The following is a 57,671-nucleotide window of genomic DNA, read 5'->3' on the forward strand; positions in this document are numbered from 1 at the left end:
ACCGTACCCTTTGTGCTGGAAGGCACTCGCAGAGAGGTATCTTTGACATCGGAAGCCTTCTCACCAAAGATTGCACGCAGCAGCTTTTCTTCCGGTGTCAGCTGCGTTTCACCCTTCGGCGTTACCTTACCCACCAGGATATCGCCAGCCTGCACCTCGGCACCGACATAGACAATTCCTGACTCGTCCAGGCGCGATAAAGCAGACTCTCCAACATTAGGAATATCCGAAGTAATTTCTTCAGAACCCAGCTTGGTATCCCGCGCCACACAGGTGAGTTCCTGAATATGGATTGTGGTAAAGCGATCTTCCTGAACCACACGCTCCGAGATCAGAATGGAATCCTCGAAGTTGTAGCCGTTCCAGGGCATAAACGCGATACGCATGTTCTGACCAAGAGCCAGCTCACCCATATCCACTGATGGACCATCAGCGAGAATATCACCACGCTCCACCTGATCACCTTCACGCACGATTGAGCGCTGATTGATACAGGTATTCTGGTTGGAACGGGTATATTTAATCAGGTTGTAAATGTCGACACCTGCATCACCCGCTTCTACTTCCTTGTCGCTGACGCGTACAACGACCCGGCCCGCGTCGACACTTTCAATAACCCCACCACGTCGGGCAACGACACAGACACCGGAGTCTCCGGCTACCTTGCGCTCCATGCCGGTGCCTACCAGCGGCTTTTCGGCACGCAATGTCGGCACAGCCTGGCGCTGCATGTTCGATCCCATCAATGCACGGTTTGCATCATCGTGCTCCAGGAACGGAATCATTGATGCGGCGACAGAAACCACCTGACGTGGAGAGACATCCATATACTGAACATCTTCAGGCGGTTTAACCGTAAAATCACCCTGGTGGCGCACGGTTACCAGATCTTCTACCAGCTTGCCGTTTTTATCCAACTTCGCAGAGGCCTGAGCAATCACAAACTCGGCTTCGTTAATAGCCGACATGTACTCAATCTCGTCCGTCACCTTACTATTTACCACTTTTCGATAAGGCGCTTCCAGAAAACCGTAGCTGTTGGTGCGGGCATAGGTTGCCAGCGAGTTAATCAAACCAATATTCGGCCCTTCGGGTGTTTCAATTGGACAAACCCGGCCATAGTGGGTTGGATGCACATCGCGCACCTCAAAACCGGCGCGTTCGCGCGTTAAACCACCAGGTCCCAAAGCCGAAACACGACGCTTGTGAGTAATTTCAGACAGCGGGTTATTCTGGTCCATAAACTGAGACAGCTGGCTGGACCCGAAAAACTCCTTCATTGCTGCTGCAACAGGTTTGGCATTCACCATATCCTGAGGCATCAGTTCGTCAGATTCGGCGACCGCTAACCGCTCTTTCACCGCACGCTCAACACGAACCAAACCTATACGGAACTGGTTTTCCGCCATCTCACCAACTGACCGAATGCGACGATTGCCAAGGTGATCAATATCATCCACAACGCCTTTACCATTGCGGATATCAATCAGCGTTTTCAATACATCAACAATATCCTGCTTGTCGAGAGTGCCTTCGCCAGTATCAGTTTCACGGCCGAGGCGACGATTAAATTTCATCCGGCCCACTGCTGACAGGTCATAACGCTCCAGGGTGAAGAACAAGTTATTGAACAGGTTTTCGGCTGATTCTTTAGTGGGCGGTTCACCCGGACGCATCATCCGGTAAATTTCTACCAGCGCTTCAAGCTCGGTGCGAGCAGCGTCAGCGCGCAGCGTATCGGCAAGGAATGAACCACAATCAAGGTCATTGGTATAGATGGTTTCAATCACATTGATGCCGGCAGCCACTATTTCCGCCAGAGAGTCTTCCGTCAGCTCGGTGTTACATTCAAACAACAGCTCTCCGGTTTCGGGGTTAACAACATCTTTCGCCAGCGGACGACCATAGAGATACCCATTCGGCACATCCAGAGATTTAACGTTGTCATCTTCAAGCTGTCGAATATGACGCGCAGTCACACGACGACCCTCTTCCACAACAACCTTGCCGCCTTTACCTTTGATATCAAAGGAGGCAATCTCACCACGCAGGCGAGAGGGGACAAGCTCAAGCTTCAGGGAGCCGTCTTTTGCCACTTTGAAGGCGCTGGTCTCGAAAAACATGTCGAGCATTTCTTCAGAGGTATATCCCAAGGCGCGCAGCAGAATGGTTGCCGGCAACTTGCGGCGGCGGTCAATACGCACATAAACCATGTCTTTGGGGTCAAACTCGAAGTCTAACCAGGAGCCACGGTAAGGAATCACCCGGGCAGAATAGAGCAACTTCCCTGAAGAGTGCGTTTTACCTTTATCGTGATCAAAGAACACACCGGGCGAACGGTGCAACTGGGAGACAATCACCCGCTCGGTACCATTAACGATAAAGGTGCCGTGGTCAGTCATCAGGGGGATTTCCCCCATGTAAACTTCCTGCTCCTTGATATCCTTAATTGCCTTGTTTGCGGACTCTTTATCGTAAATAACCAGACGCACCCGAACGCGTAATGGCACTGCGTAAGTAGCGCCGCGCAATTTACACTCTTCAACATCGAAAACGGGTTTGCCGAGACTGTAGTCGACATACTCCAATGCTGCATTGCCAGAGTAACTGACAATAGGGAAAACTGATTTGAAAGCAGCGCACAGACCTATGTCTTGGCGCTCGCCGGGAGCAACGCCTTCCTGCGTAAAGCTCCGGTAAGAATCTAGCTGAATCGCAAGCAGGTACGGTAATTCCATCACCTGTGGCAGTTTGCCAAAATCCTTGCGAATACGTTTTTTCTCTGTGTAAGAGTAAGCCATTTCAATCCCCGTATGTTCACCTTTAGGGTCAGATCAGTAGCGCCCTGAACAAAAGCCGCTGATCTGCTGCCCGGTTAAGGGCGGTTCCTCCTGTTAAAAACCGGCCGGAAGCAGGCCGAAAACAGGAAAGGGCCGGCGGGCAAATGCCCACCAGCCCATGCCCGAATCACTCCGGGCAAGCAGTACTAATTGCACTGAGAGCTTACTTAAGCTCGACAGTAGCGCCCGCTTCTTCCAGTTGCTTCTTGGCGTCTTCAGCGTCTTCCTTGGAAGCGCCTTCCTTGATCGGTGAAGGAGCGCCGTCAACGAGACCCTTCGCTTCTTTCAGACCAAGACCAGTGATGGCGCGCACAGCTTTGATCACGTTCACTTTCTTGTCACCGGCAGAAGCCAGAATTACGTCGAATTCTGTTTGCTCTGCAGCACCACCGGCGTCACCACCTGCAGCCGGAGCAGCAGCAACAGCTACCGCAGCCTGTGCAGAAACACCAAATTTTTCTTCCATTGCTTCAACAAGTTCAACAACGTCCATTACGCTCATTTCAGCAATTGCATTTAAAATGTCATCTTTAGACAGAGCCATGACTCAATCTCCTGATAGGGTTAAAAATTAAATAAACGATACCGATGATCAGGCAGCCTCTGACTGCTTCTGATCTTTTACGGCTGCTACAACACGAGTCACCTTGGTTGGCACTTCGTTGAAAGTACGAACCAGTTTGGTTACCGGAGCAATCATCACACTTGCCAGCTGACCCAGAGCTTGCTCCAGAGTCGGCAGTTTAGCGAGTACATCAAGTTGCTCTTTAGCCAACAACTGACCACTAATAGACAGCGCCTTAACTTCAAATTTTTCGTTTTCTTTCGCGAAATCCTTGAACAGGCGTGCAGCGGCACCCGGATCCTCCATAGAGAAACCGAACAGCGACGGGCCCTTCAACGCATCAGCAACACATTCAAACTCGGTGCCTTCAAAAGCGCGTTTCGCAAGCGTGTTGCGAACCACACGAAGGTCGACCTTGTCTTCACGAGCCTTGGCGCGCAGAGCGGTCATATCCGTCACATTGACGCCGCGAGCGTCAGCGATTACCAGAGACAAAGCATTGGAAGCAGTTCCGTTAACCTCGGCAACGATTGCTTTTTTGTCTTCGAGATTTAATGCCACGAGAATATCTCCTGGATTTGATTAGCTCCCCCAACAAAATGAAGAGTCCAATCGGTTACACACCCGGCATACCTTTATCAAACAGGCATGCCTGGTGCCCTTTCGGTGATCAAATCCAATATAAATACTGAATCGGGTCACACCGTTTGCGCAGGCGCTGCATTCAACTTCGATGACTTCTCTTATAAAAGAGCCTCTTGCGAGTGCATCTGAAATTCACATTAAACCCTTGCGGGCACCTGCGGTCTTTAACGGCCCGGGGGACGGACTACATACTCGCCACCCAGACCCCTAAGTCTTTCTAAAAGCGCTTTGGCCTATTAAACTTCCAAAGACGCCTGGTCAATCAGCAAGCCAGGGCCCATCGTTGTCGACAACACCACCTTCTTGAGATAAATACCTTTTGCTGAAGCGGGCTTGGCCTTTTTCAGATCCACCACCAACGCTTCCAGGTTTTCCTTAATAGCAGCAGGCTCAAAACTCACACTACCAATACCACCATGAATAATACCGTTTTTGTCTGTACGGTAACGCACCTGACCAGCTTTAGCATTGTTCACTGCGGTGACCACATCGGGCGTCACTGTGCCGGTCTTCGGGTTAGGCATCAGACCACGGGGACCCAGCACCTGACCGAGAGTACCCACAACACGCATGGCATCCGGACTGGCAATCACAACATCAAAATCCATGTTGCCCGCCTTGATCTGATCAGCAAGATCTTCCATGCCCACCAGATCTGCACCGGCCGCTTTAGCTGCTTCCGCATTCTCACCCTGGGTAAATACCGCTACACGAACCGTTTTACCCGTTCCGTTTGGCAGCGTCGTTGCACCACGCACCGCCTGATCTGATTTGCGAGGATCAACACCCAGATTCACTGCAACATCAACTGTTTCAGTAAATTTCACAGTGGAAAATTCTTTCAGCAGGGCAACCGCATCTTCGATAGAGTATTGCTTGCCTTCTTCAATCTTTTCACGCATCGCGCGAACGCGCTTCGATAACTTGGCCACTTATACGCCCTCCACATCAATACCCATGGACCGGGCAGAACCAGCAATAGTCCGCACCGCAGCATCCATATCAGCAGCGGTTAAATCGGGCTGCTTGGTCGTTGCAATTTCTTCAAGCTGGGCGCGAGTCACTTTGCCCACTTTTTCAGTATTGGGTCGCCCGCTGCCACTTTTCAAGCCAGCCGCTTTTTTCAACAGGAAAGAAGCGGGTGGCGTTTTCATGGTGAATGTGAAGCTGCGATCACTGTAAACCGTGATAACAACCGGAACAGGCGCGCCGCTCTCCATACCCTGGGTCTGAGCATTAAACGCTTTACAGAACTCCATGATATTGACACCATGCTGACCCAGAGCAGGGCCTACAGGTGGACTTGGGTTGGCTTGAGCAGCAGCCACCTGAAGCTTGATATAGGCTTCAATTTTTTTTGCCATTGTGATTTCTCCTAATGGGTGTTAGCGCCTCCAGAGCTGTTGCCAGCACCTTTCTCAGGCTCCCCGTCTGACCTTTTACCGCCAGACACCAAGTTACAAACTGAAAAAACAGTGCATCGTTAGATGCTTATGCCTTTTCAACCTGCGTAAACTCCAGCTCAACCGGTGTAGAGCGACCAAAAATGGTCACCGAAACACGCAACCGGCTTTTATCGTAATTCACTTCTTCGACCACACCATTGAAGTCATTAAATGGTCCATCGATAACACGGACAGCTTCACCAGCCTCAAACAACGTCTTCGGCCTGGGCGCCTCTTCAGAATCATGGATGCGATTCAGGATTGCCTGAGCCTCCTTATCCGAAATCGGCGCAGGCTTGTCCGCCTTGCCACCAATAAAACCCAACACCCTCGGTGTTTCTTTTACCAAATGCCAGGTATCGTCATTGAGCTCCATCTGCACCAACACATAACCCGGAAAAAACTTGCGCTCACTTTTGCGCTTTTGACCAGCCTTGATTTCCACTACCTCTTCAGTTGGCACCAGAATTTCGCCGAACAAATCTTCCATGTTATGCAGCTCAACACGACCTATCAGCGAGGCCGCAACTTTCTTCTCATAGCCCGAATAGGCCTGCACAACGTACCAACGTTTTGACATGCTTTTCTCTCTACCCGTCTATTTATCCAATGATCATCGAGGCGAGCCAGCCGAACAGGGAGTCAAGCCCCCATAAAATCAGCGACATCAACAACACCACAGCAACGACCATCAGCGTGGTCTGGTTGCGCTCCTGGCGCGTTGGCCAGACAACCCGGCGACTCTCCGTATAGGCTCCCTTCAACAACGCCCAGAAAGCATGCCCTTTGCTCGTTTGCAACGCAATGAAAGCAGCAATGGCAGCAACCACCACCAACACCAGAACCCGATACAGCAGGGATTCGGCCGAGTAGTAATAATTACCGTAAACAGCTCCACCCAATAATGCTGCCACCAGCAACCATTTCAGGCCATCCAGCTGAGACTGCTTTTCCTCTTTCGCCGCACTCATTTCGCTACTTTTGCCTCTCGCTTCCCAACTATCCGGCCTTAGCCTCTTTCGTCATCACCGCTAGCACTAAAAGCTGGCAGGCCAGGAGGGACTCGAACCCCCAACAGCCGGTTTTGGAGACCGGTGCTCTACCAATTGAACTACTGGCCTTCTAAGCTTTTAAACTGCAAACCTTACTCAACTATTCTGGCAACTACGCCAGCGCCCACGGTACGACCACCTTCACGGATCGCAAAACGCAGACCTTCTTCCATCGCAATCGGCGCAATCAATGTCACCGACATTTGAATGTTGTCGCCCGGCATAACCATCTCAACACCTTCCGGCAATTCACAAGCGCCCGTTACATCCGTGGTACGGAAGTAAAACTGTGGACGATAGCCTTTAAAGAAAGGGGTATGACGACCACCTTCATCTTTCGACAACACATACACTTCCGCTTCAAACTTGGTGTGCGGGGTAATAGAGCCAGGGATTGCCAGCACTTGACCACGTTCTACTTCGTCACGCTTGGTACCACGCAGCAAAACACCCACATTCTCGCCTGCACGACCTTCGTCCAGCAGCTTGCGGAACATCTCAACACCCGTACAGGTAGTTTTAGTGGTGTTATGGATACCGATGATCTCTATCTCGTCACCCACTTTTACAATACCACGCTCAACACGACCAGTCACAACCGTACCGCGCCCAGAGATAGAGAAGACGTCTTCAATCGGCATCAGGAACGGCTGATCAATCGCACGCTCTGGCTCAGGAATGTATTCATCCAGCGTCTCAACCAGCTTCCTCACAGCAGTGGTGCCCAGCTCGTTATCATCCCGGCCTTCCAGCGCCATCAGCGCAGAACCAACAATGATCGGCGTCTCGTCACCCGGGAACTCGTACTGGTCAAGCAGTTCACGAACCTCCATTTCCACCAGCTCGATCAACTCTTCATCATCAACCATATCAGCCTTGTTCAGGAATACCACGATATAAGGCACACCCACCTGACGAGACAACAGAATGTGCTCGCGGGTTTGTGGCATCGGACCATCTGCCGCCGAACAAACCAGAATAGCACCGTCCATTTGCGCCGCACCGGTAATCATGTTCTTCACATAGTCGGCGTGCCCCGGACAGTCAACGTGGGCATAGTGGCGATTCGGCGAGTCATATTCAACGTGAGAAGTTGCAATCGTAATACCGCGTTCACGCTCTTCCGGCGCATTATCAATACCGTCAAAAGCAACCGCTGTGCCACCCCAAACCTCTGCACACACGCGAGTCAATGCCGCTGTCAGAGTAGTTTTACCGTGGTCAACGTGACCAATGGTGCCCACGTTGACGTGGGGCTTATTCCGCTCAAACTTTTCCTTCGACACCTGTTCACGCCTCTCAAATAAAGCCAATCAACCAAACAGAAACGATAAAATCGCAACCAAACAAAAACCTGCGGAGACCACTCCCCGCAGACACAACACTGGAGCTCATAACCGGATTTGAACCGGTGACCTCTTCCTTACCAAGGAAGTGCTCTACCGACTGAGCTATATGAGCAAAAACCTTCAGCAGCACTTACGCACCACAAAACGGTAGAGCCTGGAGCGGGTAGCGGGAATCGAACCCGCATATTCAGCTTGGAAGGCTGACGTTCTACCACTGAACTATACCCGCACATCTCTAAGCTTTATCAGCCTTTAAACCAACCATTGACGGTACTCGTCTTACACGGCACCACCAATGTAAATCTGGTGCAGGGGGGGTGGATTATTCGATTTTCACTTTGTGAAAACCTCACCCTTCGGGTCGCCGACTAAGCGGCGCTTTACACGCTTTGCGTGTAATCGAACAGGTGGCTCTCATCCACCCGACCCAGCACAACAGGAATTCCACCTGCAAAGCACTAACGTTATTCAGTGCCATTTCGTAAATCTGGTGCAGGGGGGTGGATTCGAACCACCGAAGCTTACGCGTCAGATTTACAGTCTGATCCCTTTGGCCACTCGGGAACCCCTGCTAAAAACATACCCGCAAAGAGAAAAAAGTGGAGCTGGCGAGAGGAGTCGAACCCCCGACCGGCTGATTACAAGTCAGCTGCTCTACCAACTGAGCTACGCCAGCACTCTATTTCTACCCAAAAACGGGAGCGCGATTCTAGAGAATGTTGGCTTTATAATCAACCGAAAATCCGGGATATTTGATGCTTTTTCTTATATACACCCGTATTAGCGGGAATAGGCCTCGCTAGGGGGCATAAGATTTGCACGCACCATAAGACACAGATAAAAACTCACGCCTCCGCTATTCGCAGGAAGCCTCTTCCACTATCACTTCCGAATCTGCGGTTAGCGCAGAAATATCTGCCCAGAACTCATCTGAAAGTTTCACCAGATCTTCAGCTGGAACAGATATCCAATACTGACTCTCAAACCGGGGCAAAGGCACCACTTCGGGCTGATAGCCCTTCTCGACAAGCTCGGACCGATAACTTTCCGCATTCTCCCTACTGCCAAAAACACCCAGCGAAATACCATTAACAAACTCACCCTCTTCTATCAGAAAGCTGTCTATTTTCTTTTCCTGTAACTCACGAAGAACATCGCCAGAATTTCCGAAAAAGCCCCGGGAAGTAATCATCAGCCAGAACACTTCCCGAGCAACAACCTCACGCACAACTTTTTTCGCAGGAATGCCCGCTTCTCCAAGCCTGCCAAGAACACTTTCTACCTCCGCATCACCCATGAAAGAGCCCAAAAGAGAACACGCCTGAACCGCATCCGGGGCAACCTCGACACGCTCATCTTCAGATACCGCTCCAAGATCGGAATTTTCATCAAAGTCGGGCTTCGAACCGGAAGTAATTCTTTCCTCATCGGAAAAACCAGCAGTAAGATCAGGCTCTTCATCGACGACAGCTGTGGGCAGCAGCTCCACGCTTGATACGTGAACTCGGCTTTCAACGTCATTATTTACGGCGGTCTTAGAAAACACCACCGCACCCGCCTCGACCTCCCCCAGCAAAACCAGGCGATCAACATCATCCCCTTCCGACAGAGCGTGACCGCCAACCTTCAGGGCAGACCTCTGTTCAACGGCACTCGAAAACCAGTACCACGCCAACAGGTTGGCAAACACCATAAGCAGGAAAAACCATCGCATGCCTAGCCCTCTTCCAAGCCTTCTGGAAAACCGGTAATCAACGACAACCCCTCCAAAACAAGGTCTGGACGAACAACAGCGCGCATCCCCAACTGTTGATGCAAGACTTCAGCATCCCCCCCGGTGAGAACAATGCTTGCAGAGCCCGGTGGCAGCTTTAGCAGGGCACCTTCAACCAGCCCCAGAACCATGAGCAATAAGCCATGATGAACAGCCTCCCGAGTGGATTCACCGGGAGAAGTGTCGATTATGCCGCGAGGATCAATGTCTCTTTCAGCGGCACCCGCATCGGTTCCGGAGAACAACGCTCGATTCATGAGGTTAAACCCAGGCACGATATAACCACCAAGATGGCTACCAGTATGATCGAGTAAATCAACGGTCACCGCACTGCCAGCATCAACGACAACGCAGGCAGTTTTAACATGATGGTACGCAGCCACTATTGCCAGCCAGCGATCTACACCCATAGCAGCAGGCTCATGGTAACCGCTTCGCACCCCCATGGCCTCCGCTGACGACTTGGCCACAACAAGCTCGGCACCCCATTTTTCAGCCAGCTCGACCACCACGCTATCCACTTCCGCACCACACACGCTGCTGAGCCGCACAAGCCGAGGCACACCAACCTCTTCAACATCGGCACCAAGACAGGCAACATTTTTCGTCAGTAGCACGCCATAACCAGCCATAGCGTCAGGCTGCCTGATACGCCATTTAATGCGACTATTCCCGGCATCAATTTCAAGAATCATTGCCGACTCCGCAAACTAATCTCACCACCACTGTATTGGCGAACAACTTCACCCTGGCCAGCCAGCCCTTCTTCCAACAAAAGAGCACCGCTATTACTGACACCCCTCGCCACACCTTCAACCTCCCTACTACCGAGCAGCAACCTGACAGGTGTGTCTGTAAAAGCATCTCTGTCCATCCAGGCGCTGCGAAAAGGCGCAAAACCCGTTCTCTCATAACAATGGAGCAACATCAACAACTCATCAAGAACACAGCCAGCAAGAACACTTCGGTCAATTGGTGCAACCGCTGCAGCCTCCAGATTACCCCACGGTTGATCAATGTTCCGAATCTCATCCGCCCCCATCCCTGTATTCAGCCCCACGCCAATAACGACCTGACAAAACCCTGACGGATCACCAACCACTTCAAGTAGAATGCCACCCACCTTTCTAGCCTTGAATAGCAAGTCATTAGGCCATTTCAACTGCAAACCGGAAGCGCCACATCGCTCCGCAGCACAACATACTGCCACCCCGACCGCCAAACTCAGCCCTTCGAGAGCTTCAACTCCGGAATCAAAACCCCAAACTACTGACAGATAGATATTGCGACCAAACGGGCTTTGCCATTGCCGCCCACGTCTACCACGACCCGCCGTCTGCCGCTCGGCCAGCAACACCGACCCAGTGGCGCCACCCTCTTCCGCTACTTCTCTAGCCAGTTTGTTAGTTGATTCGACACTGAGTTCAATTCTCAACTTGCCCAGGCAAGCCGACGACTTATCTGACAGTTGAGCCCGAATGGTTTCACCATCAAGCAAATCAAGACCACCCTTTATGCAGTAGCCCTTTCCCTTTACAGATTCCACACTGATACCCTGCTCATTCAGCTTGCCAACCTGCTTCCACACCGCTGTACGAGTCACCCCCATTAGCTCCCCTAACTCTTCTCCGGAGTGATAACGGCCATCAGACAAGTACTTCAGCAGCAGCGACTCTGAAACATTCACAGCAAGTTCCTTACTAATAATAGCGCCCCAACAAGCATTGCATAGCCACCAAAAACCCGCTTTAACTGCCGTTCGGGCAAACGGTGAGCCACATTTGCACCCAATTTTGCAAAGGGAATGCCTAACAGAACCAGACCCGCAAAAGCTGGCAAGTAAACATATCCAAGAGTAAACTCCGGCAAAATCTGGTCGCCGCGACCACCCAGGGCATATAACACGCCCCCAAGCACAGCTATCGGAAGACCCAACGCCGCAGAACTTCCCATTGCCTGCTTCGGCGCAAGCCCGTAACGCATCAGTAACGGCACCGTCATGCTGCCACCACCAATACCGAACACCATCGAGACAGCGCCAATCACACTTCCCGCTGCCGCAAGCCCAAACGGGCCAGGTAGTAATTTGCCTTTTACATTGTTTCTTGCAATAAAAACCCGCAATCCCACAGCCATCAGAAAAATACCAAAAGCAACCTGAATCCAGGCTCCTTTCAACTGCAACGATCCCACCACCCCTACCAACGCGCCCAATAAAACACCTGACGCCATCCATCGGACAGCGAACCAGTCAACGCTACCAAGCTTATTGTGCGCAAATGCCGATGAAGCTGCTGTTACCACCATCGCTGCCAGCGATGTTGCCACTGCCATGTGGGTCAAAACCTCCGGCGGGAACCCTTGGCTGGAAAACCCCAGTATCAGAGAAGGTACCATTACCACCCCACCACCAACACCAAGAAGTCCGGCAGAAAGGCCTGCAACTGCACCAAGCAACATAAAGAAAAGATAGGTTTCCATAGCAAACCATAAAAAAGAAAGGTGCATTATGCCTTAAAACAATACATAAACATCTGCAGCAGATGCACGACATTACTACACAAAAAAATCAGCTGGCAATTTTCAATAAACCCGGGACAAAAAAAACCCAGCCAACTGGCTGGGTTTTCAAATAGAAGCCTGACGATGACCTACTCTCACATGGGGAAACCCCACACTACCATCGGCGATACATCGTTTCACTACTGAGTTCGGGATGGGATCAGGTGGTTCCAATGCTCTATGGTCGTCAGACAAACTGGCTTGTATTGGCTTTACTCTTACGCGTTATCGCTGGATTGCCACATACAAATAGGGTGTAGAAAATGTTGAATCATAATTGGTAACTAAAGGGAGCGCATTTCACACAACTGTCCGTTATATGCAATCGCTTCTGTTATATGGTCAAGCCTCACGAGCAATTAGTACTGGTTAGCTCAACGCTTCACAGCGCTTCCACACCCAGCCTATCAACGTCGTAGTCTTCAACGGCTCTTTAGGGGAGTTAAACTCCCAGGGAGATCTAATCTTGGAGGGGGCTTCCCGCTTAGATGCTTTCAGCGGTTATCCTGTCCGAACGTAGCTACCGGGCAATGCCACTGGCGTGACAACCCGAACACCAGAGGTTCGTCCACTTCGGTCCTCTCGTACTAGAAGCAGCTCTCCTCAAATCTCCAACGCCCACGGCAGATAGGGACCGAACTGTCTCACGACGTTCTAAACCCAGCTCGCGTACCACTTTAAATGGCGAACAGCCATACCCTTGGGACCGGCTTCAGCCCCAGGATGTGATGAGCCGACATCGAGGTGCCAAACACCGCCGTCGATGTGAACTCTTGGGCGGTATCAGCCTGTTATCCCCGGAGTACCTTTTATCCGTTGAGCGATGGCCCTTCCATACAGAACCACCGGATCACTAAGACCTACTTTCGTACCTGCTCGACGTGTCTGTCTCGCAGTCAAGCACCCTTATGCCTTTGCACTCATAGCATGATTTCCGACCATGCCGAGGGTACCTTCGTGCTCCTCCGTTACTCTTTGGGAGGAGACCGCCCCAGTCAAACTACCCACCAGACACTGTTCCCGATCCGGATAACGGACCAAGGTTAGAACCTCAAACATACCAGGGTGGTATTTCAAGGGCGGCTCCATGCAATCTGGCGATTACACTTCAAAGCCTCCCACCTATCCTACACAAATAGGTTCAAAGTTCAGTGCCAAGCTGTAGTAAAGGTTCACGGGGTCTTTCCGTCTAGCCGCGGGTATACGGCATCTTAACCGCAATTTCAATTTCACTGAGTCTCGGGTGGAGACAGTGCCGCCATCGTTACGCCATTCGTGCAGGTCGGAACTTACCCGACAAGGAATTTCGCTACCTTAGGACCGTTATAGTTACGGCCGCCGTTTACCGGGGCTTCGATCAAGAGCTTCGTCCGAGGACTAACCCCATCAATTAACCTTCCGGCACCGGGCAGGCGTCACACCCTATACGTCCACTTACGTGTTTGCAGAGTGCTGTGTTTTTAATAAACAGTCGCAGCGGCCTGGTCACTTCGGCTGCCAACAGCTTACGGAGCAAGTCCGATCACCGTCAACAGCGCACCTTCTCCCGAAGTTACGGTGCCATTTTGCCTAGTTCCTTCACCCGAGTTCTCTCAAGCGCCTTGGTATTCTCTACCTGACCACCTGTGTCGGTTTGGGGTACGGTCTCACATTACCTGAAGCTTAGAAGATTTTCTTGGAAGCATGGCATCAATCACTCAGCTCAAAAGAGAGCCTCGCCATCACGTCTCAGCCTTAAGGACCCGGATTTACCTAAGTCCTCAGCCTACACGCTTAGATCGGGACAACCATCGCCCGTCTGATCTAGCCTACTCCGTCCCTCCATCGCAGTAATATGAGGTACAGGAATATTAACCTGTTTTCCATCGACTACGGCTTTCGCCCTCGCCTTAGGTGCCGACTAACCCTGCCCTGATTAGCATGGGACAGGAAACCTTGGTCTTCCGGCGGGGGTGTTTTTCACACCCCTTATCGTTACTCATGTCAGCATTCGCACTTCTGATACCTCCAGCAGACCTCTCGATCCACCTTCAACGGCTTACAGAACGCTCCTCTACCACGCGTGTAAACACGCGTCCGCAGCTTCGGTTATCAGTTTAGCCCCGTTACATCTTCCGCGCAGGCCGACTCGACTAGTGAGCTATTACGCTTTCTTTAAAGGGTGGCTGCTTCTAAGCCAACCTCCTAGCTGTCTTAGCCTTCCCACATCGTTTCCCACTTAACTGATATTAGGGACCTTAGCTGGCGGTCTGGGTTGTTTCCCTTTTGACGACGGACGTTAGCACCCGCCGTCTGTCTGCCATGATTGCACTCCACGGTATTCGGAGTTTGCATCGGGTTGGTAAGTCGGGATGACCCCCTAGCCGAAACAGTGCTCTACCCCCGTGGGTGAGACATGACGCGCTACCTAAATAGCTTTCGAGGAGAACCAGCTATCTCCCGGCTTGATTAGCCTTTCACTCCGATCCACAGCTCATCCCCGCATTTTTCAACATACGTGGGTTCGGTCCTCCAGTGCCTGTTACGGCACCTTCAACCTGGCCATGGATAGATCGCCGGGTTTCGGGTCTACACCTAGCAACTAAACGCCCTATTAAGACTCGATTTCTCTACGGCTCCCCTATTCGGTTAACCTTGCTACTAAATGTAAGTCGCTGACCCATTATACAAAAGGTACGCAGTCACAGAACAAGTCTGCTCCTACTGCTTGTACGCATACGGTTTCAGGATCTATTTCACTCCCCTCTCCGGGGTTCTTTTCGCCTTTCCCTCACGGTACTGGTTCACTATCGGTCAGTTGGTAGTATTTAGCCTTGGAGGATGGTCCCCCCATATTCAGTCAAAGTTTCACGTGCTCCGACCTACTCGATTTCACTTTAAATGTCTTTTCGTGTACGGGGCTATCACCCTGTATCGCGGCACTTTCCAGAGCCTTCCACTAAAACAAATGAAGCTTAAGGGCTAGTCCCCGTTCGCTCGCCGCTACTTAGGGAATCTCGGTTGATTTCTTTTCCTCCGGGTACTTAGATGTTTCAGTTCCCCGGGTTCGCCTCAAGTACCTATGTATTCAGTACAAGATACCTATCTTATGATAGGTGGGTTTCCCCATTCGGACATCTCGGGATATAACGCTTGTTTGTCAGCTCCCCCGAGCTTTTCGCAGACTTCCACGTCCTTCATCGCCTCCAACTGCCAAGGCATCCACCGTATGCGCTTAGTCGCTTGACCATATAACGCAAGCGACTGCATGATAAAATCCAACATCAATAAAGATGTTGAATTACGCCGGACAGAATGTGCTTGAGAAACACACTCGCCTTTATTTTGCATATAGTTGCCTATATGCGGTTTGTACAAATTATGTACAGCTTCAACATTTCTACATTTTTAAAGAACATCTGGCATTAAAAACCAGAATTAAAACATCAAATCTAATGACTTAATTCTGGACTCTGTGAGCAACTTTCGGGAGGGAGAGTGGTGGAGCTATGCGGGATCGAACCGCAGACCTCCTGGATGCAAACCAGGCGCTCTCCCAGCTGAGCTATAGCCCCAAATCAGCAACCTTTCTCCACACGGAGCGGAAATTGGTGGGTCTGGGTGGATTTGAACCACCGACCTCACCCTTATCAGGGGTGCGCTCTAACCAACTGAGCTACAGACCCACTGTCTCCCAAAGGGTTTTACGGCCTGCAAGGGGCAAAACCGTTAGCTGCTCTAGCCAACGATCAGATAATGCGTGTGAGCACTTACCGAGAGAACGGTGCATCGTTTAAGGAGGTGATCCAGCCCCAGGTTCCCCTAGGGCTACCTTGTTACGACTTCACCCCAGTCATGAATCACAAAGTGGTGAGCGACCCCCCGAAGGTTAGTCTACCCACTTCTTTTGCAACCCACTCCCATGGTGTGACGGGCGGTGTGTACAAGGCCCGGGAACGTATTCACCGCGACATTCTGATTCGCGATTACTAGCGATTCCGACTTCACGGAGTCGAGTTGCAGACTCCGATCCGGACTACGAGCGGTTTTCTGGGATTAGCTCCACATCGCTGCTTCGCAACCCTCTGTACCGCCCATTGTAGCACGTGTGTAGCCCAGGTCGTAAGGGCCATGATGACTTGACGTCGTCCCCACCTTCCTCCGGTTTGTCACCGGCAGTCTCCTTAGAGTTCTCAGCTTAACCTGTTAGCAAATAAGGACAAGGGTTGCGCTCGTTACGGGACTTAACCCAACATCTCACGACACGAGCTGACGACAGCCATGCAGCACCTGTCACTCGGTTCCCGAAGGCACCAATCCATCTCTGGAAAGTTCCGAGGATGTCAAGACCAGGTAAGGTTCTTCGCGTTGCATCGAATTAAACCACATGCTCCACCGCTTGTGCGGGCCCCCGTCAATTCATTTGAGTTTTAACCTTGCGGCCGTACTCCCCAGGCGGTCAACTTAGTGCGTTAGCTGCGCCACCCACGTCTTTAAAGACACACGCGGCTAGTTGACATCGTTTACGGCGTGGACTACCAGGGTATCTAATCCTGTTTGCTCCCCACGCTTTCGCACCTCAGCGTCAGTATTGGTCCAGACAGCCGCCTTCGCCACTGGTGTTCCTTCCTATATCTACGCATTTCACCGCTACACAGGAAATTCCACTATCCTCTACCATACTCTAGCCTGCCAGTTCTGGATGCAGTTCCCAGGTTGAGCCCGGGGCTTTCACATCCAGCTTAACAAACCGCCTACGCGCGCTTTACGCCCAGTAATTCCGATTAACGCTCGCACCCTCCGTATTACCGCGGCTGCTGGCACGGAGTTTGCCGGTGCTTCTTCTGTAGGTAACGTCAGGGTTAGCAGTTATTAGCTACTAACTTTTCCTCCCTACTGAAAGTGCTTTACAACCCTAAGGCCTTCTTCACACACGCGGCATGGCTGCGTCAGGCTTTCGCCCATTGCGCAATATTCCCCACTGCTGCCTCCCGTAGGAGTTCGGGCCGTGTCTCAGTCCCGATGTGGCTGATCATCCTCTCAGACCAGCTACGGATCGTCGCCATGGTAGGCCATTACCCCACCATCAAGCTAATCCGACGCAGGCTCATCCAATAGTGCAAGGTCCGAAGATCCCCTGCTTTCCCCCTTAGGGCGTATGCGGTATTAGCATGAATTTCTCCATGTTATCCCCCGCTACTGGGTAGATTCCTACGCGTTACTCACCCGTCCGCCACTCTACTCACTCCGAAGAGCTTTCACGTTCGACTTGCATGTGTTAGGCCTGCCGCCAGCGTTCAATCTGAGCCATGATCAAACTCTTCAGTTTAATCTTTTACATCAACCTTTCGGCATGATGGAGCAGTTTCGCTAAACCAGCGGTACTACTCAAAAACTTGGCTCAAATACTTTGGCTTACCATTTCATTTTGAATTGATGAGTTACTTGCATTTGAATATTCATGTCACCTGAATCTTCTCAGCAAGCACCCACACGCATTATCTGATCAATTGTTAAAGAACATTCGCTTCTCAGAGCGGAGGCGCATTATAAAGTCAGCGCCTTGGATGTCAATAAAAAAGTTAGCTTATTTTCAAAAACAATCAAACTTTTCTTTTCCATCCAGCTTCAAGGTCAACCCCGAAGCGGACGCGCATTCTACATGCTGAAAATGCGCTGTCAATACCTAATTCAATGTTTACTTTTATTAAACTTTTTTCGGTATCCCGAAGCGGGTTAACCCCGAAGCGGACGCGCATTCTAGCGTCTGCCCGACAACTGTCAACGGCTTTTTTTCAAAAACCTGTAACATTTTATTTAGGACTTTTTTTACCGCTTAAAATCAACAACATATGGGCAAAAAAATAACGCGTAATAACGCGCTATTTTTTCAACCAACACCACAGGAAGCCCGCCTTCACCGCCAGCGCAGCAGGTGGAATAACTTCTTGCCTCTGCGCAAGAGATGATAACGGCCATATCTTGCATCGGCTCGACAAAGCTCTGCCTCCGGGTCCACCACTTTTTCACCGTTCACACTCACCGCATTGCTCTGCACAAATTTCCGCGCCTGCCCAAGTGTGACCTCCCCTCGAGGCGTTACGGCCAAACCCGTTGCCACCAGCAGCTCAACCAGCGATTGCTGTTTACCCTCAATTTCTGTACAGGGCATGCCGTCAAGGGCCAACTGCTCCATATCATGCTCAGTCAAGGATTCCAGACTGCCAGAAAACAGCGCACCCGCTATCCTTTCCGCCCCTTCAACGCCAGACGCCCCATGAACCAGCTCGGTAACCTCTCTGGCTAAAACAGCTTGCGCCGACTTACGTCCTGCTGTCTCGGCGTCAGCGCTCTCTATTGCATCAATTTCTTCTACAGACAGAAAGGTGAAATAACGCAAGAATTTATAGACATCTGCATCGGCAGTGTTTACCCAGAACTGGTAAAAGGCATAAGGCGACGTTTTGTCAGGATCCAGCCATATTGTACCGCTCTCCGTTTTACCAAACTTGCTGCCATCAGACTTGATTACCAGCGGCAGGGTCAAACCAAAAACTTGCTCACCGTTCAGACGCCGGGTTAAATCAATCCCCCCGGTAATATTTCCCCACTGATCAGAACCACCTATCTGCAAAGAACAGCCATAACGCCGATTCAACTCAGCAAAATCATAGGACTGCAACAGCATATAGGTGAATTCGGTATAGGAAATGCCTGCCCCCTCTCGATCAAGCCGCTGCTTTACCGACTCCTTATTAACCATATTGTTGACTGAAAAGTGCTTGCCAACATCCCGCAGAAATGACAGCAGATTCATCTCGCCTATCCAGTCCAGATTATTAACCACCTCGGCAGAGTTCACTCCGTCATCGAAATCCACAAAACGACCCACCTGATCCCGCAATCGACCCACCCAGCTGGCAACAACGTCCGGGGTATTCAACTTGCGCTCTTGCGCTTTAAAGCTGGGGTCTCCAATAAGCCCGGTCGCACCGCCCACTAGCGCAATGGGCTTGTGCCCCGCCAATTGGAAACGACGCAACGCCAACAAAGGCACCAGACTGCCTATATGCAGGCTGTCGGCGGTGGGGTCAAACCCGCAATACAGCGTGCACGCGCCCTGATTCAGGTGATTTTCCAGCTCACCGCCTCCGGTCATTTGCGCCACCAACCCCCTCGCCTGGAGATCCGTTATTAACTGGTTACTACTTGTTGACATTTACCGCTGTCCATCTGAGCTAAAAGGAGCGCAAACCATACCCGATCTTGCTTCAAATACAAGAGGTTAGCGCCCTAATTCCGCACAACCCGTGTCAGTAGGTTGTGGGCTTTCTCATTCATCTGTTATATATTGCCCAAAACAGCTGGAAGACAACGATAACCGACACAGTATGCAAGCCAGTTATAATCAAACCACACCCCGGCGGCAGCGGCTTGCCGGGAACCTTTCCAAACCCCACTTTATGGCGGCCGGTGTAGCGCTATGCCTGGTGGCAGCCATAGCTCTGATACCCAGCAACGATGCGGTAGCCAAACGGCGAAGCACAGAAATAACCCTGAGCTTTACTGCACCAAAAGAGATAAAAAGCGAGCGCACCAGCTCCGGCGAGAGCAGCAACAGTCACACCGAGCTGTTACCAGAGGAAGCGGAAATAGCCCTGCAGTGGCAAACCGAGCAGGTTCGCAACGGTGACAATCTCACCTCGATATTCAAGCGCGCCTCACTGAACGCGACCGACGTTTACAATGTCATGTCAGCAAAGCAACATGCCAAGGTACTCACCAAAATGCTGCCCGGACAATCCTTGCGTCTTGGCTTCAATGAGCAGGGCAAACTGGAAAAACTGGTGTATGAAAAAAGTCGCCTTGAGTCCTACCAGTTTACGGATACCGAACATGGCTTTTCAGGCGAGCATGTAGTACTGGCACCGGAGCTGCTGCCAACCTATAGACAAGCCACTATTGATAACTCTCTGTTTTTAGCTGCTGAACAGGCAAACATGCCACACAACCTGATCATGGAACTGGCCAATATTTTTGGCTGGGACATCGACTTTGTGTTTGATATTCGCAAGGGCGATCGCTTTGCCGTCCTTTATGAAGAAAAGTTTCTCGATGGTGAAAAAATTGGCACTGGCAATATTCTCGCCGCAGAATTCACCAACCAAGGGAAAACCTTCAGTGCCGTACGCTACGAAAACAGCGAAGGCATTGCCAACTATTACACGCCTGAAGGCTTAAGCATGCGCAAGGCTTTCCTGCGCGCACCACTGGATGTATTCCGCATCAGCTCAAACTTCAACCTGCGAAGAAAACATCCGATTCATAAAAAAATCAAAGCCCATCGCGGCGTAGATTACGCGGCACCAAGAGGCACCCCGGTTTATGCAGCTGGCAATGGCAAGGTGATTGCCGCCGGATACAGCAAAGCCAACGGTAACTACGTCTTTATTCAGCACGGCCAGCGCTACGTAACCAAGTATTTGCACCTTCACAAACGTTACGTCCGCAAGGGTCAAACCGTCGCGCAGCGAAAAACCATCGGCACTGTTGGCTCTACCGGTTACGCAACGGGTCCACACCTGCACTATGAATTCCTGGTCAACGGCGTACACCGCAACCCGCGCACCGTAGAGTTACCTCAGGCAAAACCCATTGCAGCACAGGAACTGGGGCCATTCAACAACGCTACCGCGCCACTTCTTGCACAGCTGGCCTCTTACAATCAAAACAATCAGCTTGCCATGGTTGACCCGCAACAAAAGCAAAACCCGTAGGCAATGGCAGACCCGCTATTTATCGGCTTGATGTCAGGCACCAGCATGGACGCAGTTGACACCGCGCTGGTACGCATTGGCGGCCAGCGCTTTGAAACCATCGCCTACGAACAATTCCCCATCGACAATAGTCTGAAACTTGCCGTTCGCAATCTGAATTCAGCCAGCAACATTGCTGAAGTGACGAAGTACGACTATATCCTCGGCAATCTCTTTGCTGACTCGGTGCTTAAAATCTTGCACCAGACAAACACCCAGCCAGCCGAGATAGCCGCGATAGGCAGCCACGGACAGACCATTCTTCACCTGCCGGAAAGCAACCAGCCACGAACCCTGCAAATTGGCGACCCGAACATCATTGCGCAAAAAACCGGCATCACCACTATTGCCGACTTTCGGCGCCGGGATATGGCAGCAGGTGGACAAGGCGCCCCCCTCGCACCGGCTTTCCACAATTACAAATTTCGAAGGCAGGGCGTTGACCGGCTGATACTCAATCTTGGGGGGATTGCCAATTTCAGCCTGCTACCCGGCGATCTAAACAAAGATACCTGCGGTTTTGACACAGGCCCGGGCAACGGACTAATGGACGACTGGAACAGACTCCACAACGGCACAGATATGGATATGGACGGCAACTGGGCAGCTACAGGAACCGTTAGCCAGCTGCTTCTGCAAGCATTACTGGCAGAACCTTTCTTTAAATTGCCACCCCCCAAAAGTACTGGTCGCGACCACTTTAATATAGGCTGGCTCAATCAAGTGCTCGCGTCGACAGCGGACACCGTGAATATTGAGCCTGCCAGCGTTCAGGCCACATTACTGGAACTAACAGCGCAGACAATAACTGACGCAGTTCTGGCACATGCGCCCGGAACCGCTGAAATCTACCTCTGCGGCGGCGGTGCTCACAACAAGAGAATGGTAGCCAGGCTGAAAGGCTTACTGCCCCACATAGCTGTCACTGATACCGGGCAGCTTGGCGTAGATCCGGATGCGGTGGAAGCGGCTTGTTTTGCCTGGCTTGCCAGCCAAACGCTAGCAGGCAGCACAGGTAACGATCCAGCGGCAACAGGGGCAGCTAATGCTGTCATCCTTGGCGGTATTTATCCGGCCTGAATTGCCCTGCCAGCAGACGATAACACTCAAACCAAGCATCAAAAATAGACGTAGTGCTCAACATCCAATAGCCGCTGCACCTCAGCAGGACCATAAGGCACTGTGCCAACAAACGGGTGAAGCTCCTGCTCTCCACCGCCCAGGGAATAAAGCTGGGTCCGACAGATACGGATATCGACTACCCGAAAGGCAGAAAGGCGGGCAGCCAGATCCACTATGGGCTTGTAACGCTGGTAATTGTGCTTTTGAAACACTGCTACTTCCGGACCAGGCAGAACAAAAACCACTGGCGGCACATTCTCCGGGATCTCGTCTGAAAGGTAGACATCTTCTGCTCGCTGTAACGCAGCCTCCACTTCCAGAGGGTCATTCAATTCTATCCTGGCCAGATAACCCGGCACCTTTTCATCTGGCAACACTGGCACACGCCCAACCAGCTCGCTACCAGCAAACACCCACGAACCGAAACCCAATGCCATCAGCACGACGAATCGAATCAGTGTTTGCATCCGTCTCTCCTTTTACAAAATAGCCTGCACCACGGCGCTAAACCGAGAACGACGATCCACATCCACAAGTCGTTGTCGCATTCGGATTGTTGACCACAAAACGGGAGCCTTCCAGCCCTTCCTGATAGTCCACGGTGGAACCGCTCAGGTATTGAATACTCAGAGAATCAATCAGCATGGTGGCACCCCCTTCTTTCACAGCGGTATCATCATCTGCCACCTGCTCATCAAAGCTGAAGCCATACTGAAAACCCGAGCAGCCACCACCGGTCACATAGACCCGAAGCTTTAAATCAGGGTTTCCCTCTTCTTCTATCAAACGGTTGATTTTCGCAACCGCATTGGCCGACAGGTACATCGGACTGGGTGTAAATGTTTCAATACCCGACATGAGCTCTCCTGAGTGTTTGCCATTACCTGCTGGATTAGCAGCCAGACAGCCCTTTATATATGGGGCCATAACCGAAATTTACAACGCTGAAGTCAAGTCTGACTACAACGTTTTCTCTACAACATGCGTTGCGGCGGAACTCATTTCCACTACCTGAGCAGACTCATGCACAAAATTGCCATTGATTCTGGCGCCTTTCTCAATTTCGACAATTGCATAATGCACGTCACCTTCGACCACAGCCTTGGCAGCCAGTTCGACATGACTTGACGCCGCCACCGTACCCTCTACATGACCATTGATCACCACACTGGGCACTTTTATGTCACCACGCACATGGCCCTGCTGCAAAACCCGCACTCTGGCATCAGCAGCATCCTCGGCGATAATATTGCCTGTGACCTCACCTTCAATTTCAAGATTTCCCTGAAAACGGATATCACCCACCACATGCGTGCCACTGGCAATCAGCGTTGTAGAACCCGCCGAGAATGTCGATACGCCTTTCTTTTTTTGCATAGTTAGGTTTCCTCAGAATGCCAGTTAAATGATTTTCGCACTCTCTTTTTTTGCCCCTTCTTCCAGAGCGAAGTATGTACAAGACGCGGATCGAAACCTGGAGGAAGATCCATCACTCCCTGCAACACGCCAAAATACTTGAATTTCATAGAGAGCGGTGATGATAGCTTCTCATCCAGCTCTTCCAGGGGTACAGTTTTTGATACACCCTCAACTTCACCCTCAACCGACAGTTGTAAAAAAACTTCTACAGGCTTGAGCGCACCCGCTTTATTGATAACTACCAGCCGATAGGCAACGCCACCTTCATCAAGCGGCGTCAACGACAGTTCCCAAATCGAGAAACCTTTAGGGAGACTGTCGTCCCTCATAAGATTTCGGTACAGCTCCAGCTCTTTTTCACTATCCGCGAGTTGCTGCTGTAATTCAACTACTGTCTTGCGCACCTGCTCAAGCGCAGCCCTATCAATCTCCACAGCGGCTTCAGCATTAGCTAATTGCTGATTCAGTGAGTCCTGCATCGCATTCAGCTGGCCAACATCTTTCTCCAACAGGCGCTTGGCGGCCATCTCTCGCTCAAACATCTGACCACCAAGCATCAACCCCAGAAAAAATACCGCCACCAGACAAGTCAGGCGAACCACCAACGCAATACGCTGACGCCTGACGCTGTAGGTCCGAACTACCAGCCTTTCTTCACCAACAGACATCAGCACCGCCCTCAATCAACAGCGTTCAGCATCCCGGACGAAAGGCCTTAGGGCAACAAGGCAGGTTGATTGAGCCCGCAGGTTTCCGGCAAACCGAACATAATATTCAGGTTCTGTATCGCCTGACCCGACGCACCCTTCACCAAATTGTCCTCCACGACCATAACTACCACCTTGTTACCTGGCTGCCGGTCAGAGTCCAGAGGACGAACAACCGCAATCCTGCAGTGATTGCTCCCCCGCACAGTTCTGGTTTGGGGGAAAATACCCGCTGGCAAAACATCGACAAAGGGCTCATCGCTATACCTCTGTTCGTAGAGCTGCTGCAAGTCGACATGGGTGTCATTAAGCGTCGCATAGAGCGTCGAGTGAATTCCCCGAATAATCGGCAACAGGTGTGGTACAAAGGTAAGCTTAACAGCACCACCAGCGATATCTGCCAAGCCTTGCTCAATTTCCGGCAGGTGCCGATGCCCGGCAACACCATAGGCTTTAAAGCTGTCGCTGGCCTCAGCCAGCAGATTATCCACGCTCGCTTGCCGCCCAGCACCACTGACACCGGATGCAGAGCTGGCAATTAAGTCCCCGGTATCAATCAACCCCTGCTCCAGTAACGGCAGAAAACCCAGCTGAACACTGGTGGGATAACAACCTGGGCAAGCGACCAGCTGTGCCTCTCTGATTTTTTCACGATGAACTTCCGGCAACCCGTAAACGGCCTCAGCCACAAGCTCGGCGCAAGCATGCGGCTGATGATACCAACGCTCCCAGCAGTCGATATCTCTTATGCGGAAATCAGCCGACAAATCGATCACCCGGATTCCCTTGGCCAGCAAATCCGGTACCGAGGACTGCGCGACACCATGAGGCGTAGCAAAGAAAACCACGTCACAGGCATCCAACTGACCATCGCCGGGATCGGAAAAGCAGAGATCCAGATAGCCGCGCAGACTTGGAAACAAATCCGCTACCGAGCGACCCGCTTCGGCCCGCGAAGTAATGGCTACCAGCTCCACCTCTGGGTGACTCACCAGCAACCGCAGCAACTCCACTCCGGTGTAACCGGTACCACCAACAATTCCTACCTTTATCACGCTCTAATTTCCCGATTTATTTAACGCCCACTTTCTGTCCGGGCAACAAGCTGCCTATAATAGCGGAAATTTCGGCGAAAGTAGCGCCACTTACCGAATCGGGAGCTGTAGTGCCTGCAACAAAGAGCTCACCCAAACGATCATCCAGACGCTGGCTGGAAAATCAGGTCAACAGATTTCATCACCGTGTTGCCTATGCAGAAGCCCTGCCGCAACTGAGCTTGCTCGGTTTTGTCTGCGGCCTGCTCACCGCTGTCGTCGCTATTTTATTCAGACTGTCATTCGAAACACCACTGAACCTGCTGCTTCCCTCCGGTAGCGAGTCGTTTGAGGCACTACCCGTTGAAGCTCGATTTCTGCTACCTGTTTGCGGTGCTCTCTGCCTCGGGCTCATCTTGCATTTCCTGAAACCGGAATCACGGCCTGTGGGGGTCGGCCATGTGATCGATCGCATGCAACATCACCAGTCTCACCTGCCTGCAAAAAATGCACTACTGGAATTTTTTGGCTCCGCTATCGCCATCATCACAGGCAATTCAGTTGGCAGAGAAGGCCCGGCCGTTCATCTGGGTGCAGCCTGCTCAAGCCTATTTGGTCAATACCTCAAATTGCCCAACAACAGCCTGCGGATTTTGGTGAGCTGCGGAGTGGCAGCGGCCATTGCAGCCTCATTTAACACACCCCTGGCTGGTGTTATTTTTGCTATGGAAGTCGTACTCATGGAGTACACCATTTCAGGATTCATACCCGTCATTATTGCCGCAGTTACCGGCGCCTTCCTGTTCCGGGCAGTGTTTGGCGATCAACAGGCATTTTCCCTGCCACTCATCGAAATGGGCAGCCTCTGGGAGATACCGTTTCTGATTCTTTGCGGTCTCGCTATAGGCCTGGTCGCAACGGCAATGCTGAATCTTGCACAAGGTTGCAGTCGCTTCGCGGACAAACCTGTTCTATTGAAAATGATTGCCGCAGGTTTACTCACCGGCGCAGTTGCAACGGTTCTGCCACAAGTCATGGGTGTCGGCTACGATACTCTCGAACAGGCCATGCTGGGACAGCTGGGGTTCTGGCTGCTTGCCGCCATTGTCATCGCCAAACTGGTGCTCTCAACGGTATCCGTTTCGCTGGGAATGCCCGGCGGCACAATTGGCCCATCGCTGGTCATCGGTGTTTGCATGGGCGGCTGGCTCGGCTTTATTGGCGGTATGATCAATCCCGAGCAGGCCTCCACCCCGGGCTTCTACGCCACGCTTGGCATGAGCGCCATGATGGGAGCCGTACTGAATGCCCCGCTCGCAGCGCTCATCGTCATGCTTGAGCTGACCTACAACCCCAATTTACTGCTACCCAGTATGCTGACCATTGTTACTGCAACACTGACGGCACGCACGGCTTCTCGATTACCCGGACTGTTTTCAATCGGCCGGGACCGGTCACGTTACACCTCACCGGTTTTCCAGATGCTGAGTCGCGCAGGCGTCACCAGCCTGATGGAACTGAACTTCGCTCACCACTCCCACCTGATCCGGCCTGAAGCTGCCCGCGAGATTCTGGAAAAGAAACCAGTCTGGCTGGTGATTGAAGATGTAGGCGAGCCAAAGTACATTCTCAAGCCGGTAGACTTGGCGCGCCACATGGAAGCCCAAGACCCGTTAAGCTGGGATGAAGACACCCGGATAGACTTGCTGAAAATTCCGGCAGAGCGCTGGCGTCTGCATCCCATCCACTCAAGGGCCACTCTTCAGGAAGCACTGATACTGATGCGGCAAAAGGACGGACGAGCCGTGTATATTACCCAGCCCGCCTCACCACTGATGTCAGAAGTTGCAGGAATAGTGACACGAGAATCAATAGACAACTATTACCAGTGAACCCGTAACAGAGGGACAACAGAAAGAGTTAAAAATCATGCTTACCGCAATCAACAACTTTATTACCGGCATTCACAGCTGGATCGAGGCGTTTCATATCATCAGCGTCGTGTGCTGGTTTGCCGCCCTGTTTTACCTGCCGCGCCTATTTGTCTATCACGCCTCGGCTGAAGACGATATCAGCAACGAGCGATTCAAAATAATGGAGCGAAAACTGTACCGGGGTATCGCCAATCCATCGATGATTGCCAGCCTGGTTTTTGGATTGGCGCTATTCAGCACGGCGCCGGACTATTTTCTCAGTTCAGTATGGTTTCATGTAAAAGTGGTGTTGGTAGTGTTACTAATCGGCTATCACCATATGTGCCTGGCTTATCTCAAAAAATTTCGCGATAACAACAACACCAAGAGCCATGTCTTCTTTCGCTGGTTTAACGAAGTACCGGTGATTATGTTAATCGGCATTGTCGTGATGGTGGTGGTGCGGCCGTTTTAGACTTGCAGCGCTCTCCAGGGATTAAGCAGGCATTTGCCTTCAAATATCGATAAGCTTTCTAGCGGATAGAGGTTATCTTTAAAGTCACTATTTATTGTTGGAGAAGCGCTTGTAATAGGAGGCTTCCTCAATAATCATAAGCGTATGAATAGACAGGTTAGCATAACGGCAATCGAACGCAGGTCGCACGAGGCAAACAATACTGGGGACATTCGTGTCGCAGCAAACGATGTACCCTCACGCTTGTTGCTCAGCCAACAAAGCATTTTATCGATAAAAATTGTTTGTCGCTTAATTAAAATGGTGCAACGGCATCGCGCTGCAAGTATTGCAGTCATTAACGGCGATGACAGTTTTCTACCGTTAACTGAAACACTGAATGAACAAATAGTTTCTTTGTTCCAGGTAATGCAAATATTAGCTCACGATCATGGTTTGCTCTCGGTTGAGCAAACCAACTACGCTCAGACTAACTGGCAAGCGATCGCTGCGGACTGGCAACAAGACTCGGTGATCAGCAACTATGAGTTCCACTGCCACCTGATCGACATACTAATACAATTAACTCGCCATACTCTGAAATTTCGGGTGTTGCCAAAGGAGTCACTTCCAGGGTCATTCAACACTGAAGTCGAACTGGCATTGTTTGATGTACTGAAACATATTGAACTCATGGGCAAGCTGCGGGGCCTGGCAACGCACGCTGCCTCATCAAAACACTGCGACAATGACACCCAAACTCGAGTGTCTTTTCTGATTAAGCAGGTTGACACTGAATACCAGCGACTTTATCCGGCATTAAAATCACTGTCCGGGCCATTAGCTGACATACCAACCTTAAATGGCCTGTCTAACTTGAAGGGCAAAATAGAGCGCTTGCTAGAGATTATTCAGCGGCGAATCATTGATGCGCCCAAGATTCGAACCAATGGTTCGCGTATTTATACACTGGCAACTGAAGCTATCGATCTCTATTGGGAAGTCATAGAACGAGCGTTACAGGTCGTCGAAAATCAGATGCTGGACCAACACCTTGCGTTTGATCGATCACATCAGAAATAAAACTCAACTGAAAAAAGCGTCTCACAAGTTTTCCGGTAATATCAAAATTAATATTTAGCACAGGGTCCAACCAATGGCGTCGCTGCAAGATCAACTTCTCAAGGCCGGAATTGTCGACGAGAAAAAAGCCAAGCAAGCTAAAAAAGAAAAGCACAAACAAAACAAGCAGGCACGTAAAGGCCAACCCGTTGTGAGCGAAACTCGACAACTGGCGAAACAAGCCCAGGCTGAACGTTCCGCTCGTGACCGTGAAATAAATCGACAACGCGAAGCTGCCGCAAAGCAAAAAGCCATCGCTGCGCAAATCAAACAGTTAATTGAAGTAAATCGCATCAACCGTCAGGGTGGTGAGACCGCATATCAGTTTACTGATGCTAAAAAAATTAAAAAAATCTATGTATCAGATTTATTGCACCGGCAGTTAAGTCGAGGGCTGATTGCTGTTGTTAAATTGAACGAGCAATACGAGCTGGTGCCCTCAGCCGTTGCCGATAAAATCAAACAACGTGACGAAACTGTGGTGATATTGCAGAATCAGCCCACAAAAGGCGAGCAAGGTACGCTTGATGAACCGGATGAAGATGACTATTACGCGGACTACAAAATCCCGGATGATTTGATGTGGTAGCTTTTGTAAACGCGACTAGAACGAACCAGAAAGCCCGACATAACACCCAAGACAGCCTCTATTGAGTTGCGTCAACTGCGGGCTGGCGATGGCACCAGCTTAGCCGCTCCCTGATTAAAAACTGCTGGACTGCTCCATAAACGCCATTTCCTCCGGTGTGCTCTCTCGCCCCAACGCTTTATTTCGATGCGGATAACGTCCAAACCGGGCAATAACATCGTAATGCCGCTGGGCAAAATCCAGAAACCCCCGAAATGTCTCTTTTTCTTCTTCAGGCACAGCTGACACCAAAGCCCTGTAGTTGGTTATTGAAAGTTGTTGCATCGCCGGGCTCTCAGAATGCTCAAGAGGCATATAGAAAAATACCCGCTCCACCGGTTTCAGCAATAAATCGTCACCACAATCAATGCCATCAAGACACCACTGCAAGGCCTGTGGGTCGGCAGCAAAAGCCTTCGCTTCTCCCCGAAACAGATTGCGCGAAAACTGGTCAACCACAACAATTGCCGCCAGCCTGCCTCGGGCGGACCCAAGCCAGTCGCGGTATCCGCCCTCTGACAGACCATTCACAAAGTGGGCAAACCTGTCTCGTATTTCCTGGTCCACCTCCCTGTGCTTTCCCCACCATAAATCTCCTCGCTGCTGCCAATCGATAGCCGTGTTTTCAATATCACCAAACCAGTAGTCGAGAACAACTTGCCATTCTTTCTGACCCATAACCACTCCAGCCCTTTTTATTGTTATTCACTTTGAGGGTGCACCTCTCTTCACAATTGGTAATAATAGCTTCCCTTTCAGATTTTGTCGGTCCCAATTTAAATGCAACGTTCAGAAGAGCTTTTTCAGCGCGCACAAAACCATATTCCCGGTGGTGTAAATTCACCCGTCAGAGCATTCAAGGCCGTGGGCGGCTCACCGGTTTTTTTCGATAGTGCTCAAGATGCGTACCTTTATGATGCCGACGGTAATCGGTATGTCGATTATGTGCAATCCTGGGGGCCGATGATTCTTGGCCATGGCCACCCCTACGTACTGGATTCGATTCGTGGGCAACTGGAAAAAGGGCTCACCTTTGGTGCGCCAACAGAAATTGAAATTGATCTGGCCGACCGACTCTGCGAATTAGTGCCGGGGCTGGATATGGTGAGAATGGTAAATTCCGGCACTGAAGCGACGATGAGCGCCATTCGGCTGGCCCGAGGATTCACCGGGCGCGACAAAATCATCAAGTTTGAAGGCTGCTATCACGGCCATTCTGACTCACTACTGGTAAAGGCTGGCTCTGGCGCACTCACTCTCGGTGTGCCCAGCTCACCTGGTGTTCCCGCTTCGCTGGCCGATCACACAGTGACGCTCACCTACAATGACAGCGATGCGGTTGTGCAGGCCTTTACCGAAATCGGCGAACAGGTTGCCTGTGTGATTGTCGAGCCTGTCGCAGGCAATATGAGCTGCATTCCGCCACAACCCGGATTTCTGGAGACACTTCGTGAGCAATGTACCAATAATGGCGCCCTGCTAATTTTCGATGAAGTCATGACAGGTTTCAGGGTTGGCCCACAATGCGCCACCGGCCATTTTCATATCGAAGCTGATTTAATCACCCTTGGCAAAGTGATTGGCGGTGGTATGCCTGTTGGCGCTTTCGGTGGCAAGCGCGAGGTAATGAAGCAGATCGCCCCGTTAGGACCCGTCTACCAGGCTGGCACACTATCCGGTAATCCTGTCGCCATGACTGCCGGGCTAACCACGCTGAACCTGATTTCTCAGCCGGATTTTTACGCACCGCTTCTTGAACACACGACAGAACTGATGGCTGGATTGCAGGAGCGCGCAGACACCGCAGGCATTCCCTTCACAACCAACCATATCGGCACCATGTTTGGTATTTTCTTCACTACGGCAAACAGCGTCAGCAATTACCAGCAGGTGATGGCTTGCAATACTGAGCGCTTTGGCCAATTTTTCCACGGCATGTTGAAGGAAGGCGTTTACCTCGCACCCGCTTCCTATGAGGCTGGATTTATGTCTGCAGCGCACACCGATATTGATATCAAATACACACTCGACGCCGCCGCGCGTGTATTCAAAAAACTTTAGGCCGGAAGCATTAGGCACTATGATCATCGTTCATAGGATACCGGCAGACAACATTTGGAGCAGACATGAGCTTTACTGACACTCGAGGTTCATTCCCCCTTACCCGGCTGCGACGCAATCGCAGTGATGAATTTTCCCGCCGCCTGGTGCGGGAAAATCGCCTCACAACAGATGATCTCATCTACCCGGTATTTGTTATTGATGGCGAAAACCAGCGAGAGCCGGTTGCATCAATGCCGGGGGTTGAACGATTATCCGTCGACGTTCTGGTCGAAGAAGCGAAAACCATTGTCGCACTCGGCATTCCGGCCATTGCCCTGTTCCCTGTTACACCGCAGGCAAAAAAATCGCTCACCGCGGAAGAGGCTTTCAATCGCGACGGACTGGCACAGCGAGCCGTTCGCGCACTGAAACGTGCAGTGCCGGAGCTGGGCATTATTACCGATGTGGCGCTGGACCCTTTTACCACCCACGGCCAGGACGGCATTATCGATGACAGTGGTTACGTGCAAAATGATGTCACGATAGAAGCACTGGTGCGTCAGGCATTGAGCCACGCCGAAGCAGGCACAGATATCGTCGCCCCCTCGGACATGATGGATGGTCGCATTGGCGCTATTCGGGACGCCCTGGAAGATGCCGGTTACCCCAATGTCAAAATACTCGCCTATTCTGCCAAGTATGCCTCCAGCTATTACGGGCCTTTTCGTGACGCGGTAGGTTCCGCAGCTAACATTCAGGGTGGCGACAAGAAGAGCTACCAAATGGACCCAGCCAACAGTGACGAAGCACTGCACGAATGCGCGCAGGATCTGGCCGAAGGTGCAGACATGATCATGGTCAAGCCAGGCATGCCTTATCTGGATATTTTGCGGCGTGTCAAAAGTGAACTGCAAGTACCCACGTTTGCCTATCAGGTCAGTGGCGAATACGCTATGCATTGTGCAGCTTTTGAAAACGGCTGGCTGGCGCGAGACAAGGTTATTCTTGAATCACTGCTGGCATTTAAACGAGCCGGTGCAGATGGAATACTGACTTATTTCGCTAAAGAAGCCGCCGAACTGTTGAATCAGTAACTGGCCTCTGCTCTCTGATGAGACTTGATAAGTTCCTGTCCAACGCGACTGATCTTTCCCGCAACGATGTAAAGCGGTTAATTCGCGCGGGGGAAGTCTCCATAAATGACGCCCTTGCAAGCGGTCCGGCAATGCAAGTAACAGACGATGATGAAATCTGCATTGATGGCTCCCCTGTTACCCAGCCCCAGCAACGGTATTTTATGATGAATAAACCCGCTGGCGTGGTATCCGCCAACCGAGATCGCAACCACCCGACCGCCATTGATTTGATTTACGAACACCGGCATCAGGAATTACAGATAGCCGGTCGACTCGACATCGACACCACCGGCCTGCTGCTCATCACCGATGACGGCCAGTGGAATCACCGCATCACATCTCCGCACAGCAGTTGCCCAAAAACCTATCTGGTGGAAGTTGACGAGCCTCTAGCCGAAGGCCTGACAGATAAGTTTGCCGGGGGGATCTGGCTGGAAGGAGAGAAGCGACGCTGCCTGCCGTCAACGCTGGAAATTACCGGCCCAACAACCGCCCGGCTAACCATCAGTGAAGGCAAGTATCATCAGGTAAAGCGTATGTTTGCAGCAATGGGGAACCATGTTACTGCGCTTCATCGTGAGCGTATCGGCAACATTGTGCTGGACGAAGCATTACCCCCTGGCGAGTATCGCCCTCTAACGAAAGAAGAAATTCTGAGCATAGGGCCTTGAACCAACAGGCTTTCCAATTGTTAATATCGAGGCTCGCCAATGAGGGCCACCAGCTGCTCGTTGCCGACGAAAATTTACGCGATATCTCTCTGTCATCAATTCCCACATCAACCACACTACTGACCAATCGTTTCGATCTGTACCAGCAGGCGCAAGACGCAGGCCTCATTTGTCACTTCAATGACTTTCGCTTTGACCTCTTTCAGGAACACAGCTTCGACCGTATTTACTACCGAGTGTCTAAAGAAAAACCCGTGGTTCACCATATTATCAATCAGGCAAAAAAGTACCTGAAACACAAAGGGCAACTGATACTGATCGGCGCCAAGAACGAAGGCATAAAAACCTACATAAAAAATGCTGAACAGTATTTTTCCTGCGCTGCGGGTATTAAAAAAAGTGGGTCGTTTTACTGCGCTACCCTGACCATGGAGAAGGAGGATAGCGTCAAACCTCTCGATGACAAAAACTATGCTGAGCTCCGCATGGAGATCTCTGACGGCAAACTTGAGCTATACAGCAAGCCCGGCATTTTCGGCTGGAATAAAATAGATAAGGGCAGTCAGTTTTTGTGTGAACACCTGGCATCGTTTATCGGCGGGTTTCCGGAAAAACCGCCAACTTTGCTGGACCTTGGCTGTGGCTATGGGTATCTCTCGGCCTACACCCACCAGATAACACCTGATACCCGGATAACGGCAACTGATAACAATGCCGCCGCCATCACCGCATGCGAAAAGAATTTTGCCCTGCTGGGCATTAGCGGGAATGTGGTGGCGGATGATTGTGCCGGAGGAATCAACGAAACTTTTACTGCGGTAATCTGTAACCCACCCTTTCACCAGGGCTTTGCTACCGACGGAAATCTTACCGACCGTTTTATGAACGCCAGCTTCCAGCGGCTAACCGCAGAAGGGAAAGCACTGTTTGTGGTGAATGAATTCGTGCCACTGGAGAAAAAGGCTACCGGAGTGTTCAGAAAAACATCTGTGATTGCAAAAGAAAACGGCTTCAAACTGGTGTTGCTGGAAAAATAAGTGGCCGCACTGCTTTACAGCTTCCAGCACTATTATTTGAGCCAGAAAAAATGGCGTATTGATGCCGAATCATTCAAACAAGCTGACAATTCTGTCGATTTTTTCAATGGCATCAGGGGTTGCAGAAATGATTTTACAGCCCACCCACCAGCCTTCCTCGTGGGACATTTCCCGCACCCATAAACAATCGACGCCCAATTCAAACTGACCAATACCCTGCGTAGTATCACAGGGGTTAAGAACCAGCTGATAAATGTTATCCACTCCCAGAGGGTTATCCGCAGCAATCAGCAACCCTTCACTGTGAATATTAACCAGCCCTCCGAGCTTATCGCCAGTGAGCCTGTTCTCAATCTCGACTCGCACATCAACAGCATGCCGCTCCAGTTGCCTGCGGTTTTGGTCATCAGTCATTATTATTATGCTCCCTGAGCCAGTGCCTGCTGATTCAGATCAGCATAAATGGATTCCAGAGTACGCTCAACCAACGGCTTGGTACTGCCGATAATCATCTGCATTTCACCGCCGATCATGTCCTGAGCAATTTCCTGCCCGGTACGAATTCCCGTGCGTTTGCCGCTCTGATCCACAAACAGGAAGTGCAGACTGTTGGAATTAAACCAGGCCACTTTCTCGCGGCGGCCATCGCGGTATTCAAACCAGGTACCAAACTCCATCAAACGCAGCTTATCAATAATTTGCTGTACCCGCTCATCTTCAACCACTGATGAAGCGGGGTCTTCCAGGCGCCGCTCAGCCAGGCGAACCAGTTTCAGGCGGGTGGCATCCACCGTATCATCCAGCGCCATATTTTTAAGGCGGGCATCATAAACCTTGTCTATGGCTCTTTTCAGCTTGCGGCCCTTGCCTCGATGATAGCCAATTAACTCAAAACCTTTCTCAATAGTGGCTTCTATCCAAGGGTAATGCTGTCGCCAGCGTACCTTATCGCTGTTTTCATCACTCAACTCCAGCCCCCACAGGAGATCTTCAATCAGATTCAGCGCCTGGTGCCAGGACTCTGACTTCTCGCCATAACGCAACAAAACAAACGCCATGTAATCGGACCATGGCTGCAACAGAAACAAGAGAATAGGAGAAGGCAACTCGAGATTTTTAGCTCGCTGCCGAATTTCGGCACTGACCCGCTCCTTAACCTCTCTAAGGCGGTCTTCACCCTGCGCTTTCTCAGTGGCGCGTTTTTCAAGCAGCTCAACGCGTAACTCTATTTTCTGAACGTAGCTGCTGAAATCCATTAACAGTACTGCAAATAATTTTGCTTCGTACTCAAAGTCATCAATAACGCGTTTTACTATCGTTCTGATTTGATGAAAGATCTGATATTCACTGCGCCCGTCGTTACCCACCCAGCGAACACCCGCATCGGCAAGCACATTCAGCAGCTGTCGTGCCGGGTGGTCTTCGTGTTGAAAGAAGTCCGGATCGGCAAACGCGATTTTCAGGTAAGGTGTATGCAGATAACTGAGCATCGCCTTGACGCAATCAGGTAGCTGTTCGTCATTGAGAATGTACTCAAACAGCATACCGACCAGATCGATAGTGGCCATATCGGCACTGCTGACAACGACATCCTTATCACCCACAACGCTCTGCAACTCCGTCTGAAACGTTTCTACGCCTCTTTGAATATCATGCACGGGAATATTTTGAGCGGTTAGCATCAGGTTTTCAGCACTATGGCGGCTCAACTGCTGGAGCTTTTTCGCCGCTTCCATCAACTGTGACGGACTGTAGTTTGGCGCTGCCGGAGCAGTACCCTGACGCAATGCGCTTTGCAATGCGTGAATTTTGCTCACCAGCTTTTCGGAGCTTTCACCCGTCACCGGCGCATCACTGCCACCAATCACGACAGTTTGCCCACCGCCTTTTCCTTCAACCCGGGTACTGGAACCTGTGATTCCTCCGGCAGCAACATCCGAGCCACCAGCACCAGAACCACCAGCACGCGAGCCAACAACACCAGAACCGCCGACACTGCCTGAGGCTTGCTGTTTCTGCCTTGGCGCTGCACCGGTATAACGGTCGCCGGCACTTTTCTTCACCGCAAACCGTATATTCGGCAATACACCCTGCCGCTCAAACTCGGCATTTGCCGCCTCATAGACACGCCCTAGTCGCCGCAGAAACAGCTGATCAAACAACTTGTACAAATACAGTTTGCCTACTGTTGAAAGATCAGCAATTGCCTCCTGCAGTGCTGCACAGTAGTGTACGGGCGCCATTGGTAAATCTTTCAAGGGCACTTTCTGCCCGCCATTGAGCATGGCCATTCTTTGACCCAAAGCCCAGAGCGATGTATTAAATTCATTTTCGGCATGCTGCCGGGCATTCACCAGCGCCACATTCTCTTCAACGTCATCATCAGCCACCAGTTGCATACGCCGGTGATCGATTTCTGATTCATCCGGTTTGAACTGTGGCATAACCCCGGCGGAAAGAGCGTATTGCCGTTCCAGACTGCGCTGAAAAACTCTTGAAACATGACTGCGATTGGCATTCAGTTGCGCACGATCATGCAGCAGCTCAAATCTCTCGCGGCTAGCAGTCGGCTGCTCGACATGCTCCATAATCCGGTCATGAGCAGACAAAAGGAATTCCCGAAAATCCTTTGCTGAAATATCCAGCACAACCCTACTCACCCGGGAAAGAATATCTTCCCGGCGATGCTTGAGCTGAATTGAAGCAGACTGATCACTCATGGTTGTGAAGGTACTCCCCCTGGTTTCAGAATAATAGCCCTGTTTTTCAGAAAGGTTAAGTTTTAGTTTTTGGCCTGTATCTCGACCAGCAGCTCTCTCAGCTTTGCCTGCAACGCGGTATTACCGGACGCAAGCGGTAAACCCTGACGGGCAATTTGCTCAGCCATACCCAACTGCCAGAGGCTGTAATAATTGGATGCAAGCAGTAAATAGACCTCTGCATTGCCACGATCAAGCCGCAAGGCTCGCTCGGCAATCGCGTTGGATCGCTCGAAAATACCTTGCCGGTGTAGCTGCCAGCCTTCCTGCAGCAACCTTTCTACGGCCGATTGGGCCGCACTTGCTTTTGGGCTTTCCGGCTCAATACGCCTTGCCGGAGGGGTCTCTGCCTTCCCGGAGTCGGTCTTTCGCTCGTCCGGGGCTGGGTAACCTGTTGGCGCAGGAACCATTGGCGCACAGGCCCCCAGCAGCAGACTGGCAAAAACAAGACCCAACAGATTTCTCTTCAACACTGATGATTCCTTTTTGTTCAAACGGTTTAGCAACCTGTTTGCAAATACAACGACACGTTTAAATTCTGCCAGCGCAGTCTTTCAACCCCTACCAGCCCAGCTTGCCCTTCAGCCACTCGATTGCCCGCTGCGGAGCCGTTGCAGTACAAGCGCCTTTCCGGGTCGGCTCACTGCCGTCAATAAATGGCAGATAATGGGCACCCTGGCAATAGCGGGAACTTAACAGGCCTTCACTATCAACCCAGTGATACTGGATCGCTTCCGGCTTTTCAAACGCCAGCGACTGATGATTCAAACCCGCCATGATATCGATCCATACCGGTAACGCACCGGTTCCACCCGTTAACGGCATCTTGCCATTATCGTCGCGGCCCAGCCAGACTACATTGAGGTAACTGCCACTAAAGCCGGCAAACCAGCTATCACGCTGATCATTACTGGTGCCCGTTTTGCCGGCCAGCAAAAGCTCTGACGGCAAACGCTGGTAGGCGCTTTTACCGGTTCCCTCTCGCATCACCACCTGCAGTGCATACTGCATTAAATGCATGACTTCCGGTGAAAATACCTGTTGCACCTGGTAGGGGTAGCGTTTCAGAGGCACATTGTCCGCTGTATAAACCGTTCTGATGGCACGCAGCTGCGAATGAAAGCCTCCAGCCGCCAGTGTGTGGTAAAGCTCTGCCACCTGAAAGGGTGACATTGCCATAGCCCCCAGCATCAGCGAGGGCACCTGATTGATTTCGCCCCGGTAACCTAATCGCTCAATCACATCGGCAACAGCGGGAATGCCAACGGTCATCCCCAGCCTTGCAGCTGCCTGATTATAAGATTGTGCCAGTGCCTGATAGAGCATCACCCGACCATGGCTCTCACGGGAAAAATTTCGCGGCCGCCACTCCTCACCATTTTCAGAACGGACCACTACCGGGCTATCGTCAATCGGTGTTGCCAGCGTATAGTTTTTCACATTTTCAAGCGCCGCCAGATAAACCGCAGGCTTAATGGTAGAACCAACCGGTCGATACGCATCCAGCGCCCGGTTAAACCCGGCGTATCCGGCCTGCCTGTCTCCGGCGACGGCAATCACCTCTGCCGTCCCAACTCGCACCACCAAGGACGCCACCTGTAACTGCCCTTTGTCCAACCGATAGTCTCGCTCGATTAACGCCAGCTTGCTGTCGAGGCTCTGCTCGAGATGGCGCTGAACCTGGGGATCAAAATTGGTAAACACTCGCAACCCTTCGCTGCGCAGTGCCTCATCACCATAGTCTTCCAGCAACTGCCTTTTCACCAACGCCATATAGGCGGGGAAATCATTTTTGCGCCGACTGCCCCTTGCAACAATGCCTAATGGCTGTCGTCGAGCCTGCTGAATTTGTTGCTCACTGACGCCTCCTTCTCGTGCCAGTACGTCCAGCACCAGGTTTCTCCTTTGCAGCGCCCGTTCCGGATACCGCCAGGGGTTGTAATAAGAGGCGCCTTTTACCAATGCCACAAGCAACGCTACCTGATGCAACTCAAGCTCCCCAACCGGCTTTTGAAAATAATGTCGACTGGCCATGGCGAACCCGTGAATGGCGCGTTGCCCGGACTGCCCCAGATAGACTTCATTGAGGTAGGTTTCGAGAATTTCATTCTTGTCAAAATGCACTTCAAGCAACACCGCCATCACGGCTTCCAGCAACTTCCTTGACAGTGTGCGTTTTTCATTGAGGTAGAAGTTCTTCACCAGTTGCTGGGTTAGTGTACTGCCACCCTGAACCGTCTTACCCTGCTGAAGATTGGCCTTCATCGCACGGGCTATACCGCGGAATGAAATGCCGAAATGTTGAAAAAAGTTTCGGTCTTCTACGGCTACCAGCGTCTCAACCAGACGCGGAGGCACCTCCCCCAAACGAACCAGTTCCCGATCTTCCTGATGAGAGGGATAAATGCCCCCGATTCTGAGCGGCTCAAGGCGAGCCAGCGAGAGTGAATTGCCAGCACTGTTCAACAGTGTTAACAGCCGCGAACTGTTGAATTGCAAACGCAGCTTCTGCGCAGGTTCGCTCGAATCCCAAAAAGTAAAACCCCGGGTAAAAACATCAACCCGGTTACCCGCTACCGAAACCTGGCCTGGCAATTTGGCATCAACCTTGCGCTCATAACCCAGCTGCCCCAGCTCCCAGAGAAACTGATCCCGACTTAATGCCAAACCGGGATAAAGCTCCATCTCCCGGCTGAAGACATGGGCGGGCAAAGACCACTTCCTGCCCTGAAACTTGTTGTAAACCAGTACATCCAGAGCCACCACCGCAATCAGACCACACAGCAGAAAGCCGACCGCCAGCTTCCAGCGCCAACGGCGCACTTTTGATTCACGAACTCTGGATTTACGTGCTCTGGTTTTTTGAGCAGGCTTCTTTTGACTTTTTTGACTGACCAACGCGGCTCCTCAGGCGACCAACAAACAGACAACCATTCTGCCGGATACACAGCAATTCACACAAATTTGTACCCAATCAACGCGACTTTAACGCTGGCAAAATTATCGAGCACCGCCAACCCGCGTTTACATTACTGTCCGGTAGCGCATAATAGCGCCCTCTCACTCTCAACAGGTATTTTTTGCATGACCCAGTACCACGTCTACGGCATCGGCGCAGCACTTGTCGACACTGAAATTGAAGTCGCCGATCAGGATCTCGCTCAACTGGGCATTGAAAAAGGTTTGATGACACTGGTGGATGAAGCCCGCCAGCATGAGCTGGTCACCCACCTGCGGGATCACCTTGTCGCTTCGCGAAGAGCCTGTGGTGGATCTGCCGCTAACACAATCATAGCCTTGAGTTATTTCGGCGGCAAAGCCTTCTACTCATGCAAAGTTGCCGATGATGACAATGGCCGTTTTTATCTCCAGGATATGGAAAGTGCCGGTGTCAAACACCCGCACACAACAAGTCCGGGTAAAGGCGTCACCGGCAAATGTCTGGTGATGATCACCCCGGATGCCGAGCGAACCATGAATACGTTTCTTGGCACCAGCGAAACTGTCTCTGAAAACGAGATTGATGCTGAGGCCATCGCCTGTTCCGAATATCTCTACATGGAAGGCTACCTGGTCACCTCTCCATCAGGCCGCGCCGCAGCAATTAAGGCCAGGAAAATTGCGCAGGCAAGCAAGGTCAAGGTAGCCATCAGCCTTTCTGACCCCGGCATGGTCACCCACTTTAAAACCGGTTTACAGGAAATGATCGGCGACAGGGTGGACTTGCTATTCTGCAACAGGGCCGAAGCGCTGGAATGGACTGGTGCCAGCCAGGTATTGGAGGCGGCTGAAAAACTGAAAAACGTCTCACACCGTTTTGCCATCACGCTGGGGGCGGAAGGGTCGCTGATCTTTGACGGCGACAATTTGCACCGCGTTGCGGGACACCCGGTCACAGCGATCGACACCAATGGTGCCGGAGATATGTTTGCAGGCGCACTCCTCTACGGGCTGACACATGGGCTTGATTGCACCGACGCCGGAAAACTGGCCAACCTGGCCTCGGCAAAAGTTGTCAGCCAGTTTGGGCCCAGATTGCACCCAGAGCAACACCAAGAATTACTGCTGGCATTCAAAAACCTGCCGGGCTCTTGTTGATCCCCCGCCCATCTACAGGCTGCTAGCTCTAGGTTTTCAGTAAATCGGCAAGCAGGCGTGGCCGGGAAATATGGAAGCCCTGCACAAAATCAACACCTATCTTTTGCAGCATCGCAAGCTGTTTGTCATTTTCCACACATTCAGCAATGGTAGCGATGCCCATGATTTGACCAAGGTGGTTGATGGTACTGACCATCGAATAGTCCACGTCATTGCTCACCATGTTTTTAATAAAACCCCCATCAATTTTCAGGTAATCAACCGGCAACTGCTTAAGATACCCCAGTGACGATAAACCATTGCCGAAATCATCGAGAGCAAAGTGAAAACCTTCATCCTTCATGGCGTGAATCAAGCGAACAGTCCGGTCAAAATGACGAATGGCTGTTGTTTCAGTAATCTCAAACTGAATGCGTTGCGGATCAACCTTTAATTCCCGCATGCGACCAATAACATAGTCTTTCCAGGTTTCATCACTGATAGTGAAGCCGGAGAGGTTAACAGCAAACCGGCACCCGCCGCCTTCTGCCTGATTCTGAACCAGCTGCTGCAGCAGGTGATCAAATACCCATTTGTCGATATCCTCAATCAGGTTGTACCGTTCAGCTGCCGGAATAAAGCTGTTGGGCGGTATACTGTTACCCTGTTTGTCTATCATCCTCACCAACAGCTCGTAGTGCTGTATCTGATCAAGATCGTGACTTGGAACAATCGACTGGCAGCAGAGCTCATAACGGTTTTCTTCAAGTGCATCACTGATTCTGGGAATCCAGGCAACAATAGATTGCCGCTGCATGACCTCTACACTGCGATAGTGGAAGTGAATTCGATTGCGACCGGACTCTTTTGCGAGACGGCACGATGAACCAGCAGCGAGCAATATATCAATTTCCGATGCCGAATCCCGATCAATCACCTTGGCCCCGACACTCACCCCCACTTTCAGTCGCCGCTCTTCCCAAGGGAAACTAAACCCCTTGACCTCCCAAAGCAGATTCTCGGCCAGCTCCCGGGCCTCACTGACCGGACGATCATTGATCAGCAAGGCAAACTCGTCATTGCCAATGCGGGCCACAATGTCTTTCGGTGATACCAGCTTTTCCAGCATACGGGCAAATTGTCGCAGCACTTCATCACCCGCCTTATAACCACTGGTGTCATTGACGATGGAGAAGTTATACAGATCTATATAGAGCAGCGTGTGCGTTGTGTTGTGCAGCTGGGCATGCTCAATGGCATATAGCAGCTCGGCTTCAAGACGTCGCCGGTTAGCCAGCCGCGTAAGTGGGTCATGGGTCGCCTGCCAGTGCAACCGTGAAGACATGTTTCGCACCTCACTGACAGGGTGAATGATCACACCACAGCCAGCGAGAATGTTTCGTTCGTTCTTTACAGGGGTTGCTGTCACCATCACCGGAATCAACTCAGCACCATTACCGCTCAACAGTGCGTGCTCAGGGGTAGAGGTTTCAATGCCCAGGCGCAGGGCCTCAGAGGATGGTAACTCAATCGCTGTTCCCGAGTGATCCGTCAACGCCATCATTTCATTGATCGGCAGACCCGCAGCAGCGATATTGGCGATACCCAACAACTCACAGGCCATAGGGTTGGCATACTGAATCCGGCCCTGCCGGTTAAGCAATAAAACGCCGTCTGCCACATGATCACACACCGCATTAAGCACCCGAAAATTATCCGCCTGAAATAATGGGGGCACTATTGGCGCTTGATCAATCGCCGTTTCGCGACGGCGGAAAGGCAGCGGCGCATAGGCTGCCTCGCTCAACTGAACCAGACAGCTATCGCCATATTCCTGCACGGATAGGGGACAAAAGGAAACCCTGTTTAGTGGCAATGCCCTGCCACCATCAGTAAACGCACGCTCTATCAGGTCAAGCTGCTCCGGATCAAATTGCTGAGACCAGTCAATCTCGCGCCCGTCAACAATGGCCGCATCCACCGCTTTACGGAAATCACTTTCGAGAATGCCAGGAAACAGACCGCTCAACGACTTGCCCTTGGCCTGGGTGGAGGCAACACCGGTCCACTCAGACAACCAGTCACTCCAAAAGCAGATTTTCATAGCTGCATCGACCAGCATGACACCCTGGTCCGAAATGTCGATTCGTTCCAGCGCTGAAGCCTGCAGCTCCCCCGAAAGGGGAAGCAGGCTGTCCAAGCTATTCCGGATATCCATTGTGTATCCCGCTTCCTGTCGAGACGTTCCTTATTTACTCATGATCAAGCAACTCAGGGTCCGTTAACCCTGCTCAACCTCCTTTTCGATCAGCCACAAGGCAGATAACGCAACAACATCTACCCTCGAGATAATAGCTCTCTCAGGTCAATAATAGCCGCATTCGCACGGCTTATGTAAGAAGCCATGACCAGCGAATGGTTGGCCACAAAACCAAAGCCGGTGCCGTTGAGAATGATGGGGCTATATACCGGCTGCTGGGCAGCCTCAAGCTCTCTGATAATTTGCTGAAGACTGACACCGGCATTTTTTTTCGACAGCACCTCGGCAAAATCCACTTCAACGGCTTTAAGAAAATGAATCAACGCCCAGGTACTGCCCCGGGCTTCATAAAAAACATCGTCAATTTCAAGCCAGGGCGTTTTCACCTCCAACTCACCGGCAACAGACGTGGACTGCTTGTTAGCCTGATCACCAGACAAGTCCGTATTCAGACGACGCTGCCCAACACTGGCACTCAACCGCTGAGACAGGCTACCCAAGCGGGTTTCCACCGTGCTCAACCAATACCGCAGGTTATCCGCACGGGCATAAAACTGAGCATCGAATTCCTGATCATCGGACAATCTGCCCAGATACTTTTTCAGATACCTGATGCCATCCCGATACTCGGACTCAGAGGCAGGCACAGCCCAGCTATTACTGTCAAAATTAAAGCGCGGTTCCGCCAAAGCCAAATCTGCATCTTCTGTGGATTGCGACAGCGAGCGGCTGAATGCCTCCCGCATGGCCTTGCTCAGATCCCTAACCTGAATCAGCACGCCGTACTCCCAGGAAGGCAGGTTATCCAGCAACAGTCCGGGCGGGGCAATATCATTGCTGAGGTAGCCGCCCGGCTTGTCCAGCAACACCTCCATGGTGTTGATCAACGTTGCTGTTGTCGTGGCACCCACAACATAACGCGGCGAATACTCTTGACTCTTTGCCACAACATCAAAACGTTCCGGTTCGCTACTCCAGAACCAACCCATGATCAGCACCACAATGACATACAGCGCTAACCCGGCCAGCCCCGCCCTCAACCAGAGGGAGTTTTGATCACCGACATAATCCTCAGCAAGGGTTTCACCTGCCTGCCTTGCCCGACGGGAAAACCATTTACGCAAACCCAGCTTACCCATTAAACATCATCTTCCTTCTAATCACGCTCACAAACCCGCTATCAGCGAAGCACACTGCGCACTTCAGCCTGCACAGTTTGCTCCGGGCAGCCACTAAACAGCAACGTCAGTGAATGGCGGTCACCGTCAACCAGCGACTGTTCAATACCCAGCAACATCAGGTGATAGCCACCGGGCTCGAAAACCACCGTTTCACCCGCTGGCAACGTCAGCCGGTTAACCCGGCGCATCTGCATTAAACCCTTTTGGTGAAAGTGGGCATGAATTTCAGCCTCTCCCGCCACAGCAGACGAAGCGCCAATCAAATCACAATCATCACCAGACTGGTTGGTCAAACGAAAAAATGCCGCCGCAACTTCCTGACCAGGGGGTCCACCACGAATATAGGCATCATCCACCAGCACACCGGCACTCACATGAACGGACGCCAGGGCAACCAGTAATAACAAAAAGCCGACAAATCTATTTTTTTCAAACATGGAAGAACTATAACATGTCTCCTGTTAAACAGGCACAGCCCCTCAAAAGAAACTCGCGGCCAGGGAACTCAACCCGTACAATAGCCCTCAAACAGAGGGTCTCATAGCACCCTCTCAGACGATTAACCCTTTGGCAACGCTTTCGGGAAGGACTGGCAAGTTGTTAAAAAAGCATCATTACAACACTCTGCTCATATTAATCTTCAGCGGGTGTCTCATCGCATTCGATGCTGCCGCCGACAAGGCCTTCTCCTTAAATGCCAACACCTCAAAAGGTTCCAGCACCCTGGAGACCGCACTCCCTCTAACCACGGCACCTGAATTCCTGCCTGTTGAAAAAGCCTACCAACTCGACTCCACAGCAAGCACTGATTCCAAGCGGTTAATTCTGAACTGGCATATTGCTCCGGGGTACTACCTCTACAAACATCGCTTTAAATTTCTCGATACAGAAAATCGACCACTTAGCCCTGCCGTCAGCTATCAGCCAGGCAGCTCCAAGTATGACGACTATTACGAAAAAGAGCTGGAGGTTTTCTATAACAGCACCAAACTGAGCATGCCTCTGGAAGGACTGCCTAATGACTTGCAGGTTGAATCACAAGCCTGCGCCGATGCCGGGCTTTGTTACCCACCACGCCGCCACCAGCTGAAAATAGATCATACCAACCCACAGACCGGTGTCGCTGAAACCGGATTAATTGCAGTCCGCGTTGTTGAAGCAGCCAATGCTGTTCCGCCAGAGTCACAAGATAATGCTCCGCGCAATACCACAAAGACTGAAACCATCACTTCGCTGGGCATCATCTTGCTGTTTGCACTCACTGGTGGCGCCATTCTGAACCTGATGCCTTGTGTATTTCCGGTGCTGTCAATCAAGGCGTTGAGCATGGCAAACTCTGGGCTCAACCAACAGCGCAAACACTTGCACGGACTGACCTACACCCTCGGCGTAGTCAGCGCATTTACCTTTATCGCCGCCCTGCTCATTGCACTCCGCACCGCAGGTTCTGCCATTGGCTGGGGATTTCAGTTGCAGTCCCCGGTTTTTATCGGAGCGCTTGTCTACCTCTTCACTCTGATGGGGTTTAGTTTTTCCGGCTTTTTCGAATTCGGCACCCGCCTGATGAGCATGGGACAATCAGCCACCACGGGGCACAACCTGCCTGCCACCTATATGACCGGGGTGCTGGCAACTGTGGTCGCCAGCCCCTGCACAGCTCCCTTTATGGGGACAGCTTTGGGGTTCGCACTGACTCAATCCACCACAATAGCACTGCTGATATTTATCTTTCTCGGCATCGGAATGGCCTTGCCCTTTTTACTGATATCCTGGTGGCCGGGGCTGGCGAACAGGATGCCTCACCCCGGGCCATGGATGGAAAGCTTCAAACAGTTTTTAGCCTTTCCACTCTACCTGAGCGCGCTCTGGCTGCTGTGGGTGCTGGGCAATCAAACAGATATTGATACTGTTATCGCTCTACTGATTGGTGTGGTATTACTCTCTCTGGCTATCTGGCTGAGCCGACATAATCGGCAAGGCAAGCACCAGTTGATAAGGTCAATACTGTCAATAGCGCTTATCATTACTGCCATCACTCTGCCATTTAACAGCTACCAAACCTACCAGAAAAGCAGCCGCCAACCCGCTATTTGGCAACCCTTCACTCAGCAACGGCTGGACAAATTGCTCGCAGCTGATCAGGCTGTCTTCGTTAACCTGACCGCAGACTGGTGCATCACCTGTCTTGCCAATGAAAAACTTGCCCTTAGTTCTGAAAAGTTCCGGCAGGCACTAACCGAAAAAAACATCATCTACCTGAAAGGCGACTGGACCAACTACAACCCTGAAATTACCGCCCTGCTAAATCGCAATGGTCGCAACAGTGTTCCGTTATACCTCTTCTACGCAAAAGGCGTGTCGCAACCATCCATCTTGCCTCAACTGCTCACCGAAAATATTGTGCTCGACGCCATTGACAAAACAGAATAAATCCTCTCTAAAAGAATGACGTAAAACCGGAACTTATAGGGTAAATTGCGGCGAACAGTGGCAAAAATCCTTGAAATGACAATTATTGGACAACCTGCTCGTTTTGGTGCAGACTTCACACTATTCGATCATCTGGCATAAAACTGGAACAATCTACAGGCTTTTCTATGGCAACCATTCTGGTGCTACACGGCCCCAACCTGAATCTGCTGGGCACCCGTGAACCCGAGGTATACGGCAACACCACCCTTGATGATATCAATCAGCAACTCACCGCCACCTGCGTCGCAAATGGCCACCACCTGCTGGCCTTGCAAAGCAACGCTGAATACGAACTGGTGGAGCGCATACAAGACGCCCGCAAGGAAGGGGTCAACTTCATTATCATTAACCCCGCCGCCTTTACCCACACCAGCGTTGCTCTGCGAGATGCGCTGCTGGCAGTAGAGATACCGTTTATTGAAGTGCACCTGTCAAACGTGCACACCCGAGAGGAATTCCGTCGCCACTCCTACTTCTCGGATGTCGCCAAAGGCGTGATCTGCGGATTTGGCGCCAATAGTTACCATCTGGCACTGCAAGCAGCGCTGGATGAATTATCCTGAACTTGCGTTTTTATTATTGAGGTCAATCGCATGGACATTAGAAAAATCAAAAAACTGATCGAACTCCTTGAAGAGTCCGACATTGGAGAGCTGGAAATCAAAGAAGGCGAAGAGTCTGTTCGAATCAGCCGAAACAGCCCGACAGTGGTGGCCGTGCCTCAGGCAGCCGCCCCGGTCCCGGCTCCGGCAGCACCAGCTGCCTCACCAGCCGATGCCGAGCCTGCGGCCCCGGAAGTTTCCGGCCACACCATCAAATCCCCCATGGTAGGCACTTTTTACAGGTCTCCTGCCCCTGATGCTCCGGCCTTTGTTGAAGTAGGGCAAACCGTTAATGCCGGAGACGTGATCTGTATTGTTGAAGCCATGAAAATGATGAACCAGATTGAGGCCGACAAATCTGGCACAGTCAGCGCTATCCTCGTTGAAGACGGTGAACCGGTAGAGTTCGATCAACCCATGATAACCATCGCCTGACGCTGACTAACGGGAGCATTTACCATGCTGAATAAAGTGCTGATCGCCAATCGCGGCGAAATCGCGCTGCGCATACTGCGGGCCTGTAAAGAGCTTGGCATTAAAACAGTCGCGGTTCATTCCAAGATCGACGCAGACCTTAAACATGTAAAACTGGCCGACGAATCCATCTGTATTGGCCCAAATCCTTCGTCAGAAAGCTATCTGAATGTCCCCGCCATTATCAGTGCAATGGAGATCACTGACTCGGATGCCGTGCACCCCGGTTACGGATTTCTGGCCGAAAATGCCGATTTTGCCGAGCGAGTGGAAGAAAGCGGCTTCACCTTTATTGGGCCAACCGCTGATGTCATCCGCCTGATGGGAGACAAGGTTTCAGCCATTGAAGCCATGCGCCAATCCGGAGTGCCAACGGTACCCGGCTCGGACGGACCAATTGATGGCGATGACGCCCGCACAAAAAAAATTGCCAAACAAATTGGCTACCCGGTAATCATCAAAGCATCCGCCGGTGGCGGTGGTCGCGGCATGAGGGTGGTGCATACAGAAGGCTCTCTGCTCAACTCCATCCAGGTCACTAAAACCGAAGCCAGGACAGCCTTTGGTGATGATACGGTCTACATGGAAAAGTTTCTACAAAACCCTCGCCACGTGGAAGTGCAGGTACTTTCAGACGGCCAGGGCAATGCCATCCATCTGGGCGACCGGGACTGCTCATTGCAACGCCGTCACCAAAAAGTTCTGGAAGAAGCCCCGGCCCCCGGTATTCCGGAAGACGCTCGCAATGAAGTGCTCTCGGCCTGTGTACGTGCATGCATCGAAATGGGCTACCGCGGTGCCGGCACTTTTGAATTTCTCTACGAAGACGGGGGTTTTTACTTTATCGAAATGAATACCCGTATTCAGGTAGAGCACCCCGTCAGCGAAATGATCACGGGCGTTGATATTGTCAAACAGCAACTGTTGATAGCTGGCGGCGAGAAACTCAAACTGAAACAGGAAGATATTATTTTCCGAGGTCATTCCTTTGAGTGCCGAATCAATGCAGAAGACCCGGAAACATTTCTGCCTTCTCCAGGCAGAATCACGGGCTTTCACCAACCCGGAGGCAATGGCGTGCGGGTTGATTCGCATATCTATGACGGCTATCTGGTGCCACCCACATATGATTCACTGATCGGCAAAATCATTACTTATGGCATTGACCGCGACGCAGCACTGTCGCGCATGAACAATGCGCTGGATGAACTGATCATTGACGGCATCAAGACCAATATCAAACTGCAACGGCGGCTGGTGAATGACTCCGAATTCCGTAAGGGCGGCGTCAACATCCACTACCTGGAGAAAAAACTGGGAATGAAGTAAACGCTCCCAGCCTGCGAACGACGCCCTGCCTGACATCAGGGCGTTTTTGTTTCACCACACAACCAACCACCTGAACAAAGAGCCTGAACCATGCCCTGGCTGCAACTTCGCACCACCTCCCGATTACGGCCGCCTACCGAGGTTGAAAATGCCCTGCTCGACGCAGGCGCTCTTTCCGTCACCCTGGAAGATAACGCCAACCAACCGTTACTGGAGCCGATGCCCGGCGAGACACCTCTCTGGGATAATGTTCGCGTCACCGGCTTATTTGAAGCAAGCATTGACACGGCCGCCATCAGCAAGCGTCTTGAAAACCAGCTGAAAATATTGCCCTCCGACCTCCACTGGGAGATTCTTGAAGACAAAGACTGGGAGCGCGAATGGATGGTGCGTTACCAGCCCATCAACTGTGGTAAACAGCTCTGGATCTGCCCCAGCTGGCTTCAACCACCAGAGCCGGATGCCATCAATCTGCTGCTGGACCCCGGAATGGCATTTGGCACCGGCACACACCCCACCACACTTCTGTGTCTGCAATGGCTTGACAGCCTGAACCTGTCCGACACGGAAATCATCGATTACGGCTGCGGCTCCGGTATTCTGGCAATAGCATCATTACTACTCGGCGCTGAAACAGCCACCTGTATTGATATCGACCCCCTGGCCCTCGCCGTTACCACTGAAAACGCGAGGCGCAACAACATTGAAGATCACCGCATTAAAGTCGGCCTACCGGATGCCTCCATCTGGAAACCTGCGGACATTGTTATCGCCAACATTTTGGCCGGTCCCCTCACAGCACTTGCGCCTCTGCTGGCATCGTTGACAAACTCCACCGGCAAACTGTGCCTCTCTGGGGTAATGGACACCCAGGCTGACGAGGTGATGAGCAGTTACCAGCCCTGGTTTGATTTTGATCCGATCGCCCACAACGAGCAATGGGTTCGCCTGACGGCAAGCAAACGCTAGTGTCAAGCTGCCTCTCATCGCTATAGAATAGGCCATCAATCTCATGGATGTGTTGCACCGATGGCCGACATGATCACTCGATGCCCAGGCTGTTCTGTTGCCTTTCGCGCTTCGCCAGCCCACCTGCAGGCTGCCAATGGCCTGGTGAGGTGTGGTGCCTGCTTGAATGTGTTTAACGCTCGCGAGCATGAGCTTCGCGATGAGCAGAATGCAAATACGCAACAGCATACACACACTGAAAATGACCTGTTGATACATGACAGCATGGACCCAGAGACGCTGGGTCAGGCGCCTCTGCCGGAAACCGAAGAAACCGAAGAAACCGAAGAAACCGAAGAAACCGAAGAAACCGAAGAAACCGAAGAAACCGAAGAAACCGAAGAAACCGAAGAAACCGAAGAAACCGAAGAAACCGAAGAAACCGAAATCAGTATAAACGTATACCGTCTCGAAGACGAAGACGAAGACGAAGACGAAGACGAAGACGAAGACGAAGACGAAGACGAAGACGAAGACGAAGACGAAGACGAAGACGAAGACGAAGACGAAGACGAAGACGAAGACGAAGACGAAGACGAAGACGAAGACGAAGACGAAGACGAAGACGAAGACGAAGACGAAGACGAAGACGAAGACGAAGACGAAGACGAAGACGAAGACGAAGACGAAGACGAAGACGAAGACGAAGACGAAGACGAAGACGAAGACGAAGACGAAGACGAAATCAGTATGCGCTCGGGGGATCTTTTTAAGTCAAGCCCCGAAACGCCATTTATTGATCTTTTTCAGGTTGACCCAGACCCCGATACAGCCTCTGATGCGCCCGAAACACTCGCTGTAACGACAACCTATGAGCAGGAAAACCCTTTCCAGCCAGCTACCGAACCGCCAAAGAAAAAAACGTGGCACTGGTGGCTGTTTAGCCTGGTAGCAACGATTATTCTAGGTACACAATACCTACACTTTCAAGCTGCCAGCCTGGCATCGCACCCGCAGCTCACGCCCTATATGGAGAGGTTCTGTTCTCTAAGCGGATGCGAAATCCCACGGCAAATTGATATTTCAAAAATTCGCAGCACCGAGCTTGTGATCCACGCGGCCCCACAATCACCTGGCGTCCTGATTGCCAATGCCGTTATCGTTAATCAGGCAAACTTTGACCAGCCATTCCCGAACCTGCTACTGGTTTTTGAAGACTTGCAGGGCAACCCTGTTGCACGACGCAGCTTTAAACCGGAAGAATATCTGTATGGCGAATTAACCGGTGCCGTCATCATGCCAAGAAATCAACCGGTCAAATTGGAATTGCAACTGCTGGATCCCGGCCCGGAGGCTATTAATTACTCACTCTATATCGACGAGTAATCCTCCAGAAGGTATCATAACGCCCCTTCCCCGCAACCAGATATGACGAGTTCGAGGCTAACCCTTGCTCCAGATCGGCCCCTATTCAATTGGCAACCCAACTGTTCTGGCCCCGATGGCCGGTGTTACGGATCTGCCATTTCGGGAATTGTGTCGAAAACTGGGAGCAGGTATGACTGTGTCAGAGATGGTCACAGCCGATTCCCGGCTCTGGAACAGCCGCAAGAGCAGCCAGCGACTTCGACATGATGACGAGGCGACACCCCGCTCAGTGCAAATTGTCGGTAACAACCCCGCAATCATGGCTGACGCCGCGCAAAAAACAGTTGCGCTCGGCGCTGAAATCATTGATATCAATATGGGCTGCCCCGCAAAAAAAGTTTGCAAACAAGCCGCCGGTTCAGCCCTGCTAAAAAATGAAAAGCTGGTCAGCCATATTCTCTGCGCTGTCGTCGAAGCAGTGGATGTTCCCGTCACATTAAAAATTCGCACCGGCTGGAGCCCCGAACATCGCAATGCCACCACCATTGGCAGAATTGCCGAGGATGCAGGTATTGCCGCACTGGCTGTCCACGGACGCACCCGTTCTTGCCGGTTTCATGGTACAGCGGAATACGACACCATTGCCGAAGTCGTAGATACTGTCAACATACCGGTTATCGCCAACGGCGATATTACCAGCCCGCAACAGGCCCGCCAGATTTTAAAGCACACGGGTGCCAGCGCCGTTATGCTTGGCCGTGGAGCACAGGGCAACCCCTGGTTATTCCGCGAAATTAACCACCACCTGTCTTCCGGTAATATCCTGCCACCACCGGACCAACAGGAAGTTGCCGAAACAATGATCCAGCACCTTTGCCAACTGCACCATTTTTATGGCGATATTCTCGGACCACGCATCGCCCGCAAGCATGTCGGCTGGTATGTGGCGCACTGGGGATACGGTGAAGACTTTCGTCGCAGTTTTAACCAATTGGCCACCGCAGAGCAACAATTACAGCAGCTACAGCTGTTTTTCAGACAGCGTACCACTATAGATTCCGACTTATTCAGCAGCAACTTTCGAGGGCAAGCCGCATGAGCGCCATGGATACCTTTACTCTTGCCGAACCGGCCTCCAAACAAATGGAGCCGGATCAGCACCAACACGAATCACTTCGCAAATGTGTCGAACACGCACTGCAAGCCTATTTTGACGATCTGGACGGCCAACCCGCCAACGACCTCTACAACCTCGTTCTCAGCGAAGTCGAAGCTCCGCTACTGGAAGCCGTAATGAACTATACCCGCAACAATCAGAGCAAAACTGCCGAGATGCTGGGACTCAACCGCGGCACTTTGCGCAAAAAACTCAAACAGTACGATCTTCTGTAACTTCCATCAACCGAACCGAATTGACCAACATATGACCGACCAACTGACACCCGTTCGCCGCGCACTGATAAGTGTTTCCGACAAAACCGGCATTGTAGAATTTGCCAAAACCCTTGCCGACCTCAACGTTGAGATATTATCGACCGGCGGCACCTTTCGCCTGTTAACCGAAAATGGCATTGCGGCCATAGAAGTCTCTGATTACACCGATTTCCCGGAAATGATGGACGGAAGGGTGAAAACACTGCACCCGAAAGTACACGGCGGCATTCTTGGCCGACGCGGTATCGATGATGCCGTCATGGAACAACACGGCATCAAAGGTATCGACATGGTGGTCGTCAACCTGTACCCGTTTGCCGCTACTGTTGCCGACCCTGATTGCGATTTGCCCACGGCCATTGAGAACATCGATATCGGTGGTCCGACCATGGTGCGCTCCGCCGCGAAAAACCATAAAGATGTTGCCATCGTAGTCAACGCCAGTGATTACAACCGCATCTGTCAGGAACTCATCGCCAATCAGGGCCAACTCTGTTACCAGACCCGTTACGAGCTAATGGTTTCGGCTTTTGAGCACACCGCCGCTTACGACGGCATGATTGCCAACCACTTTGGCGCTCGCGACACAAACAATGTGGCGCGGAATTTCCCCAACACTTACAACTCGCAGTTCCGCAAGGCGCAGGAAATGCGTTACGGCGAAAATCCGCACCAGAAGGCGGCATTTTACGTGGAGGCCAGCCCGGCAGATGCCAGTGTAGCAACCGCCCGGCAACTGCAGGGCAAAGAGCTGTCTTTTAACAACATTGCCGATACCGACGCCGCACTGGAGTGCGTCAAGCAGTTTGAACAACCCGCGTGTGTTATCGTCAAACACGCCAACCCTTGCGGAGTTGCAGTGGCCTCCGACATCAAAACCGCCTATGACCTAGCCTATGCCACCGATACGGAATCAGCTTTTGGCGGCATTATTGCCTTCAACCGTGAGCTGGATGCAGAAACAGCAGCGACTATTTGTGAACGCCAGTTTGTTGAAGTCATTATCGCTCCTGCTATTGCCGACGGCGCCATTGAAGCAGTCAGCACCAAGAAGAACGTACGCTTGCTTGAGTGTGGCACTTGGGGAAAACAACGGCCTGCTGATTTCGACTACAAACGAGTGAATGGCGGCTTGCTAATTCAGGATCGTGACAACGGCATGGTTACCGAAGATGACCTTAAAGTGGTCAGCCAACGACAACCTTCGGATGCCGAAATGGCCGATATGCTGTTTGCCTGGAAAGTGGCGAAAATGGTCAAGTCAAACGCCATCGTGTATGCGAAAGGCAATCAAACTATCGGCGTAGGCGCAGGCCAAATGAGCCGCATTAACTCCGCCCGGATTGCTGCAATTAAAGCCGAGCACGCAGGCCTGGAAGTTAAGGGTGCGGTTATGGCATCCGACGCCTTCTTTCCGTTCCGCGATGGCATAGACAACGCAGCCAATGCTGGCATCAGCTGTGTGATACAGCCGGGTGGCTCGATGCGCGATGAAGAAGTCATTGCGGCGGCAGACGAACACGGCATGGCCATGGTTTTTACCGGGATGCGGCACTTCCGCCACTGATCATTGGCGGTTACAGCAGGTTTTAGTTTTAAAAAAGAGAAATTTGATGAATATTCTGGTTATCGGTTCAGGTGGTCGTGAGCACGCACTGGCATGGAAAGCAGCTCAGGGAAAAAACGTAGAAAAAGTGTATGTAGCGCCCGGCAATGCCGGTACAGCTCTCGAGCCAAAACTGGAAAATATCGATCTGCCCGTTGACGACTTTCAATCTCTGGCCGACTTTGCAGCGAGCCACGATGTAAGCCTCACCATCGTCGGGCCGGAGCAGCCGCTGGTGGACGGCATTGTCGATTACTTTGCCAGTCGCAACCTGCGCGCCTTCGGCCCGTCAAAAGGAGCCGCCCAACTGGAAGGCTCGAAAGCATTCACCAAGGACTTCCTGGCCCGCCACAATATCCCTACCGCCGAATATCGGAATTTCACCGAAATTGAGCCTGCTCTTGCCTACTTGCGTGAAAAGGGCGCGCCTATCGTTGTGAAGGCCGATGGCCTGGCCGCTGGCAAGGGTGTCATCGTGGCAATGACCCTACCTGAAGCAGAAGCTGCCGTAGAAGACATGCTGGCAGGCAACGCCTTTGGCGAAGCAGGGCATCGTGTCGTTATCGAAGAATTTCTTGACGGCGAAGAAGCCAGTTTTATCGTTATAGTTGATGGCAAGCATGTGCTGCCTATGGCGACATCACAGGATCATAAAGCGCGAGACAACGGCGACCAGGGCCCCAACACTGGCGGCATGGGCGCATACTCCCCTGCGCCGGTCATCACCCCTGACATCCACAACCGGATTATGGAGGAAGTGATTTTGCCTACCGTACGCGGCATGGCTGCGGAAGGCAACGATTACACAGGCTTTCTCTATGCCGGTTTGATGATCATGACCGACGGCACCCCCAAGGTCATAGAATACAACTGCCGGTTTGGCGATCCGGAAACACAGCCGATCATGATGCGCTTGAAATCCGACCTCATCCCCCTTTGTGACGCAGCCTTGGACGGGAAACTGGATCAAGTCAGGGCCAGTTGGGATACCCGCGCCGCACTGGGTGTGGTGCTGGCTGCAGGTGGATACCCCGCCGCATATAAAAAGGGCGACACAATCACCGGCTTACCGTCAACAGACGCTGAAAACGCCAAGGTTTTTCATGCCGGAACCCGACAGCTTGATGGCGCGATCACAACTAATGGTGGGCGCGTACTTTGTGCGGTGGGCCTGGGAGACACCGTTACAGAAGCTCAACAAACGGCCTACCAGCTCACCCACCAGATAAGCTGGAACAACGTGTACTACCGCACCGATATCGGGTATCGGGCAGTAGCAAGAGAGCAATAACAACTTACCGACGTTTTAAAGAAGAATACTGAAGGGGTTAGTAAAGCGCTCGCGATCACGTGCGCCCTGCCTTTGCGAGCACACCTTTTCTTCGCTCCAGCCACACAGCAAGCCCCTGGGCGTTAAGATGGACATCCATGGCCAGCAGATCCGCCAGCGCCGTCTTATTGAAGTCTGGCTGAATAGCGGCAGCCCTTTCTGTCACCAACTGCTGCAAACCCCTTTCTATCATCTGTTCTGTGTTATCGCCCCCTTCCACTCTAAGGGCTAAAGCGGCCATCTGCTCAATCTGCTCCATCAACTGCGTGGCCAAAGCCTCGGCAGATTCAACCATACCGTAATGTGTTAGATAAAATCGTTCCGGCCGATAACTCATCAGCAGTTGAACCGAAGCAACTAATTTATCGGGGTTAAACTGGACGGGTGTGGTGGTGGGAATGATATAACGCCCATTGGTTAGACTCATACCTTGGTAAGATATACCAAAGGTATCACCACTAAACCACCCTTTGCTCTGCTCATCCCAGATACAGAAGTGGTGATCAGCATGCCCCGGCGTGTCGCGAACATCCAGCATCCGCCCGTTCAGGTTAATTACCCGGCCATCTTCCGCAGCAATGATTCTCGAACTATCAACGGGAGGAATATCACCATACAGTGCGGCAAATTTCTTCTCTCCATAAACAGCGATTGTCCCGGCCACCAGTTTTTCCGGATCAGCCATATGGCGAGCACCTCGCGGATGAATCACCAGTTCGGCATTGGGGCATTGTTCCATCAACACACCGGCACCACCAGCATGATCAAGGTGCACATGCGTCGGAATAATATAACGCACTGCTTCCGGAGAGAGGTTTAATTCGGCCAGCAAGGACATAATCGTTGGCACCGTATGGGAAGTGCCCGTTTCAACAATCGCTACTTCACCTGCCTCTACAATCAAATAACAGCAGGCTATGCCTGGTTTGATATAACCTGCATCAACACAGTAAATACCCGAGCCCAAAGATTTCCACAACTTTTCTGTCATCTATTCGTTACCTTGTTCTTTATGACATCGACAACCTGTACACTGATCACCTGCTTTATAGCCGCTTTGGCGCTCTGGTTACCTGTGTTGCCGAGTTTGCTACAATACCTTCCCATTCAACAGCTGCCAATGACTTTACCATGAGCGCAAAACATCTTTCTCCATTAGACCAATTTCTCGCCCAGGTCGATCGAGCATTACGCACTGTGGCAACAAAAGCGCCCGCGCCCGAGCGAAAATCTCCAGCAGAGCACATTGACACTCCAGCCTTATCTGCAGAGGAAAAACGCCACGCGGCAGGCCTTATGAGGGTAAACCACTCTGGAGAGGTTTGCGCCCAAGCGCTGTATCAGGGCCAGGCACTTACCGCTAAACTGACCCATGTAAGGCAGGAAATGGAGCAGGCTGCAGACGAGGAAATTGATCACCTGGCTTGGTGCGAAGAGCGCGTTAAAGAGCTGGGGGAACAAACCAGTGTGTTAAATCCTCTCTGGTACGCACTGTCATTCGGCATTGGAGCAACCACC

49 protein-coding genes, 7 tRNA genes and 3 rRNA genes (2 of these 59 running past the window's edge) are annotated in these 57,671 nt (G+C 51.7%); 22 read left to right on the top strand and 37 right to left on the bottom strand.

Translation table 11 applies throughout. The annotated features are described in order from the left end of the window. The 23 genes from rpoB to tyrS all read right to left on the bottom strand — a co-directional run. Positions 1-2,801, bottom strand: the 5' portion of a protein-coding gene (rpoB, locus tag H7A02_10950; GenBank protein ID MCP5172776.1) for a DNA-directed RNA polymerase subunit beta. The gene continues 1,276 nt to the left of window position 1, outside the view; only the first 2,801 of its 4,077 coding nucleotides appear in the window; it begins with the start codon at positions 2,799-2,801; its stop codon lies off the left edge, out of view. A gap of 202 nt (positions 2,802-3,003) precedes the next feature. After that, the gene (gene rplL, locus H7A02_10955; GenBank protein ID MCP5172777.1) at positions 3,004-3,384 is read right to left on the bottom strand and encodes a 50S ribosomal protein L7/L12; all 381 of its coding nucleotides are present in this window, start codon (positions 3,382-3,384) and stop codon (positions 3,004-3,006) included. 48 nt (positions 3,385-3,432) lie between these two features. Further along, a complete protein-coding gene (gene rplJ, locus H7A02_10960) occupies positions 3,433-3,966 on the bottom strand; it encodes a 50S ribosomal protein L10 (GenBank protein MCP5172778.1) in 534 nt (177 codons plus the stop codon). A gap of 320 nt (positions 3,967-4,286) precedes the next feature. Next, positions 4,287-4,982, bottom strand: a complete 696-nt coding sequence (gene rplA, locus H7A02_10965) for a 50S ribosomal protein L1 (protein ID MCP5172779.1) — start codon at positions 4,980-4,982, stop codon at positions 4,287-4,289. Then, complete coding sequence (gene rplK / locus H7A02_10970) at positions 4,983-5,414, bottom strand: 50S ribosomal protein L11 (protein ID MCP5172780.1); 432 nt, start codon at positions 5,412-5,414, stop codon at positions 4,983-4,985. Between the two features lie 127 nt (positions 5,415-5,541). After that, a complete protein-coding gene (gene nusG / locus H7A02_10975) occupies positions 5,542-6,075 on the bottom strand; it encodes a transcription termination/antitermination protein NusG (protein ID MCP5172781.1) in 534 nt (177 codons plus the stop codon). Positions 6,076-6,097: 22 nt separating this feature from the next. Beyond that, complete coding sequence (gene secE / locus H7A02_10980; protein MCP5172782.1) at positions 6,098-6,466, bottom strand: preprotein translocase subunit SecE; 369 nt, start codon at positions 6,464-6,466, stop codon at positions 6,098-6,100. A gap of 74 nt (positions 6,467-6,540) precedes the next feature. Beyond that, positions 6,541-6,616 (bottom strand) — tRNA-Trp (locus H7A02_10985). Positions 6,617-6,639: 23 nt separating this feature from the next. After that, complete coding sequence (gene tuf / locus H7A02_10990; protein ID MCP5172783.1) at positions 6,640-7,833, bottom strand: elongation factor Tu; 1,194 nt, start codon at positions 7,831-7,833, stop codon at positions 6,640-6,642. A gap of 99 nt (positions 7,834-7,932) precedes the next feature. Continuing rightward, a tRNA-Thr gene (locus tag H7A02_10995) sits at positions 7,933-8,008 on the bottom strand. A 43-nt stretch (positions 8,009-8,051) separates the two neighbouring features. Continuing rightward, positions 8,052-8,125: transfer RNA gene (locus tag H7A02_11000), tRNA-Gly, on the bottom strand. Between the two features lie 259 nt (positions 8,126-8,384). Next, positions 8,385-8,468: transfer RNA gene (locus H7A02_11005), tRNA-Tyr, on the bottom strand. Between the two features lie 28 nt (positions 8,469-8,496). Then, positions 8,497-8,572, bottom strand: a tRNA-Thr gene (locus H7A02_11010). A gap of 180 nt (positions 8,573-8,752) precedes the next feature. Continuing rightward, a complete protein-coding gene (locus tag H7A02_11015) occupies positions 8,753-9,610 on the bottom strand; it encodes a hypothetical protein (protein ID MCP5172784.1) in 858 nt (285 codons plus the stop codon). A gap of 2 nt (positions 9,611-9,612) precedes the next feature. After that, positions 9,613-10,365 (bottom strand): type III pantothenate kinase, encoded by a 753-nt coding sequence (locus tag H7A02_11020; GenBank protein MCP5172785.1) that lies wholly within the window; start codon positions 10,363-10,365, stop codon positions 9,613-9,615. Then, positions 10,362-11,357, bottom strand: coding sequence for a bifunctional biotin--[acetyl-CoA-carboxylase] ligase/biotin operon repressor BirA (gene birA, locus H7A02_11025; protein ID MCP5172786.1), 996 nt, complete (start codon positions 11,355-11,357; stop codon positions 10,362-10,364). The genes H7A02_11020 and birA overlap by 4 nt, the downstream gene beginning before the upstream one ends. After that, positions 11,354-12,151, bottom strand: a complete 798-nt coding sequence (locus tag H7A02_11030) for a sulfite exporter TauE/SafE family protein (GenBank protein MCP5172787.1) — start codon at positions 12,149-12,151, stop codon at positions 11,354-11,356. Before H7A02_11030 ends, birA begins: the two co-directional genes overlap by 4 nt. A 157-nt stretch (positions 12,152-12,308) precedes the next feature. Next, positions 12,309-12,424: ribosomal RNA gene (gene rrf / locus H7A02_11035) — 5S ribosomal RNA — on the bottom strand. A 134-nt stretch (positions 12,425-12,558) separates the two neighbouring features. After that, a 23S ribosomal RNA gene (locus H7A02_11040) occupies positions 12,559-15,467 on the bottom strand. Between the two features lie 243 nt (positions 15,468-15,710). Next, positions 15,711-15,786 (bottom strand) — tRNA-Ala (locus tag H7A02_11045). Between the two features lie 34 nt (positions 15,787-15,820). Next, a tRNA-Ile gene (locus tag H7A02_11050) sits at positions 15,821-15,897 on the bottom strand. Between the two features lie 107 nt (positions 15,898-16,004). Beyond that, positions 16,005-17,541, bottom strand: a 16S ribosomal RNA gene (locus H7A02_11055). The 16S, 23S and 5S rRNA genes sit together here with 2 tRNA genes alongside, the layout of an rRNA operon. Before the next feature lie 587 nt (positions 17,542-18,128). Then, positions 18,129-19,430, bottom strand: coding sequence for a tyrosine--tRNA ligase (tyrS, locus tag H7A02_11060; GenBank protein ID MCP5172788.1), 1,302 nt, complete (start codon positions 19,428-19,430; stop codon positions 18,129-18,131). A gap of 244 nt (positions 19,431-19,674) precedes the next feature. On the opposite strand from tyrS, the gene H7A02_11065 reads away from it, so the two are divergent. Beyond that, positions 19,675-20,988, top strand: coding sequence for a peptidoglycan DD-metalloendopeptidase family protein (locus tag H7A02_11065; protein MCP5172789.1), 1,314 nt, complete (start codon positions 19,675-19,677; stop codon positions 20,986-20,988). Between the two features lie 3 nt (positions 20,989-20,991). After that, positions 20,992-22,107, top strand: coding sequence for an anhydro-N-acetylmuramic acid kinase (locus H7A02_11070; protein ID MCP5172790.1), 1,116 nt, complete (start codon positions 20,992-20,994; stop codon positions 22,105-22,107). Positions 22,108-22,145: 38 nt separating this feature from the next. Here H7A02_11070 and H7A02_11075 read toward each other — a convergent pair whose 3' ends face one another. The 5 genes from H7A02_11075 to H7A02_11095 form a co-directional block, all read right to left on the bottom strand. Next, positions 22,146-22,616, bottom strand: coding sequence for an acyl-CoA transferase (locus tag H7A02_11075; protein ID MCP5172791.1), 471 nt, complete (start codon positions 22,614-22,616; stop codon positions 22,146-22,148). A gap of 37 nt (positions 22,617-22,653) precedes the next feature. Then, positions 22,654-23,007 (bottom strand): iron-sulfur cluster insertion protein ErpA, encoded by a 354-nt coding sequence (erpA, locus tag H7A02_11080; protein MCP5172792.1) that lies wholly within the window; start codon positions 23,005-23,007, stop codon positions 22,654-22,656. Between the two features lie 102 nt (positions 23,008-23,109). Continuing rightward, the gene (locus H7A02_11085; protein MCP5172793.1) at positions 23,110-23,526 is read right to left on the bottom strand and encodes a polymer-forming cytoskeletal protein; all 417 of its coding nucleotides are present in this window, start codon (positions 23,524-23,526) and stop codon (positions 23,110-23,112) included. 2 nt (positions 23,527-23,528) lie between these two features. Continuing rightward, the gene (locus H7A02_11090; protein MCP5172794.1) at positions 23,529-24,236 is read right to left on the bottom strand and encodes a hypothetical protein; all 708 of its coding nucleotides are present in this window, start codon (positions 24,234-24,236) and stop codon (positions 23,529-23,531) included. A 47-nt stretch (positions 24,237-24,283) separates the two neighbouring features. Beyond that, a complete protein-coding gene (locus H7A02_11095) occupies positions 24,284-25,330 on the bottom strand; it encodes an N-acetyl-gamma-glutamyl-phosphate reductase (GenBank protein ID MCP5172795.1) in 1,047 nt (348 codons plus the stop codon). A gap of 110 nt (positions 25,331-25,440) precedes the next feature. Here H7A02_11095 and H7A02_11100 point away from each other — a divergent pair, with 110 nt between their 5' ends. The 4 genes from H7A02_11100 to H7A02_11115 all read left to right on the top strand — a co-directional run bounded on the left by H7A02_11100 (position 25,441) and on the right by H7A02_11115 (position 29,387). Beyond that, positions 25,441-27,201 carry a chloride channel protein gene (locus H7A02_11100; protein MCP5172796.1) on the top strand — a complete coding sequence of 587 codons (1,761 nt, stop codon included), beginning with the start codon at positions 25,441-25,443 and terminating at the stop codon, positions 27,199-27,201. A 37-nt stretch (positions 27,202-27,238) separates the two neighbouring features. Beyond that, positions 27,239-27,697: a protoporphyrinogen oxidase HemJ gene (gene hemJ, locus H7A02_11105; GenBank protein MCP5172797.1), complete on the top strand. Its 459-nt coding sequence runs from the start codon at positions 27,239-27,241 to the stop codon at positions 27,695-27,697. 408 nt (positions 27,698-28,105) lie between these two features. Further along, positions 28,106-28,759 (top strand): hypothetical protein, encoded by a 654-nt coding sequence (locus H7A02_11110; GenBank protein MCP5172798.1) that lies wholly within the window; start codon positions 28,106-28,108, stop codon positions 28,757-28,759. Positions 28,760-28,832: 73 nt separating this feature from the next. Next, a complete protein-coding gene (locus tag H7A02_11115) occupies positions 28,833-29,387 on the top strand; it encodes a DUF2058 domain-containing protein (protein ID MCP5172799.1) in 555 nt (184 codons plus the stop codon). Positions 29,388-29,501: 114 nt separating this feature from the next. Here H7A02_11115 and H7A02_11120 read toward each other — a convergent pair whose 3' ends face one another. Then, positions 29,502-30,104, bottom strand: coding sequence for a DUF924 domain-containing protein (locus H7A02_11120; GenBank protein MCP5172800.1), 603 nt, complete (start codon positions 30,102-30,104; stop codon positions 29,502-29,504). 102 nt (positions 30,105-30,206) lie between these two features. Here H7A02_11120 and hemL point away from each other — a divergent pair, with 102 nt between their 5' ends. The 4 genes from hemL (at position 30,207) to H7A02_11140 (ending at position 34,313) form a co-directional block, all read left to right on the top strand. After that, positions 30,207-31,487: a glutamate-1-semialdehyde 2,1-aminomutase gene (hemL, locus tag H7A02_11125; protein MCP5172801.1), complete on the top strand. Its 1,281-nt coding sequence runs from the start codon at positions 30,207-30,209 to the stop codon at positions 31,485-31,487. Between the two features lie 65 nt (positions 31,488-31,552). Further along, positions 31,553-32,563 (top strand): porphobilinogen synthase, encoded by a 1,011-nt coding sequence (gene hemB, locus H7A02_11130; GenBank protein ID MCP5172802.1) that lies wholly within the window; start codon positions 31,553-31,555, stop codon positions 32,561-32,563. Positions 32,564-32,580: 17 nt separating this feature from the next. Next, positions 32,581-33,276 (top strand): 16S rRNA pseudouridine(516) synthase RsuA, encoded by a 696-nt coding sequence (gene rsuA, locus H7A02_11135; GenBank protein ID MCP5172803.1) that lies wholly within the window; start codon positions 32,581-32,583, stop codon positions 33,274-33,276. Positions 33,277-33,293: 17 nt separating this feature from the next. Then, positions 33,294-34,313: a class I SAM-dependent methyltransferase gene (locus tag H7A02_11140; protein ID MCP5172804.1), complete on the top strand. Its 1,020-nt coding sequence runs from the start codon at positions 33,294-33,296 to the stop codon at positions 34,311-34,313. A 69-nt stretch (positions 34,314-34,382) separates the two neighbouring features. On the opposite strand, the gene H7A02_11145 is transcribed toward H7A02_11140, so the two are convergent. The 4 genes from H7A02_11145 to mrcB all read right to left on the bottom strand — a co-directional run bounded on the left by H7A02_11145 (position 34,383) and on the right by mrcB (position 39,970). Further along, positions 34,383-34,727: a PilZ domain-containing protein gene (locus H7A02_11145; protein ID MCP5172805.1), complete on the bottom strand. Its 345-nt coding sequence runs from the start codon at positions 34,725-34,727 to the stop codon at positions 34,383-34,385. 5 nt (positions 34,728-34,732) lie between these two features. Further along, positions 34,733-37,033, bottom strand: coding sequence for a DUF1631 family protein (locus H7A02_11150; GenBank protein MCP5172806.1), 2,301 nt, complete (start codon positions 37,031-37,033; stop codon positions 34,733-34,735). 62 nt (positions 37,034-37,095) lie between these two features. After that, positions 37,096-37,545: a hypothetical protein gene (locus tag H7A02_11155; GenBank protein MCP5172807.1), complete on the bottom strand. Its 450-nt coding sequence runs from the start codon at positions 37,543-37,545 to the stop codon at positions 37,096-37,098. 88 nt (positions 37,546-37,633) lie between these two features. Continuing rightward, positions 37,634-39,970 carry a penicillin-binding protein 1B gene (gene mrcB / locus H7A02_11160; protein ID MCP5172808.1) on the bottom strand — a complete coding sequence of 779 codons (2,337 nt, stop codon included), beginning with the start codon at positions 39,968-39,970 and terminating at the stop codon, positions 37,634-37,636. Between the two features lie 186 nt (positions 39,971-40,156). Between mrcB and H7A02_11165 the strand changes: the two genes are divergently transcribed. Further along, complete coding sequence (locus tag H7A02_11165; protein MCP5172809.1) at positions 40,157-41,170, top strand: adenosine kinase; 1,014 nt, start codon at positions 40,157-40,159, stop codon at positions 41,168-41,170. A gap of 28 nt (positions 41,171-41,198) precedes the next feature. On the opposite strand, the gene H7A02_11170 is transcribed toward H7A02_11165, so the two are convergent. The 3 genes from H7A02_11170 to H7A02_11180 all read right to left on the bottom strand — a co-directional run bounded on the left by H7A02_11170 (position 41,199) and on the right by H7A02_11180 (position 45,027). Beyond that, positions 41,199-43,367: an EAL domain-containing protein gene (locus H7A02_11170; GenBank protein ID MCP5172810.1), complete on the bottom strand. Its 2,169-nt coding sequence runs from the start codon at positions 43,365-43,367 to the stop codon at positions 41,199-41,201. A 119-nt stretch (positions 43,368-43,486) separates the two neighbouring features. Further along, complete coding sequence (locus tag H7A02_11175) at positions 43,487-44,548, bottom strand: DUF2333 family protein (protein ID MCP5172811.1); 1,062 nt, start codon at positions 44,546-44,548, stop codon at positions 43,487-43,489. Between the two features lie 41 nt (positions 44,549-44,589). Continuing rightward, the gene (locus tag H7A02_11180) at positions 44,590-45,027 is read right to left on the bottom strand and encodes a copper chaperone PCu(A)C (protein ID MCP5172812.1); all 438 of its coding nucleotides are present in this window, start codon (positions 45,025-45,027) and stop codon (positions 44,590-44,592) included. Between the two features lie 160 nt (positions 45,028-45,187). Between H7A02_11180 and H7A02_11185 the strand changes: the two genes are divergently transcribed. The 10 genes from H7A02_11185 to purD all read left to right on the top strand — a co-directional run bounded on the left by H7A02_11185 (position 45,188) and on the right by purD (position 56,114). Continuing rightward, positions 45,188-47,020, top strand: coding sequence for a protein-disulfide reductase DsbD (locus H7A02_11185; GenBank protein ID MCP5172813.1), 1,833 nt, complete (start codon positions 45,188-45,190; stop codon positions 47,018-47,020). Between the two features lie 167 nt (positions 47,021-47,187). Continuing rightward, positions 47,188-47,625, top strand: coding sequence for a type II 3-dehydroquinate dehydratase (aroQ, locus tag H7A02_11190; GenBank protein MCP5172814.1), 438 nt, complete (start codon positions 47,188-47,190; stop codon positions 47,623-47,625). A gap of 30 nt (positions 47,626-47,655) precedes the next feature. Next, positions 47,656-48,099, top strand: a complete 444-nt coding sequence (locus H7A02_11195) for an acetyl-CoA carboxylase biotin carboxyl carrier protein (protein MCP5172815.1) — start codon at positions 47,656-47,658, stop codon at positions 48,097-48,099. 24 nt (positions 48,100-48,123) lie between these two features. Further along, complete coding sequence (gene accC, locus H7A02_11200; GenBank protein ID MCP5172816.1) at positions 48,124-49,467, top strand: acetyl-CoA carboxylase biotin carboxylase subunit; 1,344 nt, start codon at positions 48,124-48,126, stop codon at positions 49,465-49,467. Between the two features lie 90 nt (positions 49,468-49,557). Next, the gene (gene prmA / locus H7A02_11205) at positions 49,558-50,436 is read left to right on the top strand and encodes a 50S ribosomal protein L11 methyltransferase (protein MCP5172817.1); all 879 of its coding nucleotides are present in this window, start codon (positions 49,558-49,560) and stop codon (positions 50,434-50,436) included. Between the two features lie 60 nt (positions 50,437-50,496). Next, positions 50,497-51,801, top strand: a complete 1,305-nt coding sequence (locus H7A02_11210) for a DUF3426 domain-containing protein (GenBank protein ID MCP5172818.1) — start codon at positions 50,497-50,499, stop codon at positions 51,799-51,801. A 64-nt stretch (positions 51,802-51,865) separates the two neighbouring features. Beyond that, positions 51,866-52,882, top strand: coding sequence for a tRNA dihydrouridine synthase DusB (gene dusB / locus H7A02_11215; protein MCP5172819.1), 1,017 nt, complete (start codon positions 51,866-51,868; stop codon positions 52,880-52,882). After that, positions 52,879-53,175 carry a DNA-binding transcriptional regulator Fis gene (fis, locus tag H7A02_11220; GenBank protein ID MCP5172820.1) on the top strand — a complete coding sequence of 99 codons (297 nt, stop codon included), beginning with the start codon at positions 52,879-52,881 and terminating at the stop codon, positions 53,173-53,175. Before dusB ends, fis begins: the two co-directional genes overlap by 4 nt. 31 nt (positions 53,176-53,206) lie before the next feature. Then, positions 53,207-54,784: a bifunctional phosphoribosylaminoimidazolecarboxamide formyltransferase/IMP cyclohydrolase gene (gene purH, locus H7A02_11225; GenBank protein ID MCP5172821.1), complete on the top strand. Its 1,578-nt coding sequence runs from the start codon at positions 53,207-53,209 to the stop codon at positions 54,782-54,784. 46 nt (positions 54,785-54,830) lie between these two features. After that, positions 54,831-56,114 carry a phosphoribosylamine--glycine ligase gene (gene purD / locus H7A02_11230; GenBank protein ID MCP5172822.1) on the top strand — a complete coding sequence of 428 codons (1,284 nt, stop codon included), beginning with the start codon at positions 54,831-54,833 and terminating at the stop codon, positions 56,112-56,114. A 55-nt stretch (positions 56,115-56,169) separates the two neighbouring features. Here purD and H7A02_11235 read toward each other — a convergent pair whose 3' ends face one another. Continuing rightward, on the bottom strand, positions 56,170-57,144 hold the full coding sequence (locus H7A02_11235; GenBank protein MCP5172823.1) for an MBL fold metallo-hydrolase: 975 nt from the start codon (positions 57,142-57,144) through the stop codon (positions 56,170-56,172). A 140-nt stretch (positions 57,145-57,284) separates the two neighbouring features. Between H7A02_11235 and coq7 the strand changes: the two genes are divergently transcribed. After that, a protein-coding gene (coq7, locus tag H7A02_11240) for a 2-polyprenyl-3-methyl-6-methoxy-1,4-benzoquinone monooxygenase (protein MCP5172824.1) crosses the window boundary here: on the top strand, positions 57,285-57,671 show its 5' portion. 258 nt of this gene lie beyond the right edge of the window; the window shows 387 of its 645 coding nt (coding positions 1-387); it begins with the start codon at positions 57,285-57,287; its stop codon lies off the right edge, out of view.

The sequence above is a fragment of the Pseudomonadales bacterium genome (assembly GCA_024234435.1).
In the GTDB taxonomy this organism is placed as follows: Bacteria; Pseudomonadota; Gammaproteobacteria; order Pseudomonadales; family Porticoccaceae; genus JACKOF01.

Bases quoted from the DNA above. Each gene is read 5' to 3' on its own strand.
- rplL (MCP5172777.1), bottom strand. From the start codon at position 3,384: ATGGCTCTGTCTAAAGATGACATTTTAAATGCAATTGCTGAAATGAGC.
- rplK (MCP5172780.1), bottom strand. From the start codon at position 5,414: ATGGCAAAAAAAATTGAAGCCTATATCAAGCTTCAGGTGGCTGCTGCT.
- nusG (MCP5172781.1), bottom strand. From the start codon at position 6,075: ATGTCAAAACGTTGGTACGTTGTGCAGGCCTATTCGGGCTATGAGAAG.
- secE (MCP5172782.1), bottom strand. From the start codon at position 6,466: ATGAGTGCGGCGAAAGAGGAAAAGCAGTCTCAGCTGGATGGCCTGAAA.
- H7A02_11015 (MCP5172784.1), bottom strand. From the start codon at position 9,610: ATGCGATGGTTTTTCCTGCTTATGGTGTTTGCCAACCTGTTGGCGTGG.
- H7A02_11020 (MCP5172785.1), bottom strand. From the start codon at position 10,365: ATGATTCTTGAAATTGATGCCGGGAATAGTCGCATTAAATGGCGTATC.
- H7A02_11030 (MCP5172787.1), bottom strand. From the start codon at position 12,151: ATGGAAACCTATCTTTTCTTTATGTTGCTTGGTGCAGTTGCAGGCCTT.
- tyrS (MCP5172788.1), bottom strand. From the start codon at position 19,430: ATGTCAACAAGTAGTAACCAGTTAATAACGGATCTCCAGGCGAGGGGG.
- H7A02_11065 (MCP5172789.1), top strand. From the start codon at position 19,675: ATGGCGGCCGGTGTAGCGCTATGCCTGGTGGCAGCCATAGCTCTGATA.
- H7A02_11070 (MCP5172790.1), top strand. From the start codon at position 20,992: ATGGCAGACCCGCTATTTATCGGCTTGATGTCAGGCACCAGCATGGAC.
- H7A02_11075 (MCP5172791.1), bottom strand. From the start codon at position 22,616: ATGCAAACACTGATTCGATTCGTCGTGCTGATGGCATTGGGTTTCGGT.
- erpA (MCP5172792.1), bottom strand. From the start codon at position 23,007: ATGTCGGGTATTGAAACATTTACACCCAGTCCGATGTACCTGTCGGCC.
- H7A02_11085 (MCP5172793.1), bottom strand. From the start codon at position 23,526: ATGCAAAAAAAGAAAGGCGTATCGACATTCTCGGCGGGTTCTACAACG.
- H7A02_11090 (MCP5172794.1), bottom strand. From the start codon at position 24,236: ATGTCTGTTGGTGAAGAAAGGCTGGTAGTTCGGACCTACAGCGTCAGG.
- hemJ (MCP5172797.1), top strand. From the start codon at position 27,239: ATGCTTACCGCAATCAACAACTTTATTACCGGCATTCACAGCTGGATC.
- H7A02_11110 (MCP5172798.1), top strand. From the start codon at position 28,106: ATGCAAATATTAGCTCACGATCATGGTTTGCTCTCGGTTGAGCAAACC.
- H7A02_11115 (MCP5172799.1), top strand. From the start codon at position 28,833: ATGGCGTCGCTGCAAGATCAACTTCTCAAGGCCGGAATTGTCGACGAG.
- H7A02_11120 (MCP5172800.1), bottom strand. From the start codon at position 30,104: ATGGGTCAGAAAGAATGGCAAGTTGTTCTCGACTACTGGTTTGGTGAT.
- hemL (MCP5172801.1), top strand. From the start codon at position 30,207: ATGCAACGTTCAGAAGAGCTTTTTCAGCGCGCACAAAACCATATTCCC.
- hemB (MCP5172802.1), top strand. From the start codon at position 31,553: ATGAGCTTTACTGACACTCGAGGTTCATTCCCCCTTACCCGGCTGCGA.
- rsuA (MCP5172803.1), top strand. From the start codon at position 32,581: ATGAGACTTGATAAGTTCCTGTCCAACGCGACTGATCTTTCCCGCAAC.
- H7A02_11145 (MCP5172805.1), bottom strand. From the start codon at position 34,727: ATGACTGATGACCAAAACCGCAGGCAACTGGAGCGGCATGCTGTTGAT.
- H7A02_11150 (MCP5172806.1), bottom strand. From the start codon at position 37,033: ATGAGTGATCAGTCTGCTTCAATTCAGCTCAAGCATCGCCGGGAAGAT.
- H7A02_11165 (MCP5172809.1), top strand. From the start codon at position 40,157: ATGACCCAGTACCACGTCTACGGCATCGGCGCAGCACTTGTCGACACT.
- H7A02_11170 (MCP5172810.1), bottom strand. From the start codon at position 43,367: ATGGATATCCGGAATAGCTTGGACAGCCTGCTTCCCCTTTCGGGGGAG.
- H7A02_11175 (MCP5172811.1), bottom strand. From the start codon at position 44,548: ATGGGTAAGCTGGGTTTGCGTAAATGGTTTTCCCGTCGGGCAAGGCAG.
- H7A02_11180 (MCP5172812.1), bottom strand. From the start codon at position 45,027: ATGTTTGAAAAAAATAGATTTGTCGGCTTTTTGTTATTACTGGTTGCC.
- aroQ (MCP5172814.1), top strand. From the start codon at position 47,188: ATGGCAACCATTCTGGTGCTACACGGCCCCAACCTGAATCTGCTGGGC.
- H7A02_11195 (MCP5172815.1), top strand. From the start codon at position 47,656: ATGGACATTAGAAAAATCAAAAAACTGATCGAACTCCTTGAAGAGTCC.
- accC (MCP5172816.1), top strand. From the start codon at position 48,124: ATGCTGAATAAAGTGCTGATCGCCAATCGCGGCGAAATCGCGCTGCGC.
- prmA (MCP5172817.1), top strand. From the start codon at position 49,558: ATGCCCTGGCTGCAACTTCGCACCACCTCCCGATTACGGCCGCCTACC.
- H7A02_11210 (MCP5172818.1), top strand. From the start codon at position 50,497: ATGGCCGACATGATCACTCGATGCCCAGGCTGTTCTGTTGCCTTTCGC.
- fis (MCP5172820.1), top strand. From the start codon at position 52,879: ATGAGCGCCATGGATACCTTTACTCTTGCCGAACCGGCCTCCAAACAA.
- purH (MCP5172821.1), top strand. From the start codon at position 53,207: ATGACCGACCAACTGACACCCGTTCGCCGCGCACTGATAAGTGTTTCC.
- purD (MCP5172822.1), top strand. From the start codon at position 54,831: ATGAATATTCTGGTTATCGGTTCAGGTGGTCGTGAGCACGCACTGGCA.
- H7A02_11235 (MCP5172823.1), bottom strand. From the start codon at position 57,144: ATGACAGAAAAGTTGTGGAAATCTTTGGGCTCGGGTATTTACTGTGTT.